This window comes from Microbacterium sp. Cr-K20 (assembly GCF_000708325.1).
Classification (GTDB): Bacteria; Actinomycetota; Actinomycetes; order Actinomycetales; family Microbacteriaceae; genus Microbacterium.
On sequence record NZ_JARE01000070.1, the window covers coordinates 1 to 55,832 of the forward strand.

Below are 55,832 nucleotides of genomic sequence, written 5' to 3' on the forward strand. Positions count from 1 at the left end.
CTGCAGGCGGAGCGTAACCGGGCTGAGCGGGCGGGGCGTAGCCCTGCGGTGCCGGAGGAGCGTACCCCTGCGGTGCGCCGTATCCGGGAGCAGGGGCGGCGGGCTTGGGCTGAACCGGGATGCCCTGCCACACCGTGTTGTCACCGAGGAATCCGTTGTTCGCCCAGGGCGCGGGAACGATGTTCGGGTTCCAGCGCGACTTGTCGAAAGCGTTGATGCCGAGCCAGATCAAGGCACCGATACCGGGGATCAGGCCCAGGAGGATCCAGACGGCATCCTTCTGCAGCTTGAGACCCACGCGCCAGGCGACGATCACGATGACCGCGACATAGGCGATCCACGAAATGTAGTTCAGGATCGGAATGATGTTGATCACGATGGCGCCGAGCATCACCCACGGCGACACATCGCCGAGCTTTGCGAGGATCATGGCGTTGTAGACGGGCACCCACGCTCGCCACTTGCCCTCGACTCCGGCCTTCTCGAAGATCTTCATCAGGAACAGCGACGAGAGGACGTACCCCGCTATCGCGAAGATGAAGCCGAAGACGATCAGGATGCCGAAAACGGCCAACGAGCCTGTGTCGTAATAGTCGTACATGGTCCCCTCCGGATCCAATATTCGGCACGGGTCGCGCCGCGTGACAACCATAGCGGGGAGACCACAGGCGAGCAAAGACCCACGCGGAAGCGGTCATGCGCGGACTTGCGCGGTCACTCGTGGACGACGAGCTGCAGAACACCCGGCTGCTCCGTGTCACGCAGCACGACGCCTCGGCTCTCGGCCCAGCGCCGGAGGGAGCGGAGGGAAGCCACACGGGGCCGATCTTCGGCGAGGGCACGCACGAGCAACCCCTTGGACTTCTTGTTGAAGTGGTTCAGCGCCCGGCCGTGCTCAGTGACGACGCGGACATAGGCGGAGGGCACAGTGTCGGGCACAGGCCCCAGCGCCACATACGCCTCACTTCGCAGATCGAGCACGAAGGACGGTGACGCCTCCGCGATCGCCGCTGACGTGGCCTCCGCCCAGTGCTTCCGCAACGCAGGGAAGCGCGGCAGCGAAGTCCCGGCGGCCAGGCGATAGGTCGGCACCGCGTCCAGCGCACCGACGGGACCGAGAGGTGCACTGTGGATCCAGACGTGCTCCCCCAGCCACCGACGCGATGTTGCGGAGAGACCGCGTGCATCGAGCGCATCGAAGAGCACGCCCGTGTATCGATCGATCGCGGGCATCGTGGGCGCCGTCCGCAGCCGCCGGTTGTGCGCGATCTCGCCCATCTGGCGCTCGCTCAACTTGAGCACGCGTCGCGAGACCTCTTCGTCGGCTGCGAGGTCGACGAGGGCATCCAGCACGGCGGATCGATGCGCACTCAGCGACGGCAGCGAGAGGGAGGCGATGTCGAGCGGGACATCATGACCGCCCTCGCGCTTCGTCTCCGACGGCGGAAGCAGGATCTTCATGGAACCTCGGTGAATGCAGACGCGTCCGCCTCGGGACCCGAGGGGCACCGAGGCGGACGCGTCGAAACGGAAATGCTAGGCGATGAGAGCCGCGTTGCCGGCCACGATCGTCAGGGTGTCGCCCTCCATGGAGAGGAACCCGTCCTGCGCGTTGGCCAGCACCTTCGTGCCATCCGACTGCGTGATGCGGACCTGGCCCTCAGCGAGGATGGCCAGCACCGGCTCATGGCCGGTCATGAAGCCGATCTCGCCCTCGACGGTCTTGGCGACCACGAGGCTCGCCTCTCCCGTCCAGACCTCCGCATCCGCGGAGACGAGGCTGACGTGGAGCGCCATGGTCAGCCGTTCTCCTTCTGGATCTTCGCCCACTGCTCTTCGACGTCGGAGATGCCACCGACGTTGAAGAAGGCCTGCTCGGCGACGTGGTCGAAGTCACCGCGCGTGATCGCATCGAAGGACTCGATGGTCTCCTTGAGCGGGACGGTCGAACCCTCGACACCGGTGAACTTCTTCGCCATGTAGGTGTTCTGCGAGAGGAACTGCTGGATGCGACGTGCACGCGACACGACGATCTTGTCTTCCTCGGAGAGCTCGTCGACACCGAGGATGGCGATGATCTCCTGCAGTTCCTTGTTCTTCTGGAGGATCTGCTTGACCGTCGTGGCGACGCGGTAGTGGTCCTCGCCCAAGTAGCGGGGGTCCATGATGCGCGACGTCGAGGTCAGCGGGTCGATGGCCGGGTACAGACCCTTCGAGGCGATCTCACGAGAGAGCTCGGTCGTCGCGTCGAGGTGGGCGAACGTCGTCGCCGGAGCCGGGTCGGTGTAGTCATCGGCCGGCACGTAGATCGCCTGCAGCGAGGTGATCGAGTGACCACGCGTCGAGGTGATGCGCTCCTGGAGCACACCCATCTCGTCGGCGAGGTTCGGCTGGTAACCCACGGCGGAAGGCATGCGACCCAGCAGCGTGGAGACCTCGGAACCGGCCTGCGTGAAGCGGAAGATGTTGTCGATGAAGAGCAGCACATCCTGCTTCTGCACGTCACGGAAGTACTCCGCCATCGTCAGGGCCGACAGGGCGACGCGCAGACGCGTTCCCGGCGGCTCGTCCATCTGGCCGAACACCAGGGCGGTCTTGTCGAAGACGCCCGCCTCTTCCATCTCGTGGATGAGGTCGTTGCCCTCACGGGTGCGCTCACCGACACCGGCGAACACAGACACACCACCGTGGTCCTGCGCGACGCGCTGGATCATCTCCTGGATGAGGACGGTCTTGCCGACACCGGCACCACCGAACAGGCCGATCTTTCCACCCAGCACGTACGGGGTGAGGAGGTCGATCGACTTGATGCCGGTCTCGAACATCTGAGTCTTGGACTCGAGCTGGTCGAAGTTCGGCGCCTTGCGGTGGATGGGCCAGCGCTCGGTGACCTCGATCGTCTCACCGGGCTCGAGGTTGAGCACCTCGCCGATGACGTTGAACACCTTGCCCTTGGTCACGTCGCCGACGGGGACCGAGATGGCCTCACCGGTGTCGCGGACCTCCTGACCGCGGACGATGCCGTCGGTCGGGTTCAGAGCGATGGCGCGGACGAGGTCGTCGCCGAGGTGCTGTGCGACCTCGAGCGTGATCTCGGTGGACTCTTCGCCCATCGCGATCGTGGTCTTCAGCGCGTTGTAGATGTCGGGGATCGAGTCATGAGGGAACTCGATGTCGACAACCGGACCGTTGACGCGTGCGACGCGCCCGACGACCGCGGTCGCCGGCTGGTCAGCCGGAGCGGTGAGGGTCATTTTCGTCTCTTTCCTGATGGTCTATTTGCTCGAGAGGGCGTCGGCGCCGCCGACGATCTCGGCGATCTGCTGCGTGATCTCCGCCTGGCGCGCGTTGTTGCGCAGGCGGGTGTAGTCGGTGATGAGCTTGTCGGCGTTGTCGCTGGCCGACTTCATCGCCTTCTGCGTCGCGGCCTGCTTGGCAGCAGACGACTGCAGGAGAGCGTTGAAGACGCGGCTCTGGATGTACACCGGCAGGATCGCATCGAGAACGGTCTCGGCATCCGGCTCGAACTCGTACAGCGGGTAAACGGTGTTACCTGCCTCCGACTCATCGGCTTCCGTGATCTCCAGCGGGAGCAGGCGCACGGACTCGGGCGACTGCGTCATCATGCTGACGAAACGGTTGTACACGAGGTGGATCTCGTCGACGCCGCCGTCCTGTCCCCCGCGGGAGAAGGAATCGAGCAGCGTCGCGGAGATCTCCTCCGCGGTGTGGAACGACGGGGTATCGGTGTCGCCGGTCCACTCCGCAGCGGCAGCGAGGCGTCGGAACTGGAAGTATCCGACGGCCTTGCGACCGATGAGGTAGAAGACCGGCTCCTTGCCCTGCTCGCGCAGGAGCTCCGCCACCTCGAGACCCTCACGGAGGATCTGCGAGTTGAAGGCTCCGGCGAGACCGCGGTCCGACGAGAAGATCACGACCGCGGAGCGGGTGATGTTCTCGGACTCGCGGGTCAGCGGGTGATCCACGTTCGAGTGCGTCGCGACGGCAGACACGGCCCTCGTCACGGCTCGCGCGAAGGGTGTGGACGCCTTGACGCGTGCCATCGCCTTCTGGATGCGCGAAGCCGCGATGAGTTCCATCGCCTTCGTGATCTTCTTGGTCGTCTGAGCAGAAGAGATCTTCTGCTTGTAGACCCTGAGTTGAGCGCCCATATGTCAGTACCTCACGCGGTTACGCGCGACGACCCTTGACGATCTTCTCCTGGTTGACGTCCTCAGCCTCGGCTGCAGCGTGCTCCTCGTGGCCGGGAGCGCCGATGCTGGCGCCCTTGCCACCCTGGAACTCCAGGATGAAGGCATCCGTCTGCTTCTCGAGCTCGGCGACCGTGGCGTCATCGAGGACGTTGGTGTCGCGGAGCGTCTCGAGAACCTTGGTGTTGCGACGCAGGTAGTCCAGGAGTTCGCGCTCGAAGCGCAGGACATCCGAGACCTCGATCGTGTCGAGCTTGCCGTTGGTTCCGGCCCAGATCGAGACGACCTGCTCCTCGACGGGGTACGGGGAGTACTGCGGCTGCTTGAGCAGCTCGGTCAGACGCGCACCACGGGAGAGCTGACGACGCGAAGCCGCGTCGAGGTCGGACGCGAACATCGCGAACGCCTCGAGGGAGCGGTACTGCGCGAGCTCCAGCTTCAGCGTTCCGGAGACCTTCTTGATCGACTTGACCTGCGCGTCACCACCGACTCGCGAGACCGAGATACCCACGTCGACCGCCGGACGCTGGTTGGCGTTGAAGAGGTCGGACTGGAGGAAGATCTGGCCGTCGGTGATCGAGATCACGTTGGTCGGGATGTATGCCGAGACGTCGTTGGCCTTGGTCTCGATGATCGGGAGACCCGTCATGGAACCGGCGCCGAGCTCGTCGGACAGCTTCGCGCAACGCTCGAGCAGGCGCGAGTGCAGGTAGAAGACGTCACCCGGGTATGCCTCGCGGCCCGGCGGACGGCGAAGGAGCAGAGACACGGCACGGTAGGCCTCGGCCTGCTTCGACAGGTCATCGAAGATGATGAGGACGTGCTTGCCGCCGTACATCCAGTGCTGACCGATGGCCGAACCCGTGTAGGGGGCGAGGTACTTGAAGCCGGCGGGGTCGGATGCCGGAGCCGCCACGATCGTGGTGTACTCCAGGGCTCCGGCCTCTTCGAGCGCGCCCTTCACCGAAGCGATGGTCGAGCCCTTCTGGCCGATGGCGACGTAGATGCAGCGGACCTGCTTGTTGACGTCGCCCGACTCCCAGTTGGCCTTCTGGTTGATGATCGTGTCGATCGCGATGGCCGTCTTGCCGGTCTGGCGGTCGCCGATGATCAGCTGACGCTGGCCACGGCCGACGGGGATCATCGCGTCGATCGCCTTGATGCCGGTCTGCATCGGCTCGTGCACCGACTTACGCTGCATGACGCCGGGCGCCTGCAGCTCGAGAGCGCGGACGCTCTCGGTCTCGATGGCGCCGAGGCCGTCGATCGGGGTACCGAGCGGGTCGACCACGCGGCCGAGGTAGCCGTCGCCGACCGGGACCGAGAGGACCTCGCCCGTGCGGGTGACTTCCTGGCCGGCCTCGACACCGGTGAACTCGCCGAGGACGACGACACCGATCTCGTGCTCGTTCAGGCTCTGTGCGAGTCCCTTGGTGCCGTCGGCGAAGATGACGAGCTCGTTCGCCATGACGCCGGGAAGTCCCTCGACGTGCGCGATGCCGTCTGCGGCGTCGATGACGGTGCCGACCTCGGTCGCCCCGGCCCCGGAGGGCTCGTATGCTGCGGCGAAGTCCTTCAGCGCGTCACGGATGACGTCGGGGCTGATCGATAGTTCTGCCATTGTCTTCCCTTTGTATCTGGGTGCGCGGTTCCCCGCGCGAAGTCGTGTTAGCCCGCGAGCTTCTGGCGAAGGTCTGCGAGTCGTGCGGAGATGCTGCCGTCGATGACGTCATCGGCGATCTGCACACGCAGACCTCCGACCACGGCAGGGTCGATGACGACGTTGAGGGACACCTGGCCGTCGTAGCGACGAGACAGCGAGTCACTGAGACGTGCTCGCTGCGCATCGGTGAGCGGAGCCGCGGTGTGCACCGTGGCGACCACGCGACCGCGCTGGCTGGAGACGATGCTCATCGCCCGGTTCAGCAGTCGCCGCACGCGGCGCTCACGCGGCTGACGCACGAGCGACGTGATGATCAGCGTCGACGCAGCGCTCGTGGAGCCTTCGGCCAGGAGGCGCTCGACGAGCGCAGCCTTGGCGTCTTCTCCGCCGAGGCGGCTGCCCAGGGCGAGTTCGAGCTCGGGGTTGGCGGCGATCACGCGGGAGAAGCTGAAGAGCTCCCCCTCGATGTCCGCGCCCGGCTCGGCGATCGCAGCAGCGCGGATCGCGAGCTCCTCGACACCGTCGACGAGCTCACCCGCGTTGGACCAGCGCTCCGCGACGACCGTCTTCAGAACGCTCTGAGCGTCTGCGGAGAACCCGCCGAACACCGCGGCGACGACGTTCTGTCGTGCCGCGGCGGGAGCAGAGGGATCAGCAAGCGCGCCGCTCAGCTGAGACGACCCGCTCACGGCACGCGCGGCAGCGAGGAGCTCCCGTGCGGTGTCGAGAGTGACGCCCTTCGCTGCGGCAAGCGTCTGGATGGATGCCGCGAGTGCCTGAGTGGTCGCGCTGCCCATTACTGAGCCGCCTTCTCGGATGCCTCGAGGTCGGCGAGGAAGCGGTCGACGACAGCCGTCGCACGGGCGTCGTCGGAGAGCGTCTCGCCGACCACGCCGCCGGCGAGGTCGATGGCGAGCGTTCCGACCTCGCTGCGCAGCGAGACGAGAGCGGTCTGCCGCTCGGCCTCGATCTGCGTGTGCGCGGTGGCGGTGATGCGTGCGGCCTCGGTGGACGCGGCATCCTTCGCCTCGGCGACGATCTTCTTGCCGTCCTCACGGGCGGCCTCGCGGATCTCTCCGGCCTCGGTACGCGCCTCAGCGAGCTGACGCGTGTACTCCTCGAGTGCCGCCTCCGCCTGCTTCTGCGCCTCGTCGGCCTTGGCGATGTTGCCCTCGATGGCGGCGGACCGCTCGTCGAGCATCTTCGTGAGCCGGGGAAGGGCGACCTTCCAGACCACGATGAGGATGACGATGAACCAGAGGCCCGACCAGATGATGTCGTACCAGGCAGGGATGAGGGGGTTGTTCGGCTCACCCTCTGCTGCGAGGTTCGTGACAAGAGCGTTCAGCATCCTGTCTCCTTCAGAAGTCGGTGAGGATTACGGGAAGGGGATGAATGCGACGGCGATGCCGACGAACGCAAGCGCCTCGGTGAAGGCGATACCGATCCACATGAGGACCTGGAGACGACCGGCCAGCTCGGGCTGACGGGCGACGCCCTCGATGGTCTTGCCGACGACGATGCCGACGCCGATGGCCGGGCCGATGGCTGCGAGGCCGTAGCCGACAGCTCCGAGGTGACCGTTGATTTCAGCGAGAACCGTAGTAGCGTCCACGGGGTTTTCCTTTCGTTGGGTGGGAAGGCTGATGCCTGCCCGCTCAGTGCTCTTCTGCGACCGCGAGCTGGATGTAGACCGCGGTGAGGACGGTGAAGACGTATGCCTGGAGGACGGCGACCAGGATCTCGAAGAGAGTGAAGGCGCCGCCGAAGGCGAGGGTTCCGACACCGAGCGCGGCCCAGCCGCCGCCTGCGGTGAAGAAGAAGAACTGGGTCGCGGAGAACGCGAGGACCAGGATCATGTGCCCCACGACGAGGTTCATGAGAAGACGCAGCGTCAACGTGACCGGACGCAGGATGAACGTCGAGATGAGCTCGATGATCGCGACGATCGGCATCGCGGCGACCGGCACGCCCTGCGGGAACAGGGAGTTCTTGAAGAACTTGAGGCCGTGGCGCTTGATTCCCGCGTAGATGAAGGTCACGTAGCTGACCACGGCGAGCGTCAGCGGCACCGCGACGATCGCCGTTCCCGGCATGTTCAGGAACGGGATGATTCCCGTGATGTTCATGAACAGCACCATGAAGAAGATGGTGGTGAGGATCGGCAGGAAGCGATCGCCGTCCTTGCGACCGAGCATGTCGTGGGCGACGTTGGTTCGAACGAAGCCGAGCCCCATCTCCACCAGGCTCTGGAAGCGTCCGGGGACGACCTTCATGCGGCGGGTGCCGAGCCAGAGGATGAGAACCACGGCGATCACCGCGAGCAACTGGACCAGGTGGATCCGGTTGACGGGGATCGGGCCTACGTGGAAGAGGATCTCCGGAAAGAAATCGTCGATCGAAGGGCCGTGGAACTCGCCGTCGGAGGCAAGTCGGGGGGTCAGGGTCGCAGCAAGATTAAACAGCGCGGGCTCCAGCTTCGGGGCACCGGTCTAAACCGGGGCGACGATGGTCGGTGTGCAATCAGCGCAAGCGCTCGCGGGCGAGCGGCGGGCACGTTTCAACAGTATCAGAATCTGAGGGTCCCCTAAGACCGCGGGCCGCCGTCGACGGGTCCTTCGTCGATGTGATTCGCGTTGCCGGGGGCGCGGTCCTCTGGCACCTCGGTCGGCAGCGTGGTGTCGCTCACGTTCGGCAGTCGCATACGAGTGAGCACGATCACATCGATCGCGAGGGACATCAGCACGCCGGCCACGATCGAGAGGAAGAACACCATCGGCTCCAGCCACGGCTGACCCGCGAGCAGGATCATCGCGACGACGAACAGTCCGAGCTTGAGGAGCCAACCACCCAGGACGATGGCGAAGAACAGCTGAACGTAGATCGGGTCCCCGTACCAACGGTTGGCGATGAGGATGCTGATGCCGGTGATCGCCAGGAACACGGCGGCCAGCAGCACGCCCAGCAGCCCGCTGACGAGTCCCTCTCCCCCGGCGACGGCATAGCCGACACCGCCCGCGACGATCGCGAGTACCGCGGTGGCGACCGCCGACCAGATGAGGGTGCGACGCAGGATCGGCGTGCTGGAAACGGGGCTCGGGCTCATCAGGACTCCACGGGTGTCGGGTCGGTGTCGGCGGCCGCTGCGCTCTTCCTGCGGCGGGTGGGGCTCAGGGTGACGACGAGGCAGGCGGCGATGCCCACGACGCCGAAGCCGACGCCGGGAAGGTACTGGCCGGGCCAGTCCTCCCGTGCACCGACGTACATCAGCAGGACGGCGAGCGAGATGACGGCCGTCCATGCGTAGAAGATGAGGACAGCGTCGCGGTCGCGGTGGCCGAGGTCCAGCATCCGGTGATGCAGGTGCTTGCGATCGGGTGAGAACGGCGACCGGCCGGCGCTCATGCGTCGGAGCACCGCCAGACCGAAGTCGAGCAGCGGCAGCAGCACCACCAGCAGCGGCAGCAGGATCGGGAGGAAGGCACCGATCAGCTGCGAGCGGCCGAGGCGCTCGGGGTCCAGAGCCGACGGATCCATCTGGCCGGTGATGGAGATCGCCGACGTCGCCATCAGCAGGCCGATCACCAGAGCACCCGAGTCGCCCATGAACAGCTTCGCCGGACTCCAGTTCAGCGGTAGGAAACCGAGGCAGGCGCCGATCAGGACCGCGGCGAGGAAAGTGGAGAGGTTGAAGTAGCTCGAGGCTCCGGAGTCACGCGTGAAGATGTAGGAGTACGCGAAGAACACGCCGTTCGAGATGAGACACACCCCGGCGACCAGCCCGTCGAGTCCGTCGATGAAGTTCACTGCGTTCATCACGATGACGATCGCGAACATGGTGATCGTGATGCTCAGCCAGCTGGAGACCACGATGAGGTCCCCGAACGGCAGCGACAGGATCTGCAGTCCGCCGCCCACGGTGATGAGCCCGGCGGCCAGGAATTGCGCGCCGAGCTTGATCATCCAGTCGATGTCCCAGAGATCGTCCACCACGCCGATGATCGCGATCAGCAGCGAGGCGCCCAGGATCGACCACATCGTCTGCGGGGGGATCCAGATGCTCTGGAAGAACGGGTTGATCGCCGAGAACCCGAAGGCGGCGGCGATGCCGAGGAAGATCGCCACACCGCCGAGGCGGGGCGTGGGCGTGGTGTGCACGTCGCGCTCGCGGATGCCGGGGTACAGCTTGAACCGGAGGCTGAGTCGCCAGACCGCCCAGGTCAGCGCGAACGTGATCGCTGCCGTGAGGATGACCGTGGCGAGATACTGCTTCACGAATCCGCGTCCTGCGGCTCCTCCGCATGCACATGCTCCGCGTCCTGCGGCTCCTCGGGTTCGAGCAGATCGCCGAGCACCTCCTGCAGCTGCTCGCGCGTCACCGCACCGTCTCGGAGGATGCGAACAGTGCCGGGCTCGGCATCCGCACTCCGACGGACCAGAGACGTGGCGTCGACGATGGTGGAGGCGATGCCGTCCTTGCTCAGACCATCGGCGAGGTACACGGCGACGCTGTCGCCCAGCATCTGCTCCGCGTCCGAGGCCGAGATGGCGGCGGGCTGGCCGGTGAGATTGGCGCTGGACACGGCGAGCGGTCCGGTCTCGGCCAGCAGCTCCAGTGCCACGCGCCCCTCCGGCATCCGCACCGCGACCGTCCCGAGCGTCTCCCCGAGATCCCACACCAGAGAGGGCTGGGCGGGGAGCACGATCGTGAGACCGCCGGGCCAGAACGCCTCGATGAGACGTTCGACAGGCTCCGGGACGGACTCGGCCAGGGCTGCGAGCGTCTCCTTCGTGCCGATCAGAACGGGCGGCGGCTGATCACGGCCGCGCCCCTTCGCATCGAGCAGCCGCTGGACGGCGGCCGGGGAGAAGGCGTCGGCAGCGACGCCGTACACGGTGTCTGTGGGCATCACGATGAGTTCGCCGCGGCCGATCGCCTGGCGCGCATGGCGCATGCCGGCGAGCAGCTGCGAGTCATCGCGGCAGTCGAAGATGGTTGACATGACGGTTCGATTCTATGCGGCGCGGGGGCTGCAGATGCTCAGAGGGAGCTGATCAGGGCCTGAGCGCCGTGGTGGTGCGGTCCCGCAGGGTGAGGTCGCGATGCGTCGCCGGAGCGCGCCAGCCGTCCGCGGCGAGGATGTCCCTGATCGATTCCCCCTGCAGCTCGCCGTGCTCGATGACGAGAAGACCACCGGAGTGCAGGAGTGCGAGCGCCCGAGAACTGAGCACTCGCACGATGTCCAGGCCGTCCTCTCCCCCGTACAGCGCCATCGCGGGGTCGAAGAGTCGCACCTCCGGATCCCGCGGGATCGCGGCGTCCGGCACATAGGGCGGGTTCGAGATGACGACCGATGCCGTGCCGTCGAGTTCGGGGAAAGCCTCCCCCAGATCGGACAGCACGAGCGTCAGGTTGTCGACGCCGGCGACGTTCCGGCTGGCCCACGCGTGCGCCTCCTCGGACAGCTCGGCGGCGAAGACACGGGCGTGCGGCACCTCCGTCGCCATCGCGAGAGCGATCGCACCGCTGCCGGTGCCGAGGTCCACGCCGATCGGCTCGGGCTCCGCGGAGTTCAGCAGCGCATCGATCGCATACTGCACCACCGTCTCGGTCTCCGGCCGCGGGACGAACACACCGGGCCCCACCGCCAGCTCGAGGTGGCGGAAGGGGGCGGTCCCGGTGATGTGCTGCAGCGGCTCGCGCGCGACTCGGCGCGTCACCAGAGCCTCCAGGGCGCCCGCCGTCTCGTCGTCGACGTCGTCGCCGCGGATGACCGCGGCCTGCACCTCGCCGCGTCGCCGACCGAGCACGTGGCCCGCGAGCAGCTCTGCGTCGACCAGAGGATCGGGGACGCCGACGTCGGCCAGGCGCTGAGCAGCGGCACGGACGAGCGCCGCGAGAGAGGTGTCGGACATGGGTTCCAGCGTAGAGCGCGCACGGCTGTCACAATGCCCCCGCCCACAGGGCCCTCCCCTAGGCTGGACCGGCAGCGACCCCCGCACAGGAAGGCTCCTCATGCCCGGCATCCACTCCGACATCACGACCGCTTTCGGCAACACGCCGCTCGTGCGTCTGAACCGCGTGACCGAGGGCCTCGGGGCCACCGTGCTCGCCAAGCTCGAGTACTACAACCCGGCATCGAGCGTGAAGGATCGCATCGGCATCGCGATGATCAACGCCGCAGAGGCATCGGGCGAGCTGAAGCCCGGTGGCACGATCGTGGAGTCGACGAGTGGCAACACCGGCATCGCACTCGCGATGGTGGGCGCCGCCCGCGGTTACCGGGTCATCCTGACGATGCCTGCCTCCATGTCCAAGGAGCGCCGTGTGCTGCTCAAGGCCTTCGGCGCGGAGATCGTGCTCACCGATCCCACCAAGGGCATGAGCGGTGCGATCGAGGAGACCAAGCGCATCGTCTCGGAGACGCCCGGCGCGATCTGGATCCGTCAGTTCGAGAACCCCGCCAACCCTCAGATCCACCGCGAGACCACGGCGCAGGAGATCCTCCGCGACACCGACGGTGCGGTCGACATCTTCATCGCTGGAGTCGGCACCGGCGGGACGGTGACGGGAACCGGGCAGGCCCTCAAGGCCGCGAAGCCGGGCATCCAGGTCATCGCCGTCGAGCCCAAGGACTCCCCTGTGCTCAGCGAGGGCCACCCCGGACCGCACAAGATCCAGGGCATCGGGCCGAACTTCGTCCCCGACGTGCTCGACCGCGATGTGCTCGATGAGATCATGACCGCGGAGTTCGACGAGTCGCTGCGGGTCGCCCGGGAGCTCGCCGCGAAAGAGGGCCTGCTCGTCGGCATGTCGTCCGGCGCGGCCGTCGCCGCGGCGCTCAAGGTCGCCGCGCGCCCCGAGAACGACGGCAAGACCATCGTCGTCGTGATCCCGGACACCGGTGAGCGCTACCTCTCCACCGCGCTGTTCGAGGACCTGCGCGAAGACTGAGACGTCGATGGGCATGATCGGACGAATGCGCGAGGACGTCGCGGCGGCTCGCCTTCGTGACCCCGCCGCACGCAGCTCCGTCGAGGTCGCTCTGCTGTACCCGGGGCTCCACGCCATCTGGGCGCACCGCGTCTCGCACGCGCTCTGGCGACGCCGACTGCGATTGCTCGCGCGCGCGGGCTCGCAGCTGTCGCGCTGGCTGACCGGGATCGAGATCCATCCCGGCGCGCGCATCGGCCGTCGGTTCTTCATCGATCACGGCATGGGCGTCGTGATCGGCGAGACCAGTGTGATCGGCGATGACGTGATGCTCTACCACGGCGTGACTCTCGGCGGACGGACGCGCACCTCCGGCAAACGCCACCCCACGCTCGGCGACGGAGTGGCGGTCGGTGCCGGTGCGAAGGTCCTCGGCCCCATCACGATCGGCCCCGGCTCCGTCATCGGTGCGAACGCCGTGGTCACCCGTGATGCTCCGGCGGACAGCATCCTCGTCGGGGTTCCGGCGAAGCCGCGCCAGCGCAATACCGGCGAAGACACCAGGGCACTGCTCACCGCACCGGACTACGCGATCTGACCGGCGTCGGGCCCCGACGGCCTAGCGGCGTGTGGTCTTGACGGCCTCCACCTTCTTGCGAAGGAAGATGAGAGGAAGCAGGACGCTGCCGAGAGCGGTGATGAGCCACACGATCACCGAGCCGAGAAGCCAGCCGGTGAGGTCGGTGATGCGCAGTCCTCCAATGGGCAGCAGCACCACGATGATGAGCGAGATCAGCGTCGAGAAGATGCCGATGCCGCCCATGAGCACGGGCGCGTAGCGCGTGGCCATCTTGCCCACCCACGGCGCGAGGACGCTCTGCAGGATCGCGAAGATCAGTATGCAGATGACGAAGCCCCACCACTTGTCCCACTCGATCTGGAACCCGTCGAGGGCGAGGTCGGCGGCGATCAGGCCGAGACCGGCCGACACGACGTACATGAGGCCGCGGAACAGAAGTGTGATCACGGCCCGAGCATAGCGCTCGAGCGGCGAGTCAGGAGTCGGAACCGACCGCGGCGAGCCGCGCTTCCTCGTCTGCCGTGATCGCGCTCTCGATCAGCGGATCGAGCGCTCCGTCCATGACCTGATCGAGGTTGTACGCCTTGAAGCCCGTGCGGTGATCCGCGATGCGGTTCTCGGGGAAGTTGTAGGTGCGGATGCGCTCAGAGCGATCCATGCCTCGGATCTGCGATCGGCGGGCATCGGATGCCGCGGCGTCCAGCTCCTCCTGCTGACGGGCGAGCAGACGGGCACGCAGCACGCGCATACCCGCCTCGCGGTTCTGCAGCTGGGACTTCTCGTTCTGCATCGACACGACGATGCCGGTCGGCACGTGAGTGATGCGCACCGCGGAATCGGTCGTGTTCACCGACTGCCCACCCGGACCGGATGAGCGGAACACATCGATCTTGAGGTCGTTCTGGTCGATGTGGATCTCTTCGGGCTCGTCGACCTCGGGGAAGACGAGCACCCCGGTGGTCGACGTGTGGATGCGCCCCTGCGACTCCGTCGCGGGCACACGCTGCACGCGGTGCACGCCCCCCTCGTACTTCAGGTGCGCCCACACGCCCTGGGCGGGGTCGGTCGAGGATCCCTTGATGGCCACCTGAACATCCTTGTAGCCGCCGAGGTCGGACTCGTTGCGCTCGAGCAGCTCGGTCTTCCACCCCTTGGACGCCGCGTACTGGATGTACATGCGCAACAGGTCGGCGGCGAACAGCGCAGACTCCGCGCCACCCTCCCCCGCCTTGATCTCCATGATCACGTCGCGGGCATCGTCCGGGTCGCGCGGGATCAGCAGGCGCCGCAGGCGTTCCTGTGCGGTCTGCAGCTCCTCTTCCATCGCCGGTATCTCGGCCGCGATCGACTCGTCCTCCCGCGCGAACTCGCGCGCGGTCTCCAGATCATCGGTCGCCGCGATCCAGGCCTCATACGCGGCGACGATGCGAGAAAGCTCGGCATAGCGACGGTTCACGCGCTTCGCACGGGCAGCGTCGGCGTGCACCGCCGGGTCGGAGAGTTCCTCCTGCACCCGGCGATGCTCGTCGATCAGAGTCTGGACGGACTCGAACACGGCTCAGCCGCTCAGCGGATGTTGTTGTCGTGCCCGTGCGCGCCCGAGGGAAGCGTCGGGATCGACTTCTGCATCTGCACGAGGAACTCGACGTTCGAGTTGGTCTCCTTGAGCTTGCCGAGGACCACCTCGAGAGCCTGCTGCTGGTCGAGGCCGGCGAGGGCACGACGCAGCTTCCACGTGATCTTGACTTCGTCAGCCGAGAGCAGCATCTCTTCGCGACGGGTGCTCGACGCGTTCACGTCGACCGCAGGGAAGATGCGCTTGTCGGCGAGGGCGCGGGACAGGCGCAGCTCACTGTTGCCGGTGCCCTTGAACTCCTCGAAGATGACCTCGTCCATCTTGGAACCGGTCTCGACCAGCGCCGTGGCGAGGATCGTGAGGGATCCGCCGTTCTCGATGTTGCGCGCCGCTCCGAAGAACCGCTTGGGCGGGTACAGCGCCGACGCGTCGACGCCACCGGAGAGCACGCGGCCCGATGCCGGGGCAGCCAGGTTGTACGCACGGCCGAGGCGGGTGATCGAGTCGAGCAGCACGACGACGTCGCGTCCGAGCTCGACCAGTCGCTTCGCACGCTCGATGGCGAGCTCGGCGACCGTGGTGTGGTCTTCGGCCGGACGATCGAACGTCGAGGCGATGACCTCGCCCTTGACCGAACGCTCCATGTCGGTGACCTCTTCGGGGCGCTCGTCGACGAGCACGACCATGAGGTGGACCTCGGGGTTGTTCTGCGCGATGGCGTTCGCGATCTGCTGCAGCACGATCGTCTTGCCCGCCTTGGGCGGCGCGACGATGAGACCGCGCTGGCCCTTGCCGACCGGGGCGACCAGGTCGATGATGCGCTGGGTCAGCTTCTCGGGGGCCGTCTCCATGCGCAGACGCTCCTGCGGGTACAGCGGGGTGAGCTTGCCGAACTCCACACGCGTGGCCGCGTCGTCGACCGACAGACCGTTGATCGAGTCGACCTTGACCAGCGCGTTGTACTTCTGGCGCCCCTGCTGCTCGCCCTCGCGGGGCTGCTTGATCGAGCCGACGACGGCGTCGCCCTTGCGGAGGTTGTACTTCTTCACCTGGCCGAGCGAGACATACACGTCGCTGGGGCCGGCGAGGTAGCCGGTGGTGCGCACGAAGGCGTAGTTGTCGAGCACGTCGAGGATGCCGGCGATCGGGATCAGGACGTCGTCCTCGCCGATCTCGGTGTCGAACTCATCGGTCGGGACACCGCTGCGGCGCTTGTTGCGCTGACGGTTGCGGTTGTTGCCGCCGGCCTGGTCGTCATCGGCCGCGGGCTGTACCTGCTGCTCCTGCGCTGCGCCGTTCTGTCCACGTCCACGGTTGCGGCTGCGGCTGCGGTTGCGACCGCGGCCACCCTGCTCCTCGCCACCGTCGGAGTCGTCGTCGCCGTTGTTGCTGTTCTGCGCGTCGTTGTGCTGCGCGTTGTCGTTCTTCTGCGCGTTGTTGTTCTGCGCGTTGTTGTTCTGAGCGTTGCGGCCCCGTGCGTTGCCGCTCTGGGCGGGCTCGGCGGCGGCGTCAGACGAGGCATCCGCAGCAGGCGCTGCATCCGCAGCTTCGGCCTCGGGGGCTGCGGTCTTCTGAGCGCCACGGCGCCCTCGGCCGGTCGACTTGGGTGCCGACTCCGCCGGCGCTTCTGCCGGAGCGGCATCCGCGGCCGGTGCCTCTGCCGGAGCGGCTTCTGCTGCCGGGGCCTCGGCGTCTGCCTTCTTGGCGCGGCTGCGACGCGGTGCCTTCGCCTTGGGCGCGGCCTCCGTGGTCTCGGCCGATGCCTCGGCGGGCGCGGCTTCGGCCTTCGGCGCGGTCTCGGCCTTCGGCGCGGTCTCGGTCTTCGACGCGGGCTTCTCGGCCTTCGCTGCTTCGGCCTTCTCGGCCTTCGCGGCCGCGGTGGCGGTGCTGGCGCGACGCGGTGCACGCTTGCGTGCCGGTGCGGCCTCGGTCGCGGGTGCTTCGGAAACCGAAGCGGACTGGTCGTTCTGGGTCTCGGAGAGGTTCTCCACGAGTACTCCCTTATATGTCATGGGGAATGAGCGTTGAACGCACACAACGGGTGCTGCGCGCGATCGCACGGGCTGACGCTCTGCGCCAGCCAGCCTCGGCACTTGTGCCACAGGGATTTGCGTGCGGGTCTTGCAAGAGTTGCAATGGGGCCAGATTCACGTAGTTACGTGGAGCCCTCCGCTCGAGTCCCCACTGTACCACCACGCACGTCGACGGCGAGCAGGAGCGCCTCCCACGGGGTGTCGGTGACTCGATCGGCCAGCTCCACCGCGTCTTGACGGCTGCCCGGCCCGTCGGCCAGCACGAGCACGCTGGGGCCCGCGCCGGACACGACGGCCGCGAAGCCCGCCTTGCGCAGCGCCTGCACGAGCCGCTGGGTCTCGGGCATCGCCTCGGCGCGGTAGTCCTGGTGGAGTCGGTCGGCCGTCGCGTCGAGCAACAGCTCAGGACTCTGCATCAGGGCCGCGATCAGCAGCGCAGAGCGCGAGACGTTGAACACCGCATCCGCCGTGGAGACGTGCGGAGGCTGCAGCGAACGCGCCTGCGAGGTCGACATCGTGTACGCGGGGACGAGCACGAGCGGCGAGACGCCGCGGTGCACGAGCAGCTTCTTGTGCTGAGGCCCGCGCTCCCCCATCCACGCGATCGTCAGTCCGCCGAACAGGGCAGGGGCCACGTTGTCGGGGTGCCCCTCCAGCTCGGTGGCGAGACGGAGGAGGTCGGCATCGTCGATCTCGACTTCGCCGTCGAGCAGTCCCTTCGCCGCGAGCACGCCGGCAGCGACGGCCGCACCCGAAGAACCGAGTCCGCGACCGTGCGGCACGCCGTTCTCGGCGATGATGCGCAGGCCGGGCATCGGACGGCCCGCGTCGGCGAACACGTACGCGATCGTGCGGACGATGAGGTTCGACTCGTCGCGCGGGATCTCGGCAGCACCGGAACCGGTCACCTCGATCTCGAGTTCACCGGCCGGCAGCGCCGTGACCTGCAGGGTGTCGTAGATGCTGAGCGCCAGGCCGAGCGTGTCGAATCCGGGTCCGAGGTTCGCGCTCGTGGCGGGCACCCGCACCTCGACGGTGCGGCCTTCGACCGGGTTGCCCTCGGCGGGGGCGAGGGCTGACGCCATCGTCACTCGCCTTCCACCCGGAGCACCGAGACGACCCGGGCGACGACCGCGCTGCCGGCGAGAGCGTCGACCGTGGCGCTGAGAGCCTGCTCCGTCGCGCGGTGCGTGCCGATGATCAGGCGGGCGGTCGGCTCGTCTTCTCCCTCGACGGTCTGCACGACCGTCGCGACCGAGACTCCGCCGTCGCTGAGGATCCCGGCGACCGTGGCGAGCACGCCCGGCGCATCCGCGACCTCGAGGGTGATCTGGTAACGGGTGGTCACGTGTCCGATCGGGACGACCGGAAGGTTGGCCCTGGTCGACTCGCCGACCCCGACGCCGCCGGCAATGTGACGGCGGGCGGCGGAGACGACGTCACCCAGCACGGCGGAGGCGGTCTGGACACCACCCGCTCCTGCGCCGTAGAACATCAGTGAGCCGGCGGCCTCGGCCTCGACGAAGACGGCGTTGTTGGCGCCGTGCACGGATGCGAGGGGGTGCGAGTTCGGCACGAGCGCCGGGTAGACGCGCACCGAGATCGACTCGGCGCCGTTGGCCTCGATGCGCTCGCACACCGCGAGCAGCTTGATGACGAAGCCCGCAGCGCGGGCCTCCTCGATCATGGACGGCGTGATCGAGGTGATGCCCTCACGGTAGACGGCCTCGAGCGGCACGGCGGTGTGGAACGCGAGGCTCGCGAGGATCGCGGCCTTCTGCGCGGCGTCGTAGCCCTCGACATCAGCGGTCGGGTCGGCCTCGGCGTAGCCCAGGCGCTGGGCGTCGGCGAGCACGTCGGCGAAGTCGGCGCCCTCGGAGTCCATCCGGTCCAGGATGTAGTTCGTGGTGCCGTTCACGATGCCCATGATGCGCACCACTCGGTCGCCGGCGAGCGAGTCGCGCAGCGGGCGGATGATCGGGATCGCTCCGGCGGCTGCGGCCTCGTAGTAGACGGACGCGCCCACACGGTCGGCGGCCTCGAACAGCTCGGGGCCGTGCGTGGCGAGCAGGGCCTTGTTGGCCGTGACGACGTCGGCGCCGGAGCCGATCGCCTGCAGGATGCTGGTGCGCGCCGGCTCGATGCCGCCGATCAGCTCGATCACGATGTCGGCGCCCAGGATCAGCGACTCGGCGTCGGTGGTGAAGAGCTCCTTGGGCAGGTCGACGTCACGCGGAGCGTCCACGTCGCGCACGGCGATGCCGGCGAGCTCCAGTTCCGCACCGGCACGGTCGGCCAGCTCGTCGCCGTGGCGCAGCAGGAGCGCCGCGACCTGCGAGCCGACCGCTCCGGCACCCAGCAGTGCCACACGAAGTCGTCGGTATTCAGTCATGGTTGCTCCTTCGGAGGTGGGTCATTGGTCTCCCTCGGGGGCTTTCGCCCCGTCGATGCCCGCGTCGCGGGCGAGCACGTCGTCGACGGTCTCGCCGCGGACGATGACCGTCGAGTGTCCGTCGCGCACGGCGATCACCGGCGGACGCGGTACGTGGTTGTAGTTGCTCGCCAACGGGACGCAGTATGCGCCGGTGGCCGGCACGGCGAGCAGATCGCCCGGCACCAGATCGTCTGGCAGGTACTCGTGGTCGACCACGATGTCGCCGGATTCGCAGTGCTTGCCGACGACCCGACTGAGGCGAGGCTCACCGGACCCCGCGCGCGAAGCGAGGCGCGCCGAGTACTGGGCGCCGTACAGCGCAGGACGCGCGTTGTCGCTCATGCCGCCGTCGACGCTCACGTACCGGCGCACGGCACCCGTCGCCACGGTCACGTCCTTGGTGGTGCCGACCTCGTAGAGGGTGACGCCCGCGGTGCCGACGATGGCACGGCCGGGCTCGAACGACAGGGCGGGAACGGGGATGCCGCGTGCGGCGCACCCCTCCGCGACCGAGGCGACGATCGCATCGGCGAGTTCCTCGATCGGGGTCGGGTCGTCGACGCGCGTGTAGGCGATGCCGAAGCCGCCGCCGAGGTTGAGCTGCGGGACCGGACCGCCTTCGAGCAGAGTGGCGTGCAGGTCGAGAACGCGGGACGCGGACTCGCGGAAGCCGGCGACGCCGAAGATCTGCGAACCGATGTGACAGTGCAGCCCGGCGAACACCAGACCGGGGATCTCGCGGATGCGCGCGACCGCCTTCTCTGCCTCCGGGAGCGGGAAACCGAACTTCTGGTCCTCGTGGGCCGTGGCGAGGAAGTCGTGGGTCTCGGCGTGCACGCCGCTGATCACGCGGACCAGCACGCGCTGGGTCGCACTGGTGCGCGCCGTGATCGCTGCGAGCCGTTCGATCTCGATGGCGCTGTCGACGATGATCGTCCCGACGCCGACCTCGACGGCACGCTCGAGCTCGGCGACCGACTTGTTGTTGCCGTGGAAACCGAGCGAAGCCGGCGCGACGCCGGCGGCGAGGGCGACGGCCAGCTCTCCCCCCGTGCAGACGTCGACGCGCAGCCCCTCGTCGACCATCCAGCGTGCGATCGTCGTGCACAGGAACGCCTTGCCCGCGTAGTACACCTGCGCGGTGGTGGAGTTGGCGGCGGCGGCGCGATCGAATGCGAGTCGGAACCGCCGTGCGCGCCCGCGCACCTCGTCTTCGTCGAGCACCTGCAGCGGCGTGCCGTAGGTGCGGGCGAGGGTGGTGGCGCTGACGCCGGCGATGTCGAGCACGCCGTCGGCATCACGCACCGTGGATGCCGGCCAGACGCCGTCGGCGAGGTCATTGGCGTCATCGGGCACGGCGAGCCATTCCGGAGCGAGCGAATCGGCAGGGAGAAGCACTGATCACCAATCGTGGGAAGGATCTCGGGCGGGGTCGCACACATCGAGGTTGACCCGATTCTAGGGCACCGGCCGCGTCTCCCTGGTCATGGTGACGCGCCGCGTCAAGCCCCTGCAACAGCCCGTCTCCGCCTCCTAGGGTGGGGGCGTGGCGAACACTGAAACGACGAAAGACCCCTCCGCGCGTCCGGGGCTGATCCCCCGCATCACCGGACCGGTCATCGCGTGGGCTCTCGCGCGCCGGCCGGTACGCGCGGCGCTGTTGTACACCGAGCGCCGGGGACCGATGCTCGCCGACAGCGTCACCTATCGCGCGCTGTTCAGCGTGTTCGCAGGGGTGCTTCTGGGCTTCTCGATCGCGGCTCTGTGGCTCGCCGGGAACCCGGTGGCATGGCAGGCGATCATCGACGCCGTGCAGTCGGCCGTGCCCGGGCTCATCGGCGAGGACGGTGTGATCAAGACGAAGGACCTCCAGGCTCCCGCGTCCCTGTCGCTCGCCGGGATCATCTCGCTCATCGCTCTCGTCGGCGCGGCACTCGGTGCCATCGGCTCGCTCCGCACGGCCGTGCGGGTTCTCGCGGGCACGCTGCAGGACGACATCCTCTGGATCTGGGTGATCCTCCGCAACCTCGCACTGGCCATCGGCATCGGCCTGGCGTTCATCCTCTCTGCCGCCGTCACCTTCGTCGGACAGCTGGGTGTGTCGTGGATCGCTGACTTCCTCGGGCTACCCGCGGATGCGCCGGTCGTGGCCTGGACCGTGCGCCTGCTCTCCCTCGTCGTCGTGTTCGCTCTCGACACGGCGATCATCATCGGCGTGTTCCTCCTCCTCTCCGGGGTGCGACCGTCGAAGCGGTCTCTCTGGTCGGGAGCGCTGCTCGGCGCCGTGGGACTGCTGGTCCTGCAGGAGCTGTCCGGACTGTTCGTGGGAGGCGCGACGAGCAACCCGCTTCTCGTCTCCTTCGCCTCGCTGCTCGCGCTGCTGATCTGGTTGAACTTCTCGGCGCAGGTGATGCTGTTCGCGTGCGCGTACATCGTGACGGCCGAAGAGGAGAAGTCCGATCGCGTGCACGCCCGCTTCGCAGCGACGACCTTCGTCCAACGACGCCTGCAGCGCGCCGAGGTCGACGTCAAGGTCGCCACCGCGGAACTGCGCGCCGCGCAGGAGGCCGCGTCCGCCGAGAAGTCCGCCTAGCCCGCGCGTCTTCGTTGTGACCAGATCAGCTATTCTGGTCACAACGAGAGGACGACATGGACGCGCACCGCACAGTCATCGAACTCCCCCACGCCACGGTGTCAGCGCTGGAGTGGCGGCCGGTCGCGGAGACCGGCATCCCGGTGCTGCTCCTGCACGGCGGCGGAGCCGACAGCGCCGAGCTCTCCTGGGGCGAAGTCGGACCGGCCCTCACGCAGGCAGGGCACCGCGTCATAGCGCCGGACCATCCCGGCTTCGGACACAGCCCCCGGGCCGACTGGCCGCTCACGCAGGAGCTTCTCGTCCGACACGTCGGCGAGCTCGTCGACACACTCGCACTCAGCGACTACGCGATCGCCGGGCTCTCCCTCGGCGGAGGGATGACGGTCGGGCACCTGCTCGATCAGCCCGGCCGCGCTCGCACCGCCGTGCTCCTGGGCTGCTACGGTCTGATGCCCCGCCTCGCCGACGGTGTCCGCGGTCGCATCACCCATCTGATGTCTTTCCTCCTACTGCGCTCCGGGCTGCTGGGCGCGATGACCCGTTCGTACGCACGGAACCGCCCCGCAATGGAGCGCGGACTCCGCGATCTCGTGCGCAACCCGCAGGCGCGCACTCCCGAGCTCGTCGATGCGGTCCTCGCCGAAGCCGCCGGCGGCTCGAGCCTGGAGACGTTCGGCCAGTGGCAGCGCGATCAGGTGCTCTGGAATCGACTGCGAACGGTCTACACGGATCAGCTCGCGAGCATCCGCACGCCCACGCTGCTGGTGCACGGCGATCGCGACACCGGAGTCCCCCTCGCTCGCATCGAGACGGCAGCCGAACTGCTGCCATCGGCGACCTTGGAGGTCGCGCACGGCGCCGGCCACTGGGTGCAGCGCGACCGCCCCGACATCGTCATCCCGGCGATGCTCGAACAGCTGAGGAGTGCCGATGCCCCGACCACGCGTTCCTGACCGACGCGCGCGCATCCTCGATGCGGCCCGAACACTCGTGCTCGCGCACGGCTTCGATGCCATGAGCGTCGCCGCCATCGCCGAGCGCGCCGGCATCGCCAAGGGTGCCGTGTATCTGGAGTTCGCCGGCAAGCGTGACATCCTCGACGCCCTGCTGCTGCAGGGCAACGTGCGCATGGCCGACCGGGTCCGAAGCGAGCTGGGTGACCATCCTCGTCTCAGCGACGCCTGTCGGGCGACGGCTCGGGCGCTGCTCGACGACCCGCTGATGACCGCTGCGTTCCTCGACGATCGGGGCATCCTCGGCTCCCACGTCATGGAGGAGACCGATGGTCGCTACCGCGAGCGTCATCAGCGGGTCGTGCAGTGGTTCCGTGAGCTGCAGGAGCGCGGGCTGATCGTCACGGATGTCGATCCACGCACACTCGCTCTGGCGCTGTCGAGCACGACGATCGGGCTGCTGTCGGCGGCACGACTGCTCGGTCCGCTCGACCCCGCCCTGCTGGAGGGCACGATCGACACCATCGGGCGGATGGCCGCGGCCTTCGAGACGGAGACATGATGCACCTGGACACCTTCGGGCAAGCGGGCGAACCACCACTGCTGCTCCTGCACGGCGGGGGCGTCGCCGGATGGATGTGGGAGCCGATGCGCGCCCACCTGCCTCCGCAGGCGCGGGTGCTGGTGCCGGACCTCCCGGGTCACGGGCGCAGCGCGGCGGAGGACTATGCCTCCCACCACGACACCGTCGAACTGCTCGCGCAGATCCTCGAGGGCGAGGGCCGCCCGGCCACGGTCGCGGGCTTCTCGCTCGGGGCACAGCTCGCCGTGCTGCTCGCGGCTCTGCGACCCGACCTCGTCGAACGGGTCGTCGTGATCAGCGCACAGGCCGTGCCCCTGCGCATGACCGGACCGACTCTGGCACTGCTCGGCGCGACCGCAGGGCTCGCGAAGAACGAGAAGTTCGCGCGATTGCAGGCCCGGGAGCTCTTCGTACCGGACTCGCACATGGCCGACTACCTGCAGACATCGTCGGCCCTTTCCCGGGAGACGCTGCTCACCTCGGTCGAGGAGAACCTCCGATTCGTGCCGCCTGCGGACTGGGCGACATTCCCCGGGTCGGCGCTGATCCTGGTCGGAGCCGCGGAGAAGAAGCTCATGAGGCGCTCGGCCGCGGCGCTGCACGCAGCACTCCCCCAGAGCACGATCGAGGTCGTCGACGGCTGCGGACACGGCATCCCGCTGCAGAGACCCGAATGGCTCGCGCGGCGCATCACGGAGGCACGCGGCGGATGACCGTGCCGCTCCGAGCGGTTCAGCTCGGACAGACGCCCTTCTCCTGCAGCGACGTGTCGGTGACGATCGCGCCGTCGACGTCGATGTCGATCACTGCTGCGCCGTCGACGATCTCCAGCCCGGTGAGGGTGAGTCCGGCCGGCAGCTGATCGGCGATGCACACCCGCTGCGGTTGTGTCAGGCCCTCGCCGAGCGACCCCAGCGTCGAGCCGACCTGGTCGAGGTCGATGTCGAGTCCGCCGATGCTCGCAGCAACCGGCGTGAGCTCCAGGTCGCCCTCCACGGCACCGGGCGTGAGGGTCAGAGAGAGCGGTACAGCAGCCCCGAACACGCTGATCGAGCCGCTCACCGTCGCGTTCGGCGCCGCGAACTCGACCGACTCGACGGGCAGCTCGGTGCCGGCGAGCAGGGAGGTGAACTCCGCCTGATCGATGCGGATCGTGCCTGCGGCTCCGCCGAGGTCGCCGCCGCGCAGCGGGACTCCGGTCGCGGTGACGTCGGCCGCCCCCGTGATGCCCTCCAGCGTCACCGAGTCCGTCGACAGGTGCAGGGTGTCGAGGGAACCGCCGATGAGCTGCGGGAGCAGCAGGCCCTGCGTCTCCACGTCGAGCTGCTGATCGGCGGGGAGATCCAGCTGCTCGATGACGATCGACCGCACGATCCCCGGGAGCACCGCGCGCGCGATGAACTCGGCGGCGACCACGAGCAGCGCCAACACGACCACCACGATCAGCAGAACCCAGGGCCAGCGGCGGCGGGTGCGCGGCGCAGCATCGGCAGGCTGATCGGCGCCGTCCCTCGGGATCACGAGCGTCGGATGCTCGGCCGAGGCGTCCGGATACGGCAGGGTGTGGTTGTCGTCGCTCATGCCTGCCATCCTGCCGTACCCGACCGGACGGACGCGCGCATCACATGCGCTCGGGGGCGCGCACTCCGAGGAGATCGAGACCGTTGCGGAACACCTGACCGGCGGCGTCGTTCAGCCACAGACGCGTACGGTGCACGGTCTCGACCGGATCGTCACCCTGCGGGATCACACGGCAGTTGTCGTACCAGCGGTGGTAGAGCCCTGCGAGCTCCTCGAGGTAGCGGGCGACGCGGTGCGGCTCACGGACCTCGGCGGCGAATGCGACGATGCGGGGGAACTCCTGCAGCGCTCCCAGCAGGGCGGCCTCGGATTCATGCGTCAGCGTCTCCGGCGCGAACTCCGAGCGATCCACGCCCGAGTCGGCCGCATTCCGCGCGACGTTGTGCGTGCGGGCGTGGGCGTACTGCACATAGAAGACCGGGTTGTCGTTCGTGCGCTTCTGCAGCAGCTCGGGGTCCAGATCCAGCGGTGAGTCCGCGGGCGAGCGCTCCAGCGAGTACCGCAGCGCGTCGGTGCCCAGCCAGTCGAGCAGGTCGTCCATCTCGATGATGTTGCCCGCGCGCTTGCTGAGGCGGGCGCCGTTGATCGAGACCATCTGCCCGATCAGTACCTGGACGTTCTTCTCCGGGTCTTCACCCGCTGCTCCCGCGACCGCCTTCAGACGGTGCACGTAGCCGTGGTGGTCGGCGCCGAGAAGGTAGATCTTGTTCTGGAAGCCGCGGTCGCCCTTGTTCAGGTAGTACGCGGCGTCAGCGGCGAAGTAGGTGTACTCGCCGTTCGAGCGACGGATCACGCGATCCTTGTCGTCGCCGAAGTCGGTCGTGCGCACCCAGACGGCGCCATCCTCATCGAAGACGTGACCCTGCTCGCGCAGACGGTCGACGGCCTGATCGATCAGGCTCGTGCCCGATGCATCCTTCGCGTGCAGCGTGCGCTCGGAGAACCAGACATCGAACGGCACGTTGAATCGATCGAGCGAGCTCTTGATCTCGGCGAGCTGGAACTCGTAGGCGAGCTCGAGCGCGACGGACGACTGCTCGCTCTCAGGAAGCTGCAGCAGATCGGGGCGCGACTCGAGCACCCGGCCGGCGAGCGCCGCGATGTACGCGCCGGGATAGCCGCCCTCGGGAGTCGGTTCGCCCTTGGCGGCCGCGAGGATGGAGACGGCGAAGCGGTCCATCTGCGCTCCGGCGTCGTTGATGTAGTACTCGCGCACCGCACGCGCGCCGCTTGCGAGCAGCAGACGAACGATCGAGTCGCCCAGCGCCGCCCAACGGGTGTGCGCGATGTGGAGAGGCCCGGTCGGGTTCGCGGAGACGAACTCGACGTTCACACTGACGCCCTCCTGCGACATGTTCGTACCGTAGGCCGTGCCGGCGTCGACGATGACCTTGGCCAGCGCACCCGCGGCGGCGGCATCGAGACGGATGTTGATGAACCCGGGGCCGGCGACCTCCGCGCTCGCGATGCCGTCGACAGCGGCGAGACCGTCGGCGATCTGCTGCGCGAGCTCGCGCGGGTTCGTGCCGAAAGGCTTCGCGAGCCGCATGGCGATGTTCGATGCCCAGTCGCCGTGGTCGCGGTTGCGCGGACGCTCCAGCACGATGTCCTTCACGGAGACCCCGAGCGGCTCGCCGGGACGTCGTTCCTCGGCGATAGGAGCGAGGACGGCGAGGACAGCGGCGGCGAGGGATTCGGGGTTCATAGCCCCCTCAGTTTACGGGTCGGCGACCGGCCGTCCGACGGCGCGGGGCGCGCGGAATTCGCAATCGGCGCGCAGTGATCTACTCTCATCCCATGAAGGCCCCCGCCACCCGTCGTCGACTGCGCACCGCAGGGGTCGCCATCGCCCTCCTCCTCGCCGTCGCGGCAGGCGTCGTCGGCATGTGGCGGCCATGGACGCCACCGCCCTCCGCCGCCCCCGTGGGAGCCCCGGCCGCGGCCGCCGGCACGACCTCCGAAGCCATCGCGCCGGCTCCCCTCACACTGCCGGACCACCCGACCGTTCTGGTGTTCGGAGACAGCTGGACCTACGGCTCGGCGGCGACCGTCCCGACGCTCGGCTACGCGTACCTCCTGGCCGATCTGCTCGGCGGCGAGACGATCGTGAACGGCGTCCGCGGCAGCGGTTACCTCAAGCCCGGCCTCGACGGCCCGACCTTCGGAGAGCGCATCGCGGCACTCGACCCCTCGCTCGCACCCGACCTCGTGATCATCCAGGGCTCGATCAACGACCGGGCACAGGGCGTCGAGGGTTACCGTGAGGCCGTGACCTCGGCGTGGGACGCCCTGGCCGCCACGTATCCGGACGCGGTCATCGTCGTGCTGGGACCGGCACCGCACGAGCTGCCGGTCGGGGCGGCGACCGCGCGCATCGACACGGATCTCGGCGAACTCGCCGGGGCCCGCGGCTGGTGGTACATCTCCCCCATTGCCCGGAACTGGATCACCGAGCAGAACTACCTCGATGTGATCGACGTCGAGGTGGGGCGCAAGCATCCGTCCACCGACGGCCACCGGTATCTGGCCGAGAAGCTCGCCGCAGCACTCGAAGAGCTGCGCGCCGCGCCGGTCACCGAAGCGGGTGGGTCGGAGACGACCCCCGACGAGTGATATTGTCGATCGGTACGCCTCCGTAGCTCAGTGGATAGAGCGCCGGTTTCCGGTACCGTAGGTCGCAGGTTCGACTCCTGTCGGGGGCACACAGACCAACTGCACGACGACGAAACCCCGCCTGATCCAGGCGGGGTTTCGTCGTCGTGCACGTGGCGACGCCGACGGCTGACGCACTCCCTCACGCGGATCAGCCGGACGGGTTCTCCAGGGGGAACCCGTTCTCGTCCGTCGTGTCCGTCCCCGCGCCGGTGGAAGGCTTCTCCCCCACGACAGCCACATCATCTTCCGGCGCACCGCCGTCTGTGATCGTTCCCGTCGGCTCGCTGTCTTCGACGACGTGCTTCGCGCCGCGCTCCGCGGCGAGCGCCTCACCCTCCTCGATCGCCTCGTCGCGGCTGCTGTAGCTGCGCGAGAGTTCCGGAGCGCTCTCGACCTCATTCACCCACTGGCCGTTCTTCGACCTCGTGACTATCCGCAGCGCGTTCATCAGATGTCTCCGGTCCCGAGGTCGCCCTCGCCGTCCTCACCGATTTCGGCAAGGAGGGGGTCGTCCCCCTGGCTCTCCGGCTGCATCGCGGATCGGGGAAGGTCCTCCGCGGGCACCTCGTCGTCTGGAGCGGCGAGCTCATCCGGGTCGGCGCCCGTGGCGGTCGCCGGGTCGAGCACATCGTCGGTCGCCCCTCCATCGAGCGCCGTCGTCTGCTCCCACTCGGCCTGAGCCGGGTCACGGCCGTCCCCGACGGCTGTGGCATCCGCATCGCGCAGCGGCTGCACGGCATCCGCTCCGACTTCCGAAACGCCATCCGGTGTCGATTCCATCTCTCCTCCTTCGTCTCGGCGTCTTCGTCGCCGAATCGGCGACCACGATCAGTCTCACCCGACCGGACGATGAGGAGCAGGGGGTTGAGCCCACCGGACGAAGCGGCTATCTTCCGAACCGCCCGCGCGTCACCCACATCGTCACATCAGAGAGGAGTCGTAGCCGTCCGGCGACTCCGGCTCGTCGCCCGGCTCGAAAGCCGGTCCGGCCTTCGGCGTCAGCGCGTGCGCCCGCGCGAGCAGTCCTCTCGCTGCGCCCTCATCGTCATCGAGCTCCGGTGCCAGGCCGGCGTCGACCACCGCGATGGGAAGCATCGTTCCGAGCGCCAGACGGACGTGCGAACGCTCGCCGCCCGACCCGACGATGGGGATGTCGACGACGTCGGTACGTCGCTCCTCCGTCAACGCCAGCCAGTACTGCACCACCGCATCGGCCGTCGCGTCGCCGGTCAGATAGCTTCCGACCTGGGTGATGAGTGTCTTCATGGTCACTCCCTCGACTCGTCCGGATGCTTCGCCGCCGGGTCCGTGGCGGCGCTTTCACACTAGGTGGAGCCACCCCCGCACATGACCCCCTTGCGGATTCGGCCTCGCGGTGATTCAGTACGGATCCTCGACCGACGGTGACCCGGCTGGAGGTACACATCGCCGCCCTACGGTCGACGGCATCGCCCCCACCGGGTGACCGATGACTGTGAGATGACACCGCGGGTGCGACCCTGGAGGCGATTGCCGCCCACTCATCGAGACGCGAGGACCCGACATGACCGATCACAGCTCTCTCCCCTCTTGGCGCGACACCCGCACGCGCAGAGACATCGAGGCCTTCGTCGCCTCCGTCACGGAGGGCCCGGATGCGGTGCCGGTCGAGGAGCGCATCGCCGTGTTCGACAACGACGGCACACTGTGGTCCGAGAAGCCGATGCCCACGCAACTGCACTACGTGGTCGAGCAATGGCGTACAGCGGCGGAACGCGCGCCGGAGCTCGCGGAGCGGCAACCGTACCTCGCCGCGGTGAGCGGCGACTTCGGCTGGCTGAGCACGGCTATCGACAAGCACTACAGCGGTGACGACTCCGATCTGAAGACCATCATCAAGGCGCTCGTCGGCCTCACCGATGGAATGAGCGTGGAGGACTACGCGCTCTCTGTCGGGGAGTTCTATCGCACGGCGCAGCATCCGGCCCTGAAGCGGCCGTACGCCGACGCCGTGTACCAGCCGATGGTCGAGCTGCTCCGGTATCTGGAGGGGCACGGCTTCACCTGCTACATCGTGTCGGGCGGCGAGCGCGACTTCATGCGACCGATGACGCAGGCCAACTACGGCATCCCGCCGGAGCGCGTCGTGGGCTCGGCCTTCGGTCTCACCTGGGACGACGCCGACGCGACCGTGAAGTACTCGTCATCCCTCGCATTCTTCGACGACGGACCCGAGAAGCCGGTGCGCATCTGGAGCCGCATCGGCCGACGGCCGCTGTTCGCCGGCGGCAACTCGAACGGCGACACGGCCATGCTCGACTTCGCCCGCAAGGGACCCCGCCCCGGATTCGCGATCCTGATCCACCACGACGACCCCGACCGCGGCGACGCACCCTACGACGCGGGCGCGGAGAAGGCGCTCGCTGCCGCCGATGACGCCGGGTACACCGTCGTGAGCGTCAAGGACGACTGGGCGACCGTGTTCCCCCAGGCCGCTTCAGAGGTCGACGGCGCCTGAACGACGCAGGAGGATGCCCGGGGAGCGCGGCTCTCCGGGCATCCTCCTGCGTGGCCGCTCACGAAGCGGCGGTGACCACCGGAGATTCCGGGTCGGCGGTCTCGATCCCCATGCCATCCGTCTCGGGCGTCCCCGGGGCATCCAGGGGATCCGCCTCCGCGGTCGGGCGCCGCAGCAGCTCGATCAGGATCATGAAGACGATCAGTCCGATCGTCACGCCGACCACCGTCCCGAACGAGACGGGTCGCGTCACGATCAGGATGAGCAGTGCGAGAGCCATGCCGACGATGACGATGGGTCCGTGGAACCTATCCACCGCGAGACCGAATCGTCCGGTGGACAGGCCCCGTCGCTCCCAGGTCCCGCGCACCGCGGAGAAGCCGCTCTCGAGGACACCACGAGTGGCCCCGGCGCTGCGGCTCGAACCGGCGAGCCACGCCCACACCGCGATGAGCACGCCGACCATCGCCAGCGCGACGATCGCCGAGCTGAGCAGCGAGGTGACCTCGTCGAACAGGGCTTGAGCGGCGGCCGACGTCATGATCGACGGGCTCACGGCCCCGATGAAGAACGTCCGCCCGATGCCCATGCCTGCCGAGAGTAGGAGGAAGGCGACCGCGAACGCGGCACTGGTCCAGAAGAGCGCGCGCGGGCGGTTCCGGGCGATCAGGATGCCGGCGACCACGAGGCCGAGCACGACCCAGGGCAGCCAGAACCCCGCGGCGACGGCGATCTGGTAGACGGTCCGTACTAGTACCAGAGCGTCCGCCTGGGCGATCGGGATCGATCGGTCGATCTCCGGGATCAGATCGGCGAAGCCGACACCGCGCTCGGTCAGCACCGACTTGACCCGCTCGACGACGAGGCCGAGGTCGATCGAGAGCACCCCGTCGTCCGCCAGCTGCAGGGCGGTGTCGGGGCTGTTCTGCATGATCGCGACAGCGCGCTCATGGGTGAAGCGCAGCGACTGCGCCCAGATATCGGCGAACTGGTCCGAGGCGACGACATCGTGGATCACCCCGTCGACGAGAGATGTCAGTCCGCTCGCCGCCGGTGCCTCCAGGAGGGTCAGCGCCGATGCCGCGCGCGGCGGCAGATCGAGCTCGCGTAGTCCGTCGAACACCTCGCCGACCACAGCCGTGAGGTCGACCTGCTCCTGGATGGCGGCGCTGGCCTGAGCGGCGACGAAGTCCTGCACGTCCGGATCCTCGGCCAGGGGCGCGAACGTCGCGACGAACCGATCGGCGTCGACCAGCTGCAGGCGCGCCCACGTGCCCATCGCCGCGACCGGCGCGAGCAGCACCGCCACGGCGAGCACGATTCCGGCGACGATGCTCCTGCCCACCGGTCGGCGACGAGGCTTCTCGCGAGTCTCGCTCTTGAGTGTCTGGTTCTCCTGTTCGAGGAGGAGCACCCGGGCTCGCAGATCATCCAGTTCGCTCATTCGCTCTCCTCCTCGTGCGGTCGCGTCGCTCGCGTGTGCCGACGACGGCCAGGCCTCTCAACTCAGGAGCTTCTGCTTTGCCGCAGCGAACTCCGTCTCGGACAGCACGCCGGCGTCCTTCAGCGACGCCAGCTGCTGCAGCTTCGCGATCAGATCATCCGTCCCGGCCGGCGCACCCGCCTGTACCGGCGGAGCCGCATACTGGGCTGCCGCGTTCTGCGCGGCGGCGTCGACCTGCGCCTGCTGCTGAGCGGCTTCGTACTGCTGCTGCTCGTACTGGCCCTGCGCACGCTCCTGCTGATGCCGCGACATCGCACCGCCGACCGCCGACGCCGTTCCCGCCACCACCGCGGTCCTGGCGGCCAGTCCGATCAGTCCCGGGCGACCGAATCTTCTCAAGGGCATGTCATTCACCTTCCTGATCGAGGATGTCCATCATGGCGTTCACGACGGGTGCCGGCACGCGCTCACTACGGAGCACCTGACCGCCGGCGGCGGCGAGGTTCTGCGCGAGGGCCCGGGCGAAAGCGAGTTCCAGGACGACGACGGCAGCGGACTGACCGGGGGCGAGAGCGCTCGCGAGGGCCTCCACGTCCTCTTCGCCGGCCAGTCCGGCGGCGATCGGCTCGAAGTCGTCGAGTCCGAGGGAGTCGTCATCCGTGTCGAGCTCGACGATCTCCACTTCCCCTGCGGCCGACTTCGACAGCAGGACGAAGTCGAGCAATCGCACGACCCCGCTGTCGACGAGGTCGGTCAGCGCGCGGAACGTCGCCGGGTCTGGACGATCGCCCTCGAACCCGACGAGGTAGAACTCGGCGGGGCCGAATCGGAAGTCATTCATGGAGTGTCCCTTCTCCCGGCGACGACGTACCGGGACTCTGCGGCCATGCTCGCACTGCCGCGATCGGGGCGATCGCCGCCCTCACCCCGATCGGATGAGAACCTCGTCGTGCGGCGGCTCGACCTGCCGGGCCGGGGGTCGCCCGCTAGGGGTGAGCGGCTTTCCCGCGCCCGTGGAGGCGCTGTCACTATCGCCGTACGCAGTAACTCAACGAAAGGGGTCCGAAGTGTCCATTTGGGAAAGCTTCTGGGACATCATCTGGTGGTTCTTCTGGGTCTTCGTGTTCATCTCCTACCTGATGGTGCTCTTCAACATCGTGGCCGACCTGTTCCGGGATCACGCCCTCAACGGGTGGTGGAAGGCCGTGTGGATCATCTTCCTCATCTTCGTGCCCTTCCTCACGGCGCTCGTCTACCTCATCGCACGCGGCAAGGGAATGGGCGAACGCAGCGTCTCGGCGTACCGGGAGCAGCAGCACGCTGCCGACTCCTACATCCGCAGCGTCGCCGGATCCAGTCCCAGCGATGAGATCGACAAGGCGTCGAAGCTCCTCGCGGCGGGAACGATCACTCCCGACGAGTTCGCCGCCATCAAGACGCGCGCACTGAGCTGACATCGTGGCTGAGGTGGTCGATATGTCCCTGCAGGCGCTCGGCGACGTCGAATTCGTCGTCGTGCGCCTGGAGGACGACCGCCTCAGCCCCGACATCCTCGAAGCCCTGCTCCGACAGGTGGAGAGCGGCGCCATCCGCCTTCTGGACTTCCTTCTCATCCGCCGGCTCGGCGCGGAGGACTGGCACCTCATCGAGATCGACGCCGATGAGTTCACCCTCGCCGGTCTCGGTCTGGACACCCCTGGTCTCGTCTGCGAAGACGACGCCCGGCACTTCGCATCCGGGCTCCCCATCGGCTCCCTCGCAGCACTCATCCTCGTCGAGCCGACCTGGAGTGAACGCTTCTCCCACGATGTCGACCGTCGGGGTGATCGGATCCTCGCGACCCAACCCATCCCCGCCTCGATCGCGAACACGGTTCTCGCATCGGCGCTGCGCCAGCCCTGACGCGTCGGCGGGCGAGGAACGCGGCGCGGGGTCAGACGGTCGTCCGCACGGCCTCTCGGCGGGAGGACACCCCGAGCTTCCGGTAGATGGCGCGCTGGTGGGTCTTCACCGTGTTGATCGACACGGCCAGCTCCCGAGCGATCTCGTGCAGTGTGCGCGCCGTCTGCAACTGCTGGAACACATCGCGCTCCCGCTCCGAGAGCGTCTCCACCAGTGAGCCGGCGGCATCGTTGGCGAGGCATCGTCCGATGAAGTCCTCGAACTGCGTGCCGAAATGCACGTGCTCGCCCAGCAGCTTGCGCACCGCCGCCTCACGGGGTCCGAACGGCAGCCGGATGTTCTCCCCGGAGGCGACCGCGACCGCGGCTTCGCACAACTCGTGCGCCTCGTCGTGGTGCCCGGTGTGACGGCGCAGCACGGCGGCGGTGATCAGGGTCGCTGTCTTCACGTACGACACCTCGCTGAACGCCCGCAGCGATCGCAGCATCTCCAGAGCTGCGGGGTAGTCACCGGCACGGCGCAGCACACCGGCGAGCGTGACGTTCACGACCGGCAGGTCCGGGCAGTGGAGGTACTTCCTGGCGATCCGCAACGCGCGGTCCTGTCGACCGACCGCCTCCTCGAGAACCGCGACGGACGATTCCCGAAATGCCGGCCAGGAGATACCGTGGACGACCTCGAGCGGGATGTCCTGCACGCCGATCGCCGCGCGGCGGCATGTCGGGACATCACCGGTCTCGGCCGCCGTGTACGCGATCATCATCCGCGCCACGCCGGTGAAGGAGCGGTCGGAACTCCCGTTGGCGATCACCGTCCCGAAAGCCCGCATCGCTTCATCGAACTCCCCCGACCAGTACGCGACGTACCCGGCAGCTGCGGCGGCGCTTCCTCCGGCGTAGGTGCTCCAGGGAAGACTCACGTCATACTCATGATGCGCGGCGGCCAGCGACGACCTCGCATCGACGAGGCGACCCGCCCAGGTCTGGCCGAAGGCGAGATGCCCCAGGGACCGCTTCGCGAGTTCGCGATCGCCGGAGCTCTGCGCCTCCCTCGCCGCGGCCGAGAAGTACTCGAGTGGGATCATCGGGTTGCCGCGGTGCCGGATCTCGGTCCACCCGAGGAGATAGTTGAGTGCCGCGCGATCTCCGAGCTCGGTCGAATCCGCGTCGAGGAGCATCTGCCGCACCTTCGCACTCGCTTCAGCGACCTCGGACCGCTCGTCGGTGATGAACAGACGCGCGATCTGCAGAACCGCGGGCTCCGTCCCGTCCCCGGTCCGCGCGATCATCGCCTCTGCACGCCGGAAGAGCTCGCGCGCGACGCGATGCTCACCCAGCACATCGCTTGCGCACGCACGCACCAGGAGCACCTGCGCGTCGTCAGGGGTACGGCGCAGCATATCGATCGCCGTGCGCTCGATCTCCGCCGCGCGGGCACCGACCACGAGACCGAGCCAGTGCCGCAGCAGCGTCCCCCTCGCGGTCTCCGCATCTCCCGCACGAAGTGAGTGCGCGATCGAGGCGGTGGGGTCCGTCGCCTCGAGCGCGATGGCGGCGCGGCGATGGCAGGCCGCAGCCCGAGCGGCGTCGAGAGCGACGATGTCGACACACTGCTTGGCGAACGAGGTGTGCCACCGGTAGACGACGCCGTGCGGACCCTCGAACCGGTCGAGGAAGAGGCCGAGCCTGACGCACGTCTCCAGCAGCTCTGCCGCATCCGGACGATCGGTCACGGCGGAGGCGAGTTCCGGAGTCAGCTCGCCGCAGACACTGCCGTCGAGCACGAAGTCGGCGATGTCGGGAGGCAGCGCACCCAGCACATGCTCACGGACGTAGGTCCCGAGGAAGCTCGACGCGCTCTGTGCGCGGGAGTCGGGTCGGGCACCGCCGATCATCATGAGCCGCACGGCGATCGGCCAGCCTCTGGACTCCGCGAAGATCGTCTCGGCAGCGAGCCCGGCCCCGTCCGCGGTGCGCAGGAGCTTGACCTCCGGGGCGGTGAAGCTGAGCGTGTCCACGCCGACGAAGGAAGCAGGATGCGTGAGTCGATGCCGCGAGAGGGTGACCTCGAGCAGCGTCGTCCCGACCAGTACGACCCGGAGATTCTCCGGTGCCTGTTCCGCGAGCATGCCGAGGAGCCCGGTGCGCCAGCTCTCACCGGCGCGGTGCGCGTCGTCGACGATCAGGTGCATGGGGGTGTCGAGCGCCTCGAGGGCGCCGCAGATCTCCTGGTAGGCATGCTCGGGATCGTCGAGGTCCCGCGCGAGTGCGAGCGGACGCCCCGCGCGCTCGGCGCCGACGAGCAGAGCATGCACGACGCCGTGCGTCAGACGCGAAGGGTCGGAGTCGAAGGAACTGAGGCTGAGCCAGGCGACCTGCTCGAGCCCGGAAGCCCAGTCTGCGACCGCGGTCGTCTTGCCGAAGCCACTCGGCGCGCTGACGACCGTCAGCGGGTCGATCGCCGCTGCATCGGCGATCGCGGTGCTCACCCTCTCCCGGCGGATGGCACCCGGTTGGGGTCCGGGTGGGCGGAAGCGCACCATGGGGCCCGGCATCGTCGATCGTACGGGGGGCGACATGGCACCAAAGCTAGTGGCGTCGACGCTCCACCCTCAAGGGCATCCTCCGGGTGATCTTTCAGTCCACGAGACGGCTCCCGGCGTCACGTTTGAGCGCGTCGGCGGTGCGGATGAACAGGATGATCCACGTGAAGACGACTGTCCCCGCCACCAGCTCGACCGCGGTCAGGGTGTAATAGCCGACGGCGAAGAACACCGAGAGCAGCAGGATCAGAAGGGTGAAGACGTAGCCGACGAGCAGGAACGTGCGCGAGACGCCCGGCACCCACCACCGGACGGCGATGATCAGCACCGCGTAGGCGACCACCATCCCCGAAGCCACCCCGGTGTGCAGGGCGAAGTGCTCATCCACGGGGAACACCCCCACCAGACCGAGGAATATGCCGACGATCACGAGGCACGTGCGCACCGAGGCGGCCCCGCGCGGATGGGGCGTCGGAATCTCCTTCGTCGCGTAGCGGGCCAGCGTCGTCACCAGGATCCCGGCGACGATCAGGGTGAGGTTGAAGGCCCGGGCGGAGAGGTCGTCCGTCATGCCGAGAGCGCTCAGGTTCTCCTTCCACCACTGCGGGTCGCTCGCCGTGAGCATGCTCGCGAGCACTCCCAGCACGAGGAATACGGCGAGAACCGTGGCCAGCAGCTGCAGGTCGAGGTGCGTGGCCGAGTAGTAGGTCACATAGGCGGTCAGTGCGGCCGCGGCACCGGCCAGCATCAGCACAGGCACCGGGAACACCACAGCGCCGATGAGTCCCGCCTCGACGATCGTCGCCGCCAGGGTCCACCCGAGTAGCGCGATCATGGCGTGTGCGAAGGCGAACGCGGCGATGTCGACGATGTCGAGCACCCCGAGTCGGTCGCGCCGCGCCGGGTCGGCCGCGATGACACGCCCGAGCACGAAGACGACGATCGCCGTCACCGCCGACATCAGCGCCGCGAACTGTCCGAGCGAGTCGGGACCCGCGATCGGCGCGGACTGCAGCCGGAACACGGGCAGTGCGACGAGGGCGGCGAGGACGAACGCGAAGATCGAGATCTGGAGCCCGATGGCTTCCCGAGCGCGCTCTCGTGTGGCCCCGCGGGAGCGGGCTTCCGTGAGGAGATCGTGCCCTGCTGGCGTCGACGACATGAGCTCAGTCTCCTTCTCCGCTGCACCACCGGCGAGAGCGGCTCATCCCTTCGGGGCGATGCGGCGCCGTGAAGCGCGGCCGATGGACTCCCCGAGCAGGCCGTCCGGCCCCGCCGCACGTGTGTCGCGCCGTGCTCACCCGTTGAGGATGAGTGTCGTGGGCACCGGGGAGACGCGTCGCGCATGCTTGTCGGATGAGGTCGAGGAGCGTGGGGCAGACGTCGAGCGGACGGCGATCGTGACGCTGGGCGACCTGTTCCCGGAGGGCCTGTCGGGGTGGCAGATCGTGCTCGCGCTGCTGTCGGTGCTGATCGGCTGGCTGCTCTCGCGGCTCGCTCGCAAGGGCGTGCTGAAGTTGGCGGCGCGGACCCCGGGAATCTCCGACTCCGTCTCGCAGCTGGCTGCGCGCTTCACGCAGTACGCGCTGCTCCTGGTCGGGATCGGGGTCGGGCTGGCGTTCCTCGGGGCGAACGTGCAGCCTCTGCTCGCGATGACGGTCATCGCCGCGATCGTCCTGGTCCTGGTGCTGCGCGGTGTCGCGGACAACTTCGCTGCCGGGGTCCTGATCCAGTCCCGTCAGTCGGTGAAGATCGGCGAGGAGATCGGCATCGACGGCCCCGACGGGGTGATCCGGGGCACCGTGCAGGAGCTCAACGGTCGCTCGGTCATCCTCACGACGGTCGACGGCCGCACGGTGCACGTGCCGAACGCCGCGCTGCTCACCGGGGTCCTGGTGAACGACTCGCGTCACGGCGCGCGCCGAAGCGACGTCGACATCCGCATCGCGCGGTCAACGGGGCTCGACCTGGACGACGCGGTCACGACCATCACGGATGCGGCGAGCGGTGTCGACGGCGTGCACGCCCGCGAGCACCCGACCGTGCGCGTCGCCGCGATCTCGCCCACTCGCTGGACGCTCACCCTCCAGATCTGGCACCACCCACTGCATGGCAGTGCCGTGATCTCCGACACCGTGCGCGGCGTCGCGGAGGCTCTCGAGGCGTCGGGGCTGCAAGCCGTGGTCACGCCGCAGCAGGGGCCCCCGCCCCTCGTGCCCCCGGAGCCGTTCTGATCTCCCGGGCCGCCGGTCCGCCGTCCGCGAGGCGACCGGGCTCCCGTCCGACCGCGGGCTACGCTGGCCGCGTGAACCCCTCGCCTGCGCCCGAGCGCGCCACCGATCGCATGCTCTCCCCCAGTCTGCGCGTGCTTCTTCTGCTCGCGGCGAGCGCGGTGACGCTGGCCGGCGTGTACTTCGCGCGTGATCTGTTCGGGCCGATCGCACTCGCCATCGTGATCGTCGTCATCTGCGAGCCGCTTCGCCGCCCGCTCGATCGGCGCGGTTGGCCGCAGTGGGCGAGCACGACCGCGGTCATCGTCGTCGCCTACCTGATACTGCTGTCGATGGGCGCTCTGCTCTGGCTCGCCGGCACGCAGTTCGCGCGACTCATCGGCGACCTGGTGTCGCAGGGCGGTCTCGAGAACACCGCCGCAGAGGTGGTGGGGTGGCTGCAGTCACTCGGCCTCGACGAGGAGGCCTCGGACGCGGCAGCCTCGGTCCTCGATCCCGAGACGCTGCTCGGCGTTGCACGAAGCATCGGCGGCACCGTCCTCAGCGTCGCGACGGCGCTGTTCTTCGTCTGCGCCTACATCATCTTCATGGCGATCGATGCGGCCCGTTACGGTCGAGCGCCCGCCCTGTTCGGCGCGACGAAGGGTGCCGCCCTCGCCCGGATCTCCCGCCTGAACTCCGGTGTCCGGCGCTATTACATCGTCAATGCCACCTTCGGCGCGATCGTGGCTGTCATCGACGGGCTGGCCCTGTGGTGGATGGGCATCCCGGCTCCAGTGGTGTGGGCGATCCTCGCGTTCGTCACGAACTTCATCCCCAACGTCGGCTTCGTGGTCGGGCTCATCCCCCCGGCGATCCTCGCCTTCGTCGTCGGCGGCTGGCCGCTGCTTCTCGGCGTCATCGCGGTCTACAGCATCGTCAACGTGGTCCTCCAAGTGCTCGTGCAGCCGAAGTTCGTCAGCGACGCAGTCGACCTCAGCCTCACGCTGAGCTTTTTCTCTGTGATCTTCTGGACCTTCATCATCGGACCGCTCGGCGCGATCCTCTCCATCCCCCTCACCCTGCTCGTGCGCACACTGGTCCTCGAAGGCGATCCTGAGTCGACGTGGGTGCGCTGGCTCTCCGGCGACCACACGGCCCTGCCGCCGGAGCCCGAACCGGAACAGCGTCCCGTCGCGCGCGTTCGGAATCGGCGTCGCCGGGCGCGTGGCAACGGATGAAAGGGCACCCATGGTCTCGGTAAATCACCCGGAGGAGGTTGCGACCCAGGCATGGTCGCCGCGACCCCCACGATGGGATCGTGAACGCGAACGCGCTCGTTCGGAGCGCTCCCGAAGGGAGTCGACGTGCAACGTCCACTCGCGGGGCTGACGAGGCGCAACTTCCTCACGGAGCTGACCGCCGGCGTCACGCTGCTCGCCATCGCCATCCCCTTGAACATCGGATATGCGCAGATCGCCGGGCTCCCCCCGACCGCGGGACTGTACGCGTTGATCGTGCCGACGATCGTGTACGCCCTCGTCGTCTCCTCCCGTCAGCTGGTCGCCTCCCCTGATGCGGCGGCTGCCGCACTCGTCGCCTCGTCGATCGGTGGCCTTGCCGCGGCGGGCAGCGCCGATTACGCGACCCTCGCCCTCGCGCAGGCGATCATCTGCGGCGGCATGTTCGTGCTCCTCGCCGTGTTCAAGCTCGGATTCCTGGCGAACTTCCTCTCGAAGCCGATCCTGGTCGGATTCGTCGGCGGCCTCGCACTGGACATCATGGTCAGTCAGGTCGCGAAGATGCTCGGCGTCAAGATCGACTCCGGCAAGGAGTTCACGGGTAAGGTCGCCGACCTCATCGGAGGTCTCGCCACCATCAATCTCTGGGCCGTCCTGATCTCGGTCTGCTCGGTGGCGGTCCTGCTGCTGGGACGCCGGTACCTGCGCGGCATCCCCTGGGCGCTGATCGTCCTCGTGGCGACGACGCTCGTGGTCGTCCTCACGGGTCTCGATCAACGCGGTGTCGCCGTTCTGGGTGAAGTCCCCGCGGGTCCGCCCGAGCTGACCTGGCCGATGATCGACTGGTCGCTCTGGCTCGCGCTGATTCCGTCCGCGATCGCGCTGACACTGGTCACCACCGCTGAGGGGCTCCTCGTCTCGCGCTCCTACTCCGAGAAGCACGGCTACCCGTTCCATGCGAACCGGGACCTGTTCGCGTTCGGCATCGCCAACGTCGCTGCGGGAGCTCAGGGCAGCTTCGCCGTCGGATCGTCGACTTCGCGCACGGCAGCCATGGACCAGGCGGGATCGCGCACACAGTTCCCCGCACTGATCCTCGCCGTCGGAACGCTCCTGCTCCTCCTCTTCGGGACCGCACTGTTGGCGGACATCCCCTCGCCCGCCATCGGTGCCATCGTCGGGGTCGCGATCATCCCGCTCCTCGGGATCCGCGATTTCATCGATCTGTGGCGCAAGGACCGGTTCGAGTTCCTGATCGGCGCGACCTGCTTCCTCGTCACCCTGTTCATCGGCTCGATCCCGGGCATCCTCGTCGCGTTCGTGCTCGCGCTCATCAACATCGCGCGACGCGCTTCGAATCCCGCGATCGACGTCCTGGAATCCAGCGGTGATCCGGGCGAGTCCCTGCTCGAGGACGCTCCTGCCGGAACCGTGACCGCTCCGGGGGTGATCGTCATCCGCCTGGCCGCCCCGCTCTTCTTCGCCAACGGGGCGGTCTTCTCCACCGCGGTGAAGGACGCCATCCGTTCGGCGGGCGACGGGGCCGTCCAGCACCTCGTCGTCGACATGGAGGCCGTGACCGATGTCGATGTCACGGGCGCCGAATCGTTCGCATCGCTCAAGGACTGGCTCGCTGCTCGGTCGGTGTCGCTCTCGTTCAGCAGGGTCCGCCCGAACACGCTGCACCGACTGACCAGCCTCGGGTTGCTGACGTCGGAGGACGTCTATTCGACCAACCGCTCAGCCATCACGCGTCTGGTGCCGTCATCGGCCGAACGCGAATCCCTACCGAAAGAAGACCAGTGATGGGTACCGTCATCGGAGACATGCTTCCGCTCGCACTCGGCGTCGCGATCAGTCCCATACCGATCATCGCCGCGATCCTGATGCTGCTCTCTCCGAAGGCGCGAGTGACCAGCGTCGGGTTCCTGCTCGGCTGGGTCGTCGGCATCGTGGCCGCGGTCGCGGTGTTCACCCTGCTGTCCTCGATACTCCCCGCAGACGACCCCGACGTCTCCCATCCGATCCGCGGTGCGGTGCAGCTCGTGCTCGGTCTGCTCCTGTTCGTCCTGGCCTTCGGGCAGTGGCGCAAGCGGCCGAAGGCCGGTGAAGAGGCCGCCCTCCCGAAGTGGATGAAGGCCATCGACACGATCACCTTCCCGGTCGCCCTGGGGCTCGGCTTCCTGCTGTCGGCGGTGAACCCGAAGAACCTGATCATGGCGGCGGGCGCCGGCACCGACATCGGCGCGGCGGCGCTTCCGGGCGGATCCATCGTGCTGGTGATCGTCATCTACACCCTCATCGCCGCATCGACCGTCCTGGTCCCGGTGGTCGGCTATCTCATCGCCGCCGATCGTCTCCGCGGCCCGCTCGACGCCCTGCGCGGCTGGCTCGCCACCGAGAACGCCGTCATCATGGCCGTCCTGCTGCTCGTGATCGGGGTGTCCATGATCGGCAAGGGCATCGGAAGCTTCTAGACCCGTCACCGAGCGGCGCGGGCGAACTCGGAGAAGAGGAGCACGGAGATGGGCGAGCTGATCCTGGATCTCATCCCGGTCGCTCTGGGCGTGGTGTTGAGCCCGCTCGCGATCATGGCTCTCGTCGCGGTGCTGCTGTCGCGGAACGCGAGGGCCAATGGGATCGCCTATCTTCTCGGATGGTTCCTCGGCCTCGCCGGACTCATGGCACTCTTCCTGTGGCTGTTCCCGGTGCTGCAGGTGCATCAACGCGGCGAACCGCCCCTCTGGGTGCCGCTCGTGCGTCTGCTCGTCGGCCTCTTCCTCGTCGTCTCCGCCGTCTGGGTGTATCGGAAGGGCCGAGTGCACATCCAGCGGATGGCGGCGGCTTCGACGCCACGCGATGTCGTGGCCGCCTCGCCCCAACTCCCCGGCTGGCTACACTCGGTGGAGTCCTTCCGCCCCGGGCGCACGCTTCTCCTCGGCATCGGGCTCTTCGTCCTGAACCCGGTCGACGCGTCCTGCGCCATCATCGCCGCGCTCGACATCACCCTGTCCGACGTGGATCCGGCCGCGGGACTCTGGGTCGCAGCCGCCTTCGTCGTGGTGGGCACCCTCCCGATCGCTCTCCCCGTCGTGTACGTCGTCGTGCGGGGACGGGACGCGCAGCCACTGCTCGACCGCGTGCGCACGTGGATCGCCGGCAACACACACGTGCTCAACGCGGCTCTGCTCCTCGTGATCGGCGCCCTCCAGCTGCAGAAGGCGCTCGCGGCGCTGCTCTGAGTGACCGGCTTCCTCTGTGCGCTACTCGATCCCGAGGGCGTGCGCGGCCGCCGTCACACTGTCCCGGTCCGAGACGCCGAGCTTGCGGTAGATGTTGCGCACGTGCGTCTTGACGGTGTTCGGGGAGATGAACTCCTCCTGCGCGATCTGACGCAGCGTCGCGTTGCGGCTCAACGCCAGCAGCACGATGCGTTCGCGATGCGTGAGTTCCGTGTCCACGAGCAACCCCGCGGAGATGAGACGCTCACGGACGGTGTCGGCGAAGCGGGTCCGGGTTCCGGCGGTCGCCCGCGCGCCCAGCAGACGGATCACGGCAGGATCGGCTGCGGCGAAACGGCGGACGTGCTCCTCCGACTCCGCCAGCGAGAGCGCCAGGGAGAGCGAGGCCTGGGCCCGCTCGGAGTCACCGGTGTGCACGTCGAGCGCGGCAGCGACCAGCCAGGCGTCCACCATCGAGGCCGGCAGCGCGCACGTCATCGAACCGTCGAGGACGGGGGCGAGCGTCTCGCGCGCGACCGCGTGCCGATGGTCGTGCAGAGCCGCGATCGCGCGGAGGATCACCACCTCACCACTCGTGCCGAGTGCGCGCTCGGTCTCGGCGATGAACTGGTCCCGCAGGTTCGGCTCTCCCAGCCGGTCGAAGGCGTGCACGGCGAAGGCGCCCAGCATCGCATACCAGTGGGGAGGGAGCGGCATGTCATCCCGAGGGAGGAGGGTTTCGAGCAGCATGGCGGCCGCCGCATGCGGTTCGGGGGCGGCTTCGGCGCTCAACAGCGCCATCAGCCCCTGCAGACCCCTCGAGATCGCCGGCTCGGAGCCCGAGTGGATGATCGCCTCCGCCGCATGGAAGGTCTGCTCGGCGTCGACCACCTGCAGACGCTCGTATGGGACCCAGTACCGCCAGACCCTGGTCACCTCGTAGAAGGGATCGTCCGGCATCCCGAGTTCGCGCCATCGGGCGTCCAGTCGCGCCCCCGAGGCGAGAACGTCGCGCATCCTGCCCCGGAAGAGAGCGCTGGTGTTCAGGACGGCGGATGCCTGGAGCTCCGCCGTGATCGCGCCGACCGCTCGCGCCTGATCGGCAGCGGAGCGCGCATAGCGCTCGGCGCGGTCCAGGTGACCGACATACAACTCGCCCATTGCCGCCTGCAGGAACGCGTAGGTGTCGAGCTGGGTCTCTCCCGTGACGGTGTCGAACGCACGTCCGAGCCGCGCGAGGGCTTCCTCGATCCCCCCACGTCGCACGGCGGTGTGCAGATCGAGACCCGTCAGCCACTGACGGGTCGCCGCCGACCCGTCCTGGTCGCGTACCGTCGCGAGGACGGCTGCCGCCGCCGAGGCATCGCCGCGCGCGAGCTCCGCGGCAGCGACCAGCATCTGTACCGCGGCGTCCGACCGCAGCGGTGCAGGCATCGTCCGGATCGCCTCGCTCACTTCGCACGCGTGGCCCGTCAGGATCAGCTGCATCCCGCACCGGCGCAGCACCACGGAGATGCACGCCGGATCCGCGCTCTGCGTGGCGTGTCGCAGCGCCGGGAGGTGCTCCTGCTGCTCGGCGAACCATTCGGCGGTGTCCTTCTCGAGGTGCTCGATGACGGCCCGCCCCCGGTCCCGCAGGCGGGCAGCGAGGAACTCCCGCAGCAGCGGGTGATAGTGGTACCAGACGGGATCGGTGCCGTGCCTGCCCATCAGCACGCTGAGCTGGATGAGCCTGTCCACCAGGGCGGCAGCGGGTGCGCCGGGCGAGAGCCGGTACGCGAGATCGAGCGAGAACGCCTCCGGGACGGACGTGACGAGGAGGAACTCGCGAAGCTCCTCATCCAGGTCGGCGAAGACCTCCTCGAGGAAGTAGTCGACCAGCGCCGGCGCATCCCCGCGGAGTGCGTTGTCGGCGATGTCGGCGTGCGCCGCTCCAGCGAGCACCATGAGGCGAAGTCCCGCGGCCCAGCCCTCGGTCCGCTGGAGAATCTTCGTGATCTCCCCCTGGGAAACCGGGATCCCGTTGGCGCGGAAGAAGGACCGCACCTCCGCGGGGGTGAACGCCAGATCGGCGTTGTCGAGCTCGAGCGCGATGCCGGCGATACGACGCCGCGCCACGCGGATCAGCCGCGTGCCGCGCCCGGAGAGCACGACGTGCGCATTGCCGGGGACAGCCTGGACGAACCCCGACAGCATGTCGGCCAGCTCCGGTGTGCGGATCAGGTGGACGTCGTCGAAGACGAGCACGATGCGGCGGGGGGTCGCCCGCAGCACGCGCGCGAGGGACCGACCCGTGTCGCTCGATACCGCTCGGGGAACCTTCGCCAGGCTCTCCTGGAGCCGCGCATCGTCGATCCGTTCGAGCGCCGATCGGAGAAGCGAGAGATCGACGTCACCGCGCTGGAACGAGACCCACACCACCGCGGTGTCCGGTTCCGCGTCGATCATCTGGGCCCAGCGGGCGAGGAGCCTGGTCTTGCCGGCTCCGGCCGGGGCGGTGACGAGCGTCAAGGTCCAGGGCTCGTCCATCGCGGCCGTGAGCCGGTCGAGCAGTCGTGGACGCGCGACGTCATCCTCGCCCGCCTCGGGGACGAACGTCCTCGGTGCATCGTCGTCGCCGATGCTCTCCGTCATGGGAACCCCCCCGGTCCATCGTTCGATGCCAGGCCAGTAGATATCCGCAGTATGACACCGCGCAGATAAGGGCTCAAGCGCTTCCGAGAGGACGAAGGTCTAGACCGAGGGCGACCTCCGTCGAAGAGCGAGCAACGAGAGGAGAGACGGCACGGCTGCCCCGAAGAAGAGCGCCAGCCCGACGCCGAGAAGTGTCTCCAGTGCCCGCTCGAGGAAGCGTGCTCCGGGCTGCTCCGTGGAGTTCACCAGGATGAAGGTCAGGGCGATGAACGTCGTGAAGCCCGGGGCCACATACCAGCGGCTCCCCTGGGTCGCACACAGGGCACCGACGACGACGCCGGCGACGAGGCCGATGACGAGATCTCCCGGCGCGAGGACTGCGAAAGCGGCGGCGGCGAAAGCGCCGACGAGCACCGAGATCGCCCGGCCGATGCTGCGCGATATGAGCTGCCCGCGCACAGGACGCATCACCAGCAGCACCGCTGCCGTCGCCCAGCCGACGTGCTGCAGATCGAGGAGGAAGCCCACAGCGGCGGCGATCGCAGCCGCGGCACCGAGAAGGAGCCCGTAGACCAGCATCGCCCGACCTCGCGGCACAGGAGCTGCGGGCGGCGGCGGGCCATCTCGCTCCGGCCAGAGCAGGGAGACGAGCCACGCGTACAGCGATCCCGCCACCATACTTCCCGCGAGCCCGACGGCTGCCGATGACCAGGGGAAGCTCAGACCGATGCCGATCATCGGCAGGACGAGGATCAGAACGAGCTGCGCCAGGCGCCCATGCACCGCATTGATGCACGCGAGCACGGCCGCGCCGAAAACCGCGACGACGGCGACGGCGGGCACGGTGGCGAGCAGCGAACCCACGAGCAGCCCGATCGCACTGAGACCTCCGACGAGGAGGATGACCGCGCGACCGCGTCGCCGAGGCGGAAGCCGGAACGCCGCCGCGGGAAGAACACCGACGGCGAGAGCGAGACCGAGCGTCGGGCTGAAGGGAGCGACGACCATCGCGGGCAGGGCGAAAGCGATACCGAGACCGAACCTCGCCCACTGCCAGGTCAGGCCGGCCTGGTCATCCACCCCGACCGCCTCCCGCCGCCGCTGGGCGATGGGCGGTGGCGGCCGCCTCCATCCCCTCCCGCACGGTGTCGTGCACGCGACCGGCCGCGCGCAGCGCCGTGAACCACGGCGTGCGTCCGGCGACAGCGGCGGCCGGTTCAGGGAGCGCGGCCAGGTGAAGCTCCGTGTCGCGCTGCGCGAGCTCCCGGTCGAGGTTCTCGAGCGCCTCGAGCACGGTGATGGTCATGACCTCCTGCTGCCTCATCCCGAGCACGAGAGCCGCGACCTCCTCTTCCTCGCCGTCGACGATCTCGAGAAGCCTGCGCTCGTTGACCAGCGCATTCGCGGTGTACAGCCCGCGCTCCAGGTGGATGCCGAGCACGCCGGCGATCCTTCCCACCACGCGGATCCTCGGGACGTTCACTTCGCGCAGCACGAGGATCAGCGTCACCACGACACCGACGGCGACGGCCGACAACAATCCCGCGGTGAGCCCGATGATCGCGACCGACAGCGCGATCCAGAAGTCGACGCGGCTGATCCGAGCCCACCGCACCAGCTCCGGGACGTTGATGAGCCCCGCGACCGCGACGAAGACCATGGCGGCCAGGGTGGCCTCGGGCATGAGGCTGAGGACAGGGCCGAGGAACAGGGCGACCAGGACGGCGAGCACGACCGTGACGACCGTCGCCAGCTGGGATCGCGCCCCGGCACTCTGGTTCACCGCGCTCTGCGAGAAACCACCCGCCGCGGGCATGGTGCCGAAGAACGAGCCGACGGTGTTCGCCGCACCGGTGGCGAAGAGTTCCTGGTTGCTGTCGATCTGTGGTTCGTCCGCGGTGCGCAGGCTTCGGGCGACGGCTGCGGACTCGAGAAAAGCCATGACGGCGATCGCGAGGGCACCGGGAACGAGCGCGGTGACCTGCGCCAGGTCGGGCAATCCGGGAACGGGCAGTCCGCTCGGCACAGCGGCGATGAGACTCACTCCGAGTCGGTCGATCCCGCCGAGCCAGACCAGGAGGATCCCGCCGACCACGACGACGAGTGTCCCCGGGACCTTCGGCGCCCAGCGCTTCAGCACCACCAGCAGCACCACCGAGCCTGCCGACAGCGCGACCGTCGGCCAGTTGACGCTGCCGAACGCCTCTCCGACGGCGGCCAACGATCGGAAGAACCCGTGCCCCGAGAAGTTGTAGGTCTCCCCCAGCAGCTTCGGCAGCTGACCGACGGCCACCGTGGCGCCGACGCCGATCTTGAGTCCGAGCACCGTGGCCCCGCTGATGTTCTCGACGAGGGAGCCGAGTCGGCCGACCCGGGCGAGAAGCAGGATGATTCCGACCAGCAGCGTGAGCATCATCAGGGAGCCGATCGCGTCCTCCGCGCCGGCTGCGACCCCGGCGGAGACGAGGGTCGTCGCCGTGAGCGTCGCGATCGTCGAGGTCGTCGAGACGCTCATCGCCCGGCTGCCTCCGAGGGCGGCGTAGACCACCATCGGCACGATGCACGTGTACAGCCCCACCTGGACGGGAAGGTTCGCGATCGTCGCGTACGCCATCGCCTGCGGGATCACCACGGCACCGGCCGAGAGTCCGGCGACCACGTCCCGCACGACCCATCTGGTCTGGTAACCCGCGAGCGTGCTGAACAGCCAGGACGGTCTGGTCACTGCATCCTCCTGCCTCCGTGTGGTCGTCCGGCCGAGCGTACTGCGGTCGGGACTCACCATGAACCGCATCTCACCCTGCAGGGGTGGCCCTTCGCCAAGCGGGCCACCCGCTTTAAGTTGTGCACAATTTACTTGCGTGCAATACTCATGGCATGGCCATGACCGACGAGATGGTGTGCTTCTCGCTGTATTCCGCATCACGCGCGACCACGCAGGCGTACCGCACACTTCTGGCGCCCTGGGGGCTCACCTATCCGCAGTATCTCGTGCTGGCCGCACTGTGGCTCGAAGGAGAGCAGACCATCGGCTCGCTCGGTGCGGTGATGCGACTCGACTCCGGCACGCTCTCGCCCCTCGTGCGTCGTCTGGAACAGGCGGGACTCGTCACCCGAGTCCGAGGCGGCGCCGACGAACGGGTCGTGACCGTACAGCTCACCGAGCGTGGACAGGCACTTCGCACCGAGGTCGCCCCGATCCACACCGCGGTCGCCGAAGCCGCCGGGCTGAGCGACGACGATCGTCGGCGCGAGCTCATCGCCGAACTGCACGACATCACCGAGCGGCTCCAGCTCCTCACCGTGAGTCTCTCCGCGCCCGCCCCGGCGGACGCCACTCACTGAACCCCTCCACCCGAAAAGGAAGTCCCATGCGCGCACTCATCCACCCGACGTTCGGCGATCCCGAGCAGGTCCTCCGAATCGAAGACCGCCCCCTGCCCGAGCCCGGCGCCGGCCAGGTTCGTCTTCGGACGGTCCTCTCCCCCATCCACAACCACGATCTGTGGACCGTCCGCGGCACGTACGGCTTCAAGCCCGACCTCCCCGCGGCTTCGGGCACCGAGGCGGTCGGCATCGTCGACGCTCTCGGTGCGGGCGTCGATCACCTCGCCGTCGGCCAGCGCGTCGCGACGGGCGGCACGTTCGGCGCATGGTCGGAGTACTTCCTCGCGAACGCCGCAGGTCTGATCCCCGTGCCCGACGCCCTCTCGGACGAGGACGCAGCGCAGCTGGTCTCCATGCCGTTCAGCACGATCACCCTGCTGCGATTCCTCGACGTGCAGCCGGGCGAGTGGATCGTGCAGAATGCGGCCAACGGCGCGGTGGGCCGCATGCTCGCCCAGCTCGGCGCCGCCCGCGGCGTCAACGTCCTCGGACTCGTCCGTCGCACCGCCGGCATCGAGGAGCTCCGGACCCAGGGCATCGAAGGTGTCATCGCCACGGACCAGGACGACTGGCGGGATCAGGTCGCGCACATCACCGGCGGCGCACCGATCGTCGCGGGCGTCGACTCCGTCGGCGGGTCTTCGGCGGGCGACGTGCTGTCGCTCCTTGCCGAGGGCGGCACGCTCGTGGCATTCGGAGCCATGGACTCCCCCACGATGGAGATCGCCTCGTCCGACGTCATCTTCAAGCAGGCGACGGTGAAGGGCTTCTGGGGCAGCAAGGTCATGCCCAGCCTCGACCCCGGCACACGCGGCGAGCTGTTCGGCGAACTGGTCCAGCGGGTCACCGACGGCACCCTGACCCTTCCGGTCGCAGGCATCTTCGACGCCGCCGACATCGGCGCGGCCGTGCAGGCGAGCAACACCGCCGGGCGCATCGGAAAGGTGCTGCTGCGCTTCTGATCCGCATCTCGACATCGGGGTTCCGCACGTCGGAGCCCCGGTGCAGAGTGTGGGCATGGAGATCACACTCGCCAACCCCGAAGGGCTCGTCGTCAGTCCCGCATTCAGCCACGTCGCCGTCGTGCGGCCGGGGCCGCGGGTGCCACGTCCCGACTGCCGGCTCAGATCCTCCCTCGGACCGGCGTCCGCTCCGCGGTGTCGCCCTCGTCGGGCATCGTCATCTCCGCGCGCACGCCCAGGAGACGCACCTCCCGCTCAGTGTCGAGGGTCTTGGCAAGCGCGAGGGCGGCCGCCAAGAACTCCTCCGGATCGGTCGTCGGTGCAGAGAGCTTGCGCCCGAGCGTCTTCGTCTCGAACGGCGCGTACCGCACCTTGAGATGCACGCGGACGACGGGTCTTCCTTCGGCGGCGCAGTCGTCGAAGGTCTGAACGGCGAGTTCCCGGACAGCGGCGGTGACCTGCGCGGTCGTCGTGAGGTTCTGCTGGTAGGTCGTCTCACGACTGTGGCTGCGCGCCACCCACGGCGTGTCGTCGACGACACTCGGCCCCTGGCCCGAGCCGAGCCCGTGATACCAGACCCCCATCCGCGGACCGAACTCCGCGACCAGCATCTCCTCATCGGCGTCGGCGAGTTCACGGACGGTCGTGATCCCGTGCGCCGCCAGTCGCTTCTGCACCTTGGAGCCGACGCCCCACAGGTTGCGGGTGGGCTTGTCGCCCATCACCTCGAACCAGTTCTCGGCCGTCAGCCGGAAGATCCCCCGCGGCTTTCCGAACTCGGTCGCGATCTTGGCACGCACCTTGTTGTCCCCGATGCCGACGGAGCAGTGCAGCTCAGTCGCGGCCCGCACAGCCGCCTGTGCAGCGGAGGCGATCCGCTCCGGGTCCTCCGTCGTCACACCGAGGAAGCACTCATCCCATCCGATGACCTCGAGCACCACGTCGGGCAGCGATCGGAGCGCGGCCATCACCTCGCCGGAGGCGACCGCATAAGCTTCCTGATCCACAGGCAGGAAGACGGCGTTCTCCGGGGCTTTGCGTGCCGCGATCTTGAGCGGCATCCCCGAACCGATGCCGTGCGCGCGCGCTTCGTAGGATGCGGTCGACACGACAGCGCGCTCCGTGGGGTCACCACGTCCGCCCACGATCACCGGGAGCCCGGCGAGCTCCGGTCTGCGCAGCACCTCGACCGCGGCGATGAACTGATCCATGTCCACGTGCAGCACCCAGTCGGCCATGCAACGAGTGTGGCGGCTGGAAGCGCGCGTGTCACCCCGCTCCGGGCTCCCGGTCGGTCGGCGATCAGCCGATCGCGACGCCGATCGCGGTGACGACCAGGGCGAGCAGGGGAAGCGTCCCCTGCATCAGTGCGGCACGCGCCTTCGCGCGGTCCGAGAGGATGAGCACCAATGCGGCGGCGAGCATCATCGCAGTGCCGGCGAAAACCAGGGTCAGTCCGACGGTGGCCGAACCGACGATCACGAGGCCGATACCGAGCAGGGTCGTGAGTGCGAGGAAGAGGTTGTAGAAGCCCTGGTTGAAGGCCAGCTGCTTCATCGTGACGGCATCCGCCTCGCTGGCGACGCCGAAGATCTTCCTCGTCTCCGGCTCGGTCCACCGCAGCGACTCGAGCGCGAAGATGAAGACGTGGAACGCAGCGGCGGCTGCGGCGAGGACGAGACCGACGATGAGCATGTGCTGATTCTGTCAGACCAGGAAGATCGGCAGCAGCCCGGGGTTGTGCGCATGCACGAGCACCGCGAACACCACGGCGTCGAACAGCAGGTGCACGGTGACGACGTAGGCGAGCGAGTGGGTGCGCAGGAAGATGTAGCCCTGCAGCAGCGCGAACGGGATCGTCAGCAGCGGACCCCATTCGCGGTAGCCCAGCTCCCAGAGGAACGAGACGAACACGATCGCCTGCAGCAGGTTCGCGACCAGGTTCGGGAAGTGACGCCGCAGCAGCGCGAACACCGTGCAGATGAAGAACAGCTCGTCCCAGATGCCCACGGCGCCGACTCCGACGAAGAGCCGGGCGATGAGCTCGGGCGTGTCGACGACCGGCCAGTTCTGGTAGACGCCGCTGGTGATGAAGTAGAAGGGCAGGATCAACCACCCCAGGATCAGCACCGCCACCAGCCATCCCCACTGCAGACGACCCCATCGACGGTGCGTGCGCCACGGGAAGCTGATGGCGCGGTCGCGGTAGACGAACCGGGAGATGACGTAGGGCACCGCGACCGCACCGCCCAGCGCGAGCGTGAAACGCAGCATCGCCAGGTTGTCGAGTTCGGCGGCGAGCGGGATGACGCTGACGATCAGCAGGCCGACGGCGATCAGGGAGAGGTCCCTGGTGAGCGAGGGCGGCCGATGCACGCCGATCACCTTCGCGGTCTCCCGCCGTGCACCCATGCTCACGACCTGGTCCTCAGCCGGCCGGCCGCGTTCGAGCAGCCAGGCGACCAGGATCCCCAGGGCGAGCAGCGCCCAGCCCAGCCACGGGATCTCCAGCACGAAGAACGCCGGAGCAGCGGCACAGACGAGTAACGCCGGCACGAAGGCGAGGCGCAGCGTCGTCTCCCGCCGGACCTCGGTCACGGGCGCGCCCGGCGCCGGTAGACCAGATCGCGGATGTCGCGCCCCTTCGCGATGCCCTTGCGCTCGAACGCGGTCATCACCCGGCCGTCGAAGCGCTCGGCCCACTCCCCGTCGAACGCGCGCTCGAACAGCGGTTCAGCGTCGAGCACCTCGCGCATCTGCAGGGCGTAGTCCTCCCAGTCGGTCGCGAGACGCAGCAGGCCGCCGTCTTTCAGCGCCCTCGCCGCGGTGTCGCCGAATCCCGGCCGCACCAGACGCCGCTTGGTGTGCTTCTTCTTGTGCCACGGGTCGGGGAAGAAGATCCACACCTCGCGTGCCGCAGCCTCGGGAAGGTACGACGAGAGAACCTCGGGTGCGTTCGCCTCGACGACGCGGACGTTTCGGGCACCCTCCCTGTCGGCATCGAGCATCGTCCGGGCGAGGCCGGCACGGAAGACCTCGACGGCGAGGAAGTCGTCATCGGGACGGGAGGAGGCCGCCGCGACGATCGCGTGCCCCTGACCGGAGCCGATTTCCACGTAGAGGTCGGCGGCACGGCCGTACTCCGTCGCCGGATCGAGGCGGGCCTCCGGATGCACCGAGGTCCAGGCGACGTCGCGCGGGACGTCGAGCAGGTAGTGCGGGCCGAGCTCGGTGAAGGCGCGCTCCTGCGCCTCGGACATCCGGCCGCTGCGGCGTACGAACGACACCGGCTCGTCTCGGAAGGTACGGGGTTCGGGCATGATTCCAGGGTAGTCGTCGGCGCCCCGCGCTCCCTGCGTCCGTCGGGGAGGCGTCAGCCCGCCGGGGCCGTGACGAAGTCGATGAGCTCCTCCACACGGCCGAGCAGCGCAGGCTCCAGGTCCCGATAGGTGGTCACCTTCGAGAGGATGTGCTGCCACGCGCGGGCAATGTCGGCCTGTGTCTCATGGGGCCACCCGAAGGCCCGGCAGATCCCGACCTTCCACTCGATCCCGCGCGGGATCTCCGGCCACTTCGCGATGCCCAGGGCGCGCGGGGTGACGCACTGCCAGACGTCGATGAAGGGGTGCCCCACGATGCGGAGGTGCCGGCCGTGCGGGCCGCGCGCGATGGCCTGCGCGATCCTGGTCTCCTTGGAACCGGGCACGAGGTGGTCGACGAGCACGCCGTATCGGCGGGTGGCGCTGGGCGGCTCGGCGGTCAGCAGATCGTCGAGCAGATCGACGCCCTGCAGGAACTCGACGACCACGCCCTCGACACGCAGATCGGCGCCCCAGACCTTCTCCACCAGCTCGGCATCGTGCCTGCCCTCGACGAGGATGCGACTGGGCAGCGCGACGCGTGCGCGCTGATCCGCGACGACGAACGATCCGGATGCGGTGCGCCGCGGACCCTGTTCCTTCGCCGCCGGCACGACGAGCCGCACCGGTGCACCGTCGATGAGGAACCCGCCACCGAGGGGGAACAGGCGTCGACGGCCGACGCGATCCTCCAGCTCGACGTTGCCGCCCTGAACGCGAGTGACCGCGCCGCAGAAGCCGTCGTCGGCGACCTCGACGACCAGATCCGCCTCCGCCGCGACCTGCGGCACCTTCTTCGCGCCGCGGTCGCGCCAGCCTGTCGCCAGCACATCCGAACCGTACATGTCGTCCATGCCTTCCAGCGTATGTGCCTCCGCTGAGGGCGAACGGCGAACCCGCCGCTGGTGCTGTCGCGTGTCGGGCTCTGTGCATAGACTCATGGCATGGGGCTCGGCTGCCGGTCGGAGGGAACACGATGACGAAACGGTGGCTCACGCTGGCCGCACTCGCGCTGGCCGCCGTGGCAGGAGCGTTCACCGCGTCCGCCGCATCCGCCACCGATCCGCTCCCCCTCGATTCCGGATACGTCACCGACCAGGCCGACGTGCTCAGCGCCGATGAAGAAGCCACTGTCGAGGCCCGGCTCGAGGAGCTGACCGCCAACTCGAACGCCGATCTGTTCGTCGTGCTGGTGGACGACTTCACCAACCCGAGCGACAACGTGCAGTGGGCCGACACCGTCGCCGACAGCAACAACCTCGGCAGCGAGCAGTATCTCCTCGCGATCGCGGTGGACGGCCGCAGCTACTACATCTCGGCGGCGCCCGACGGGCCGGTGAGCTTCGACCAGCTCGACGCCATCGAAGACAAGATGGTCCCGCTCGCCGCCGACGGCGACTGGGTCGGGGCGATCACTCTCGCCGCCGATGAGATCCAGGGAGACGGAGGTGCCGGAGCGCTCCGCGTCACCCTCATCGTCGTCGCGATCATCGTCGCCGCTCTGCTCATCTGGCTCATCGTCGCGCTCGTCCGACGCGCGCGGCGCAAGGCCGAGATCCGCCGACGCGGCGCGATGCCGGAGACACCCGACCCCGCTGATCCGTTCTCCACCCTCACCGACGAGCAGGTCGAGACGCAGGCCGGGCTCGCACTCGTGCAGGCCGATGACGCCATCACCTCCAGCAAGGAGGAGCTCGGCTTCGCGGTCGCACAGTTCGGTGAGGGCGCCACCGAGGAGTTCACCCGCGTCGTCGACGCGGCGAAGGCCAAGATCGCTGAGGCCTTCGACCTCAAGCAGAAGCTCGACGACGAGATCGAGGACACGATCCACGACCGCCGGGCCTGGCACATCCGCATCATCCGGATCGCCGAAGAGATCGACGATGTGCTCGACGACAACACCGAGGCCTTCGACGCCCTTCGCAAGCTCGAGCAGAATGCGCCGCAGGAACTCGAGAGGGTCCGAGGCGAACGCGCGGCGCTGAACCCGGTCCTCGCCTCCGCCTCCCCGGCTCTGTCCGCGCTGTCGGCGACGTATGACCCGGCAGCCCTGAGCACGGTCGCGGACAACCCCGCGCAGGCACAGGAGCGCGCCGACCTGGCCGACCGCTCGATCGAGGCGGCCGCCCAGGCGATCGCGGCCGGCCGATCCGGCGAAGCCGCCTTCGCGATCCGCACCGCCGAGCAGTCGGTCGCACAGGCCGCACAGCTCGCCCAGGCGGTCTCGACCTTGGGCGCCGAGCTGGCCGCCATCGAGACACAGTCGCAGGCGCTGGTCACGGAACTACAGGCCGACCTCGCCGCGGCACAGCAGCTGCCGGATACGACCGGTGCGATCGCGGCGGCCTCTTCCGCGACCGCACAGCAGCTCCAACTGGCGCAGGCCGACCTCGCCAGCACGAAGCGCAATCCGCAGCGGGTGCTCGAGGCGCTGAGTGCCGCGAACGCCGAGATCGATGCGGCCATCGCCCAGGGCCGAGAAGGCGTCGAGCGCTCGCGCCGCGTGCAGCAGATGCTCGAGCAGACCCTCGCGCAGGCGAATTCCGAGATCCGTGCAGCGCGCGAGTTCATCGAGACCCGACGCGGCACGGTCGGCTCGACCGCACGAACCCGGCTCGCCAACGCCGAGGCCAG

56 protein-coding genes and 1 tRNA gene (1 of these 57 running past the window's edge) are annotated in these 55,832 nt (G+C 68.5%); 19 read left to right on the forward strand and 38 right to left on the reverse strand.

Annotated elements, in window-relative coordinates:
* The 14 genes from GZ67_RS0116860 to prmC form a co-directional block, all read right to left on the reverse strand.
* Positions 1-601: hypothetical protein (locus GZ67_RS0116860; protein ID WP_029273959.1), on the reverse strand; the 601-nt coding region annotated here is incomplete at its 3' end.
* 113 nt (positions 602-714) lie between these two features.
* The gene (locus GZ67_RS0116865) at positions 715-1,461 is read right to left on the reverse strand and encodes a YaaA family protein (RefSeq protein ID WP_029261859.1); all 747 of its coding nucleotides are present in this window, start codon (positions 1,459-1,461) and stop codon (positions 715-717) included.
* 75 nt (positions 1,462-1,536) lie between these two features.
* Positions 1,537-1,797 (reverse strand): F0F1 ATP synthase subunit epsilon, encoded by a 261-nt coding sequence (locus GZ67_RS0116870; protein WP_017830988.1) that lies wholly within the window; start codon positions 1,795-1,797, stop codon positions 1,537-1,539.
* 2 nt (positions 1,798-1,799) lie between these two features.
* Positions 1,800-3,254: a F0F1 ATP synthase subunit beta gene (gene atpD, locus GZ67_RS0116875; RefSeq protein ID WP_017830989.1), complete on the reverse strand. Its 1,455-nt coding sequence runs from the start codon at positions 3,252-3,254 to the stop codon at positions 1,800-1,802.
* Positions 3,255-3,275: 21 nt separating this feature from the next.
* On the reverse strand, positions 3,276-4,172 hold the full coding sequence (locus tag GZ67_RS0116880; RefSeq protein ID WP_029261860.1) for a F0F1 ATP synthase subunit gamma: 897 nt from the start codon (positions 4,170-4,172) through the stop codon (positions 3,276-3,278).
* 19 nt (positions 4,173-4,191) lie between these two features.
* Complete coding sequence (atpA, locus tag GZ67_RS0116885; protein WP_029261861.1) at positions 4,192-5,832, reverse strand: F0F1 ATP synthase subunit alpha; 1,641 nt, start codon at positions 5,830-5,832, stop codon at positions 4,192-4,194.
* Positions 5,833-5,879: 47 nt separating this feature from the next.
* The gene (locus tag GZ67_RS0116890) at positions 5,880-6,671 is read right to left on the reverse strand and encodes a F0F1 ATP synthase subunit delta (RefSeq protein WP_029261862.1); all 792 of its coding nucleotides are present in this window, start codon (positions 6,669-6,671) and stop codon (positions 5,880-5,882) included.
* On the reverse strand, positions 6,671-7,225 hold the full coding sequence (locus GZ67_RS0116895) for a F0F1 ATP synthase subunit B (protein WP_029261863.1): 555 nt from the start codon (positions 7,223-7,225) through the stop codon (positions 6,671-6,673). The genes GZ67_RS0116890 and GZ67_RS0116895 overlap by 1 nt, the downstream gene beginning before the upstream one ends.
* Before the next feature lie 27 nt (positions 7,226-7,252).
* Complete coding sequence (atpE, locus tag GZ67_RS0116900; RefSeq protein WP_017830994.1) at positions 7,253-7,489, reverse strand: ATP synthase F0 subunit C; 237 nt, start codon at positions 7,487-7,489, stop codon at positions 7,253-7,255.
* 43 nt (positions 7,490-7,532) lie between these two features.
* Complete coding sequence (atpB, locus tag GZ67_RS0116905) at positions 7,533-8,252, reverse strand: F0F1 ATP synthase subunit A (protein WP_258134098.1); 720 nt, start codon at positions 8,250-8,252, stop codon at positions 7,533-7,535.
* A gap of 209 nt (positions 8,253-8,461) precedes the next feature.
* Positions 8,462-8,980 (reverse strand): hypothetical protein, encoded by a 519-nt coding sequence (locus GZ67_RS0116910; RefSeq protein WP_029261865.1) that lies wholly within the window; start codon positions 8,978-8,980, stop codon positions 8,462-8,464.
* A complete protein-coding gene (locus tag GZ67_RS0116915; RefSeq protein ID WP_029261866.1) occupies positions 8,980-10,149 on the reverse strand; it encodes an MraY family glycosyltransferase in 1,170 nt (389 codons plus the stop codon). The genes GZ67_RS0116910 and GZ67_RS0116915 overlap by 1 nt, the downstream gene beginning before the upstream one ends.
* Positions 10,146-10,877, reverse strand: a complete 732-nt coding sequence (locus GZ67_RS0116920; RefSeq protein WP_029261867.1) for an L-threonylcarbamoyladenylate synthase — start codon at positions 10,875-10,877, stop codon at positions 10,146-10,148. The genes GZ67_RS0116915 and GZ67_RS0116920 overlap by 4 nt, the downstream gene beginning before the upstream one ends.
* 52 nt (positions 10,878-10,929) lie before the next feature.
* Positions 10,930-11,790: a peptide chain release factor N(5)-glutamine methyltransferase gene (prmC, locus tag GZ67_RS0116925; RefSeq protein WP_029261868.1), complete on the reverse strand. Its 861-nt coding sequence runs from the start codon at positions 11,788-11,790 to the stop codon at positions 10,930-10,932.
* A 100-nt stretch (positions 11,791-11,890) separates the two neighbouring features.
* On the opposite strand from prmC, the gene cysK reads away from it, so the two are divergent.
* Together cysK and epsC are read left to right on the forward strand one after the other, a co-directional pair.
* The gene (gene cysK, locus GZ67_RS0116930) at positions 11,891-12,829 is read left to right on the forward strand and encodes a cysteine synthase A (RefSeq protein WP_029261869.1); all 939 of its coding nucleotides are present in this window, start codon (positions 11,891-11,893) and stop codon (positions 12,827-12,829) included.
* A 7-nt stretch (positions 12,830-12,836) separates the two neighbouring features.
* A complete protein-coding gene (epsC, locus tag GZ67_RS0116935; RefSeq protein ID WP_029261870.1) occupies positions 12,837-13,406 on the forward strand; it encodes a serine O-acetyltransferase EpsC in 570 nt (189 codons plus the stop codon).
* Positions 13,407-13,427: 21 nt separating this feature from the next.
* Here epsC and GZ67_RS0116940 read toward each other — a convergent pair whose 3' ends face one another.
* The 6 genes from GZ67_RS0116940 to lysA all read right to left on the reverse strand — a co-directional run bounded on the left by GZ67_RS0116940 (position 13,428) and on the right by lysA (position 20,829).
* The gene (locus GZ67_RS0116940) at positions 13,428-13,835 is read right to left on the reverse strand and encodes a phage holin family protein (RefSeq protein WP_029261871.1); all 408 of its coding nucleotides are present in this window, start codon (positions 13,833-13,835) and stop codon (positions 13,428-13,430) included.
* A 28-nt stretch (positions 13,836-13,863) separates the two neighbouring features.
* Positions 13,864-14,943: a peptide chain release factor 1 gene (gene prfA, locus GZ67_RS0116945; protein ID WP_029261872.1), complete on the reverse strand. Its 1,080-nt coding sequence runs from the start codon at positions 14,941-14,943 to the stop codon at positions 13,864-13,866.
* 11 nt (positions 14,944-14,954) lie between these two features.
* Positions 14,955-16,976 carry a transcription termination factor Rho gene (rho, locus tag GZ67_RS0116950; RefSeq protein ID WP_231481851.1) on the reverse strand — a complete coding sequence of 674 codons (2,022 nt, stop codon included), beginning with the start codon at positions 16,974-16,976 and terminating at the stop codon, positions 14,955-14,957.
* A 143-nt stretch (positions 16,977-17,119) separates the two neighbouring features.
* The gene (gene thrB / locus GZ67_RS0116955) at positions 17,120-18,082 is read right to left on the reverse strand and encodes a homoserine kinase (protein ID WP_029261874.1); all 963 of its coding nucleotides are present in this window, start codon (positions 18,080-18,082) and stop codon (positions 17,120-17,122) included.
* Between the two features lie 2 nt (positions 18,083-18,084).
* A complete protein-coding gene (locus GZ67_RS0116960) occupies positions 18,085-19,389 on the reverse strand; it encodes a homoserine dehydrogenase (RefSeq protein ID WP_029261875.1) in 1,305 nt (434 codons plus the stop codon).
* A 21-nt stretch (positions 19,390-19,410) separates the two neighbouring features.
* Positions 19,411-20,829 (reverse strand): diaminopimelate decarboxylase, encoded by a 1,419-nt coding sequence (lysA, locus tag GZ67_RS0116965; protein WP_029261876.1) that lies wholly within the window; start codon positions 20,827-20,829, stop codon positions 19,411-19,413.
* Positions 20,830-20,977: 148 nt separating this feature from the next.
* On the opposite strand from lysA, the gene GZ67_RS0116970 reads away from it, so the two are divergent.
* From GZ67_RS0116970 to GZ67_RS0116985, 4 genes are read left to right on the forward strand one after another with little or no spacing between them, the layout of a single operon-like run.
* Positions 20,978-22,024, forward strand: a complete 1,047-nt coding sequence (locus GZ67_RS0116970) for a YihY/virulence factor BrkB family protein (RefSeq protein ID WP_029261877.1) — start codon at positions 20,978-20,980, stop codon at positions 22,022-22,024.
* A gap of 56 nt (positions 22,025-22,080) precedes the next feature.
* Entirely contained in the window at positions 22,081-22,980 is a 900-nt protein-coding gene (locus tag GZ67_RS0116975; protein ID WP_029261878.1) for an alpha/beta fold hydrolase, read from the forward strand.
* Positions 22,958-23,542, forward strand: a complete 585-nt coding sequence (locus GZ67_RS0116980) for a TetR/AcrR family transcriptional regulator (protein ID WP_036303387.1) — start codon at positions 22,958-22,960, stop codon at positions 23,540-23,542. The genes GZ67_RS0116975 and GZ67_RS0116980 overlap by 23 nt, the downstream gene beginning before the upstream one ends.
* Positions 23,539-24,276 carry an alpha/beta fold hydrolase gene (locus tag GZ67_RS0116985; protein WP_231481853.1) on the forward strand — a complete coding sequence of 246 codons (738 nt, stop codon included), beginning with the start codon at positions 23,539-23,541 and terminating at the stop codon, positions 24,274-24,276. Before GZ67_RS0116980 ends, GZ67_RS0116985 begins: the two co-directional genes overlap by 4 nt.
* 19 nt (positions 24,277-24,295) lie before the next feature.
* On the opposite strand, the gene GZ67_RS0116990 is transcribed toward GZ67_RS0116985, so the two are convergent.
* Positions 24,296-25,144, reverse strand: a complete 849-nt coding sequence (locus GZ67_RS0116990) for an LmeA family phospholipid-binding protein (RefSeq protein ID WP_029261881.1) — start codon at positions 25,142-25,144, stop codon at positions 24,296-24,298.
* Between the two features lie 40 nt (positions 25,145-25,184).
* Positions 25,185-26,849, reverse strand: coding sequence for an arginine--tRNA ligase (argS, locus tag GZ67_RS0116995; RefSeq protein WP_029261882.1), 1,665 nt, complete (start codon positions 26,847-26,849; stop codon positions 25,185-25,187).
* Positions 26,850-26,941: 92 nt separating this feature from the next.
* On the opposite strand from argS, the gene GZ67_RS0117000 reads away from it, so the two are divergent.
* Both GZ67_RS0117000 and GZ67_RS0117005 read left to right on the forward strand, forming a co-directional pair.
* Complete coding sequence (locus GZ67_RS0117000) at positions 26,942-27,757, forward strand: SGNH/GDSL hydrolase family protein (protein WP_231481854.1); 816 nt, start codon at positions 26,942-26,944, stop codon at positions 27,755-27,757.
* 16 nt (positions 27,758-27,773) lie between these two features.
* Positions 27,774-27,846, forward strand: a tRNA-Arg gene (locus GZ67_RS0117005).
* A gap of 101 nt (positions 27,847-27,947) precedes the next feature.
* On the opposite strand, the gene GZ67_RS0117010 is transcribed toward GZ67_RS0117005, so the two are convergent.
* The 3 genes from GZ67_RS0117010 to GZ67_RS0117020 form a co-directional block, all read right to left on the reverse strand.
* Complete coding sequence (locus GZ67_RS0117010) at positions 27,948-28,247, reverse strand: DUF2188 domain-containing protein (protein ID WP_081860039.1); 300 nt, start codon at positions 28,245-28,247, stop codon at positions 27,948-27,950.
* Positions 28,247-28,579, reverse strand: a complete 333-nt coding sequence (locus GZ67_RS0117015; RefSeq protein WP_029261885.1) for a hypothetical protein — start codon at positions 28,577-28,579, stop codon at positions 28,247-28,249. The genes GZ67_RS0117010 and GZ67_RS0117015 overlap by 1 nt, the downstream gene beginning before the upstream one ends.
* Before the next feature lie 141 nt (positions 28,580-28,720).
* Positions 28,721-29,065 (reverse strand): hypothetical protein, encoded by a 345-nt coding sequence (locus GZ67_RS0117020; protein ID WP_029261886.1) that lies wholly within the window; start codon positions 29,063-29,065, stop codon positions 28,721-28,723.
* Positions 29,066-29,342: 277 nt separating this feature from the next.
* On the opposite strand from GZ67_RS0117020, the gene GZ67_RS0117025 reads away from it, so the two are divergent.
* Complete coding sequence (locus GZ67_RS0117025; RefSeq protein WP_029261887.1) at positions 29,343-30,296, forward strand: HAD family hydrolase; 954 nt, start codon at positions 29,343-29,345, stop codon at positions 30,294-30,296.
* Positions 30,297-30,354: 58 nt separating this feature from the next.
* Here GZ67_RS0117025 and GZ67_RS0117030 read toward each other — a convergent pair whose 3' ends face one another.
* The 3 genes from GZ67_RS0117030 to GZ67_RS0117040 are packed head-to-tail and all read right to left on the reverse strand — an operon-like array spanning position 30,355 to position 32,581.
* On the reverse strand, positions 30,355-31,740 hold the full coding sequence (locus GZ67_RS0117030; protein WP_029261888.1) for a hypothetical protein: 1,386 nt from the start codon (positions 31,738-31,740) through the stop codon (positions 30,355-30,357).
* 57 nt (positions 31,741-31,797) lie between these two features.
* Positions 31,798-32,145, reverse strand: a complete 348-nt coding sequence (locus GZ67_RS0117035; protein WP_029261889.1) for an SHOCT domain-containing protein — start codon at positions 32,143-32,145, stop codon at positions 31,798-31,800.
* Between the two features lies 1 nt (position 32,146).
* Positions 32,147-32,581 (reverse strand): DUF6325 family protein, encoded by a 435-nt coding sequence (locus GZ67_RS0117040; protein WP_029261890.1) that lies wholly within the window; start codon positions 32,579-32,581, stop codon positions 32,147-32,149.
* A 226-nt stretch (positions 32,582-32,807) separates the two neighbouring features.
* Here GZ67_RS0117040 and GZ67_RS0117045 point away from each other — a divergent pair, with 226 nt between their 5' ends.
* A complete protein-coding gene (locus GZ67_RS0117045) occupies positions 32,808-33,194 on the forward strand; it encodes an SHOCT domain-containing protein (RefSeq protein WP_029261891.1) in 387 nt (128 codons plus the stop codon).
* A 4-nt stretch (positions 33,195-33,198) separates the two neighbouring features.
* Positions 33,199-33,642 (forward strand): DUF6325 family protein, encoded by a 444-nt coding sequence (locus tag GZ67_RS0117050; RefSeq protein WP_136025836.1) that lies wholly within the window; start codon positions 33,199-33,201, stop codon positions 33,640-33,642.
* A gap of 31 nt (positions 33,643-33,673) precedes the next feature.
* Here GZ67_RS0117050 and GZ67_RS0117055 read toward each other — a convergent pair whose 3' ends face one another.
* Together GZ67_RS0117055 and GZ67_RS0117060 are read right to left on the reverse strand one after the other, a co-directional pair.
* Positions 33,674-36,130 (reverse strand): LuxR C-terminal-related transcriptional regulator, encoded by a 2,457-nt coding sequence (locus tag GZ67_RS0117055; protein ID WP_029261893.1) that lies wholly within the window; start codon positions 36,128-36,130, stop codon positions 33,674-33,676.
* Positions 36,131-36,278: 148 nt separating this feature from the next.
* Positions 36,279-37,346 (reverse strand): DUF998 domain-containing protein, encoded by a 1,068-nt coding sequence (locus GZ67_RS0117060; protein WP_051662610.1) that lies wholly within the window; start codon positions 37,344-37,346, stop codon positions 36,279-36,281.
* 157 nt (positions 37,347-37,503) lie between these two features.
* Between GZ67_RS0117060 and GZ67_RS20895 the strand changes: the two genes are divergently transcribed.
* The 5 genes from GZ67_RS20895 to GZ67_RS0117085 all read left to right on the forward strand — a co-directional run bounded on the left by GZ67_RS20895 (position 37,504) and on the right by GZ67_RS0117085 (position 42,877).
* Positions 37,504-38,418 (forward strand): mechanosensitive ion channel family protein, encoded by a 915-nt coding sequence (locus GZ67_RS20895; RefSeq protein WP_029261895.1) that lies wholly within the window; start codon positions 37,504-37,506, stop codon positions 38,416-38,418.
* A gap of 71 nt (positions 38,419-38,489) precedes the next feature.
* Entirely contained in the window at positions 38,490-39,635 is a 1,146-nt protein-coding gene (locus GZ67_RS0117070; RefSeq protein WP_231481855.1) for an AI-2E family transporter, read from the forward strand.
* A gap of 126 nt (positions 39,636-39,761) precedes the next feature.
* The gene (locus GZ67_RS0117075; protein ID WP_029261897.1) at positions 39,762-41,441 is read left to right on the forward strand and encodes a SulP family inorganic anion transporter; all 1,680 of its coding nucleotides are present in this window, start codon (positions 39,762-39,764) and stop codon (positions 41,439-41,441) included.
* Positions 41,441-42,112: a GAP family protein gene (locus tag GZ67_RS0117080; RefSeq protein WP_029261898.1), complete on the forward strand. Its 672-nt coding sequence runs from the start codon at positions 41,441-41,443 to the stop codon at positions 42,110-42,112. The genes GZ67_RS0117075 and GZ67_RS0117080 overlap by 1 nt, the downstream gene beginning before the upstream one ends.
* A gap of 48 nt (positions 42,113-42,160) precedes the next feature.
* Entirely contained in the window at positions 42,161-42,877 is a 717-nt protein-coding gene (locus tag GZ67_RS0117085; protein ID WP_029261899.1) for a GAP family protein, read from the forward strand.
* Positions 42,878-42,898: 21 nt separating this feature from the next.
* Here GZ67_RS0117085 and GZ67_RS0117090 read toward each other — a convergent pair whose 3' ends face one another.
* The 3 genes from GZ67_RS0117090 to GZ67_RS0117100 all read right to left on the reverse strand — a co-directional run bounded on the left by GZ67_RS0117090 (position 42,899) and on the right by GZ67_RS0117100 (position 48,215).
* Positions 42,899-45,490 (reverse strand): LuxR C-terminal-related transcriptional regulator, encoded by a 2,592-nt coding sequence (locus tag GZ67_RS0117090; RefSeq protein ID WP_029261900.1) that lies wholly within the window; start codon positions 45,488-45,490, stop codon positions 42,899-42,901.
* A 99-nt stretch (positions 45,491-45,589) separates the two neighbouring features.
* The gene (locus GZ67_RS0117095; RefSeq protein WP_231481856.1) at positions 45,590-46,570 is read right to left on the reverse strand and encodes an FUSC family protein; all 981 of its coding nucleotides are present in this window, start codon (positions 46,568-46,570) and stop codon (positions 45,590-45,592) included.
* Positions 46,563-48,215 (reverse strand): SulP family inorganic anion transporter, encoded by a 1,653-nt coding sequence (locus tag GZ67_RS0117100; RefSeq protein WP_231481857.1) that lies wholly within the window; start codon positions 48,213-48,215, stop codon positions 46,563-46,565. Before GZ67_RS0117100 ends, GZ67_RS0117095 begins: the two co-directional genes overlap by 8 nt.
* Positions 48,216-48,367: 152 nt before the next feature.
* Here GZ67_RS0117100 and GZ67_RS0117105 point away from each other — a divergent pair, with 152 nt between their 5' ends.
* Together GZ67_RS0117105 and GZ67_RS0117110 are read left to right on the forward strand one after the other, a co-directional pair.
* A complete protein-coding gene (locus GZ67_RS0117105; protein ID WP_029261903.1) occupies positions 48,368-48,835 on the forward strand; it encodes a MarR family winged helix-turn-helix transcriptional regulator in 468 nt (155 codons plus the stop codon).
* A 26-nt stretch (positions 48,836-48,861) separates the two neighbouring features.
* Positions 48,862-49,839: a zinc-binding dehydrogenase gene (locus GZ67_RS0117110; protein ID WP_029261904.1), complete on the forward strand. Its 978-nt coding sequence runs from the start codon at positions 48,862-48,864 to the stop codon at positions 49,837-49,839.
* Between the two features lie 161 nt (positions 49,840-50,000).
* Here the strand turns inward: GZ67_RS0117110 and GZ67_RS0117115 are convergent, their stop codons facing one another.
* From GZ67_RS0117115 to GZ67_RS0117135, 5 genes are all read right to left on the reverse strand, one after another.
* A complete protein-coding gene (locus GZ67_RS0117115; RefSeq protein ID WP_029261905.1) occupies positions 50,001-51,077 on the reverse strand; it encodes a DNA polymerase IV in 1,077 nt (358 codons plus the stop codon).
* 64 nt (positions 51,078-51,141) lie between these two features.
* The gene (locus GZ67_RS0117120) at positions 51,142-51,534 is read right to left on the reverse strand and encodes a DUF1304 domain-containing protein (protein WP_029261906.1); all 393 of its coding nucleotides are present in this window, start codon (positions 51,532-51,534) and stop codon (positions 51,142-51,144) included.
* A 12-nt stretch (positions 51,535-51,546) separates the two neighbouring features.
* The gene (locus tag GZ67_RS0117125; RefSeq protein WP_029261907.1) at positions 51,547-52,437 is read right to left on the reverse strand and encodes a CPBP family intramembrane glutamic endopeptidase; all 891 of its coding nucleotides are present in this window, start codon (positions 52,435-52,437) and stop codon (positions 51,547-51,549) included.
* Positions 52,434-53,159 (reverse strand): tRNA (guanosine(46)-N7)-methyltransferase TrmB, encoded by a 726-nt coding sequence (gene trmB, locus GZ67_RS0117130; protein WP_029261908.1) that lies wholly within the window; start codon positions 53,157-53,159, stop codon positions 52,434-52,436. Before trmB ends, GZ67_RS0117125 begins: the two co-directional genes overlap by 4 nt.
* 53 nt (positions 53,160-53,212) lie before the next feature.
* A complete protein-coding gene (locus GZ67_RS0117135) occupies positions 53,213-54,052 on the reverse strand; it encodes a DUF3097 domain-containing protein (protein WP_029261909.1) in 840 nt (279 codons plus the stop codon).
* 122 nt (positions 54,053-54,174) lie between these two features.
* Between GZ67_RS0117135 and GZ67_RS0117140 the strand changes: the two genes are divergently transcribed.
* A protein-coding gene (locus GZ67_RS0117140; RefSeq protein WP_029261910.1) for a TPM domain-containing protein crosses the window boundary here: on the forward strand, positions 54,175-55,832 show its 5' portion. Its footprint extends 382 nt past the window's final position; only the first 1,658 of its 2,040 coding nucleotides appear in the window; its start codon is at positions 54,175-54,177; the stop codon falls past the right edge of the window.

Bases quoted from the DNA above. Each gene is read 5' to 3' on its own strand.
- GZ67_RS0116910 (WP_029261865.1), bottom strand. From the start codon at position 8,980: ATGAGCCCGAGCCCCGTTTCCAGCACGCCGATCCTGCGTCGCACCCTC.
- GZ67_RS0116985 (WP_231481853.1), top strand. From the start codon at position 23,539: ATGATGCACCTGGACACCTTCGGGCAAGCGGGCGAACCACCACTGCTG.
- GZ67_RS0117000 (WP_231481854.1), top strand. From the start codon at position 26,942: ATGAAGGCCCCCGCCACCCGTCGTCGACTGCGCACCGCAGGGGTCGCC.
- GZ67_RS0117090 (WP_029261900.1), bottom strand. From the start codon at position 45,490: ATGACGGAGAGCATCGGCGACGACGATGCACCGAGGACGTTCGTCCCC.
- GZ67_RS0117030 (WP_029261888.1), bottom strand. From the start codon at position 31,740: ATGAGCGAACTGGATGATCTGCGAGCCCGGGTGCTCCTCCTCGAACAG.
- GZ67_RS0116895 (WP_029261863.1), bottom strand. From the start codon at position 7,225: ATGCTGAACGCTCTTGTCACGAACCTCGCAGCAGAGGGTGAGCCGAAC.
- GZ67_RS0117120 (WP_029261906.1), bottom strand. From the start codon at position 51,534: ATGCTCATCGTCGGTCTCGTCCTCGCCGCAGCCGCCGCTGCGTTCCAC.
- GZ67_RS0116920 (WP_029261867.1), bottom strand. From the start codon at position 10,877: ATGTCAACCATCTTCGACTGCCGCGATGACTCGCAGCTGCTCGCCGGC.
- GZ67_RS0116960 (WP_029261875.1), bottom strand. From the start codon at position 19,389: ATGACTGAATACCGACGACTTCGTGTGGCACTGCTGGGTGCCGGAGCG.
- GZ67_RS0116865 (WP_029261859.1), bottom strand. From the start codon at position 1,461: ATGAAGATCCTGCTTCCGCCGTCGGAGACGAAGCGCGAGGGCGGTCAT.
- GZ67_RS0117115 (WP_029261905.1), bottom strand. From the start codon at position 51,077: ATGGCCGACTGGGTGCTGCACGTGGACATGGATCAGTTCATCGCCGCG.
- GZ67_RS0117135 (WP_029261909.1), bottom strand. From the start codon at position 54,052: ATGGACGACATGTACGGTTCGGATGTGCTGGCGACAGGCTGGCGCGAC.
- thrB (WP_029261874.1), bottom strand. From the start codon at position 18,082: ATGGCGTCAGCCCTCGCCCCCGCCGAGGGCAACCCGGTCGAAGGCCGC.
- trmB (WP_029261908.1), bottom strand. From the start codon at position 53,159: ATGCCCGAACCCCGTACCTTCCGAGACGAGCCGGTGTCGTTCGTACGC.
- GZ67_RS0117010 (WP_081860039.1), bottom strand. From the start codon at position 28,247: ATGAACGCGCTGCGGATAGTCACGAGGTCGAAGAACGGCCAGTGGGTG.
- GZ67_RS0117080 (WP_029261898.1), top strand. From the start codon at position 41,441: ATGGGTACCGTCATCGGAGACATGCTTCCGCTCGCACTCGGCGTCGCG.
- GZ67_RS0117025 (WP_029261887.1), top strand. From the start codon at position 29,343: ATGACCGATCACAGCTCTCTCCCCTCTTGGCGCGACACCCGCACGCGC.
- GZ67_RS0117105 (WP_029261903.1), top strand. From the start codon at position 48,368: ATGGCCATGACCGACGAGATGGTGTGCTTCTCGCTGTATTCCGCATCA.
- GZ67_RS0117035 (WP_029261889.1), bottom strand. From the start codon at position 32,145: ATGCCCTTGAGAAGATTCGGTCGCCCGGGACTGATCGGACTGGCCGCC.
- GZ67_RS0116890 (WP_029261862.1), bottom strand. From the start codon at position 6,671: ATGGGCAGCGCGACCACTCAGGCACTCGCGGCATCCATCCAGACGCTT.
- GZ67_RS0117020 (WP_029261886.1), bottom strand. From the start codon at position 29,065: ATGAAGACACTCATCACCCAGGTCGGAAGCTATCTGACCGGCGACGCG.
- GZ67_RS0116980 (WP_036303387.1), top strand. From the start codon at position 22,958: ATGCCCCGACCACGCGTTCCTGACCGACGCGCGCGCATCCTCGATGCG.
- GZ67_RS0116975 (WP_029261878.1), top strand. From the start codon at position 22,081: ATGGACGCGCACCGCACAGTCATCGAACTCCCCCACGCCACGGTGTCA.
- GZ67_RS0117040 (WP_029261890.1), bottom strand. From the start codon at position 32,581: ATGAATGACTTCCGATTCGGCCCCGCCGAGTTCTACCTCGTCGGGTTC.
- atpA (WP_029261861.1), bottom strand. From the start codon at position 5,832: ATGGCAGAACTATCGATCAGCCCCGACGTCATCCGTGACGCGCTGAAG.
- cysK (WP_029261869.1), top strand. From the start codon at position 11,891: ATGCCCGGCATCCACTCCGACATCACGACCGCTTTCGGCAACACGCCG.
- argS (WP_029261882.1), bottom strand. From the start codon at position 26,849: ATGAACCCCGAATCCCTCGCCGCCGCTGTCCTCGCCGTCCTCGCTCCT.
- GZ67_RS0117015 (WP_029261885.1), bottom strand. From the start codon at position 28,579: ATGGAATCGACACCGGATGGCGTTTCGGAAGTCGGAGCGGATGCCGTG.
- GZ67_RS0116990 (WP_029261881.1), bottom strand. From the start codon at position 25,144: ATGAGCGACGACAACCACACCCTGCCGTATCCGGACGCCTCGGCCGAG.
- epsC (WP_029261870.1), top strand. From the start codon at position 12,837: ATGGGCATGATCGGACGAATGCGCGAGGACGTCGCGGCGGCTCGCCTT.
- GZ67_RS0117110 (WP_029261904.1), top strand. From the start codon at position 48,862: ATGCGCGCACTCATCCACCCGACGTTCGGCGATCCCGAGCAGGTCCTC.
- GZ67_RS0116880 (WP_029261860.1), bottom strand. From the start codon at position 4,172: ATGGGCGCTCAACTCAGGGTCTACAAGCAGAAGATCTCTTCTGCTCAG.
- GZ67_RS0117085 (WP_029261899.1), top strand. From the start codon at position 42,161: ATGGGCGAGCTGATCCTGGATCTCATCCCGGTCGCTCTGGGCGTGGTG.
- rho (WP_231481851.1), bottom strand. From the start codon at position 16,976: ATGACATATAAGGGAGTACTCGTGGAGAACCTCTCCGAGACCCAGAAC.
- atpD (WP_017830989.1), bottom strand. From the start codon at position 3,254: ATGACCCTCACCGCTCCGGCTGACCAGCCGGCGACCGCGGTCGTCGGG.
- GZ67_RS0117060 (WP_051662610.1), bottom strand. From the start codon at position 37,346: ATGTCGTCGACGCCAGCAGGGCACGATCTCCTCACGGAAGCCCGCTCC.
- GZ67_RS0116870 (WP_017830988.1), bottom strand. From the start codon at position 1,797: ATGGCGCTCCACGTCAGCCTCGTCTCCGCGGATGCGGAGGTCTGGACG.
- prmC (WP_029261868.1), bottom strand. From the start codon at position 11,790: ATGTCCGACACCTCTCTCGCGGCGCTCGTCCGTGCCGCTGCTCAGCGC.